Below are 51,983 nucleotides of genomic sequence, written 5' to 3'. Positions count from 1 at the left end.
AAACGTCCGAGCCACTTAAGGCGAGGAGGTCGCGTCGACCTTAATCAAGACGCTTCGGTGCGAGTGGATCCACGGCTTCATCGCCGACTTCTTCAACACTATCCACCCATTGCTGCCGCTTGGTCGGCTGAACGCTTCGGCAGATCTTAGGCCCAGAGCGGACGTTAACCCGGCGCAAGATTTGGTCGCGAACAGCGCGGCCACGTCCGCAGGAGCCACGAAAGGAACCAGATCGGCGCTCCGGGGCAGGGATTTGGAAAGTATCATTGCCTAAGTTTCTGGTACTTTGAGGAAGTTCGGATAGATCATCTGCGGGACATTCAACCGCAACCGGCCGGCAGGCTTTTCGGCAAAGCTTCCCGCATCCCTCATTGCGGCAAGGATGAGCTCCAGCGCCGGTCCTGCCTGGCTCAAAACCTCTCGCCGGCTTCAGTCAGGCTCGTCGCCCTCGTGGTCCGCGTCAGAAGGGTCGCGCTAAGCCGCGCTTCCAGTTGCCTGATCATCTTGCTGATCGCCGACGGCGAGACCCGAAGTGTCTTGGCCGCGGCCGTGAAGTTGGCCGGCGCCGCTGGTTTCGCATGTTTCTTGGCGAACAGACGCCCGAAGCAGCGTTGGCCGCAGCCGACGATCCCGTCCCGGTCCCGGCCAAGAAACGCGAAAATCTATGCGAGGCCAATCTCTATGTCGCGGAGTTTTTACCGGCTCGACGGCCGTGACGATGAAGCCTTGCGGCGGTACCGGCTTGCGGTACGCGACTGCCCCCACGACTTCATCGAATATGTCGCAGCAGGCAATGCACTGCGCGCGCTCGGTGTGTCGCCATAGTGCGCCGCTGCGGATGATTCATTGTAGGCTCGAGCGCAACCTCGGCGCAAAGGCGACGGCAGGTTCGGTGCGTATTGTCGCTGCTGTCAATGCCGCAGGATCTTGCTGAGGAAAGCGCGGCTGCGGTCGGTCTTCGGGTTGGAGAAGAACTCATCCGGCGTGCCGCTCTCGACGATGGCGCCGGCGTCCATGAACACGACGCGCTGGGCGACCTTGCGGGCAAAGCCCATCTCGTGCGTCACCACCATCATGGTCATGCCTTCCTCGGCCACCGCGACCATGACGTCGAGCACTTCCGAGATCATCTCGGGATCGAGCGCCGAGGTCGGCTCGTCGAACAGCATGATCTTGGGGCGCATGCCGAGGCAGCGCGCGATCGCCACGCGCTGCTGCTGGCCACCAGACAGCTGCGCCGGATAGGCGTTCACCTTGTCGGCGAGGCCGACCTTGGCGAGCAATTCGCGCCCGGCCTTCTCGGCTTCAGCGCGCGGGATCTTGCGGACATGGATCGGCGCCAGGGTGACGTTCTCGAGCGCCGTCTTGTGCGGGTAGAGGTTGAACGACTGGAAGACGAAGCCGATCTCGGTGCGCAGCCGCGTCATGTTGGTGGCGGGGTCGCCGAGGCGCTGGCCGTCGACCGTCAGGTCGCCGTCGCGGATCGTCTCCAGCCCATTGATGCAGCGGATCAGGGTGCTCTTGCCCGAGCCGCTCGGGCCGCAGACGACGACCACTTCGCGCGGCTCGACGCTGAGCTTGATGTCCTTCAGCACGTTGAGCGTGCCGAACCATTTGTTGACGCCGCGAAATTCGATCATGCCGGTTTTGGTCATATTGCCGGACCCTTGAGGTTCGATGTCACAACTGCACCTCGCCATGCGCCGCGCCCATGCGTTGCTCCAGCCGGCGGGCCAGCATGATCAGGGGGTAACAGACGATGAAGTAACCGAGCCCGACCAGGAAGAAGACCAGCAGCCCATTGGGTACACGCTGCACCACCAGCCAGCCGACGCGGGTGAGGTCGGTGAGGCCGATGGCCGAGACGACCGAGGAATCCTTGATCAGCAGCACATATTGCCCGACCAGCGGCGGCAGCACGATGCGCATCGCCTGCGGCAGCACTACCTGGCGCATGCGCTGCCAGCGCGACAGGCCGGACGCAAGCGCTGCCTCGACCTGGCCGGTCGGCACCGAGCGGATGCCGGCGACGACGATCTCGCAGATGAAGCAGGCGGCCAGGTTGGTCAGCGCGATGATGCCGGCGGTGAAGGCGTCGAGCTCGATGCCGAGTTCCGGCAGGATGAAGAAGATCAGGAATATCTGCACCAGGAACGGCGTGCCGCGGATCAGGTCGACCCAGGCGCCGATCGCGCCGCTGATCAGCCGGTTGCCGCCGGTGCGCAGGATGCCGAGGCCGAAGCCGAGCAGCGTGCCCAGCACCAGGCTGATCAGCGACAGCACCACGGTCATGCCGAGGCCGCGCAAGGCGAGGGGATAGCTGCCGGCGATGCTTTGCAGCTGCTGCCAGATCATGTCCGTGCCCCCGCCAGGCCGAGCCAGCGCCCGGAGAGCGCCGCCAGCCCCTTCAGCCCGTAATAGAGCAGGAGGTAGAAGGCGGCGATGGTGATGAAACCTTCCGCCGGCATGAAGCGGTCGGAGGCGAGCAATTGTCCGGCGCGCGTCAGTTCGGCGACCGAGATCAGCGACAACAGGGCGGAATCCTTGACCAGCACGATTGCCTGGCCGAGCAGCGGCGGGATCGTCACCTTGAACGCCTGCGGCAGGATGACGAGGCGCATGCGCTGGACATAGGTCATGCCCGAAGCAACGCCGGCCTCCACTTGGCCGCGCGGGATCGACAGGATGCCGGCGCGGATGATCTCGGCGACATAGGCGCCGCTGTTCAGCGACAGGGCCAAGATGCCGACGACGAGCTCGGGCAGGACGAAGCCGAGCCGCGGCAGGCCGAAATAGAGGAAATAAAGCTGCGCCAGCAGCGGCGTGGCGCGCACCGCGTCGATATAGGCCTTGGCCGGGACGCGGAACAGCCGGCCGCGCTGCAGGTTCATGGCGGCGAGCACGATGCCGACGGCGAGCGCGCCGGCAAAGGAGAGGACAGACAGCCACACGGTCGTGACGAGGCCCTGCCCGAACAGGGGCAGATATTCGACGATGGTGCGGAAGCTGAAGTTTTCGAGCATTTTGGACAGTGAATGGTGAATAGTGAATAGGGAATAGGGAATAGTGAATAGGGAATTGGGAATAGGAGCAGCAAGTAGCGAGTAGCTCTTCTCTACTCCCTACCCCCTACTCCCTGCTCACCATTCACCATTCACTCTACTTAGTGATCCTTCTTCCAGGCGTCGGAATTGACCCAGTAATCGAGGTTCTTCTGCAGGCGGCCGTCGAGGCTGACCTGGTCGAGGAACAGGTTCATCCAGACCAGCAGGTCCTGCTCGTCATAGCGTGTGGCGAAGGCCAGCGGCTCTTTCGACAGCATGTCCGGTATGATGATGAAGCTGTCGGCGGGGTAAGCGGTCGACTGGCCCTTGACCGCCGAGACGTCGTTGACGCCGCAATCGGCCTGGCCGTTGTTGACGGCGTCGAGCAGCAGCGGGCCGCCGCCCTTGTAGCTCTTGATGTCGGCATCGGGGAAGGCGGCCTTGGCTTCCTTCTCGCCGGTGGCGCCGAGCAGCACCGCAATCTTGGTGCCCTTGGCCTTGCAGTCCTCGGTGGACTTGAAGGCGGTACCAGCCTTGGTGAAGACGGTGCTGCCCGTGTACATGTAAGGCTTGGTGAAGGCGACCTTCATGCCACGCGCCAATGTCGGCGTCATATCGGCGACCAGAAGATCGGCCTTGCCCGACAGCAGCGCCGGGATCAGGCCGTCCCAGTCGAAGTCGAGGAAGGTGATCTTGACGCCCATTTCCTTGGCCATCAGTTCGGCGAGTTCGACCGAACTGCCGGTGCGTTCGCCGGCAGCACCCACCAGCGAGAAGGGCGGTCCTTGCGTCTGCACGGCGACGCGCAACTCTCCGCGCTTGGTGATCTCGTCGAGCGCTCCCGCACTGGCGGCAGCGGTAAGGCCAGCGAGCGCAAGGCCGGCGATGAAAAGCTTGGCAATCTTCATTTGGGCATTCCTCCTTGTTTCGTTTGTTGTTCCACTTGTTGTTTCACCCTATCGAGGTGCTTTTTGAGCGGCAGCGCCGTTGCCGGCGGCGACCACCGTTCGAAAATCCTTCAGTCCCAGCTCACCGTTTCGGCAACCTTGATGCCGCGCCTGGCGAGCTCATCGAGGAAGCGGCCATCCGGCACATGCAGCAGCGGGTTGAGCAGGCCGGGCGTGGCGATCTCGCGCCGTGCCAGCATCTGCGCCACGATGCTGGCGGGATAGCCGACGCCGAGGCTCATGCCGAACAGGCCGGAGGCGAGGTCGCGTTCGATGACCAGCTCCGAGGTCACCGTCTTGCGGCGGCCGCCTTCGCTGCCGACAAAGACGTTGCGCATGACGCAAAGGTCCTTTTCGTCCGCGCCATATTGCAGTTGCGGGGCAAGCAGCCGGCCGAGGAATTCGCGTGGGCTGACGCCGGTGCCGGGCACCTTGTCCTCAGAGAGAAAGCCGAGCTGCTTCAGCGGCGCCCAGAACGCTGACCAGCCGGGCCAGCGAAGCGAATAGCGGCCGGAGCGCTGCAGCCCCTTGGCGGCGGCGAGCATGCCGGCATAATGCGGCGCGTCGCCATTGGGGAAGGCTTCGAGCCTGCCCAGTCCCGCCACCTCGATCTCGTGGATGAAACGATTGTCGTGCTGGCGGGCGGCCGGCACATCGACCCGTTTGCCGTCCTCGACCAGCACGCTGTCGCGGTTCTGGCTGACCAGAACCATGTCGAAATTCCAGCTCACCTTGTAGCGCAGCGGCTCGACCACCGCCTTCGGCTCGGGAATGCCGCCGCAGTAGGAATCGATCGCGGTGATGGCGTCGAACTGGCTGGCGGCGCGCGCGTAGAGCACCAGGTCGATGCCGGGGTCGAGCCCGCATTCGGTCACGATCGACACGCCGGCCTTTTCGGCCTCGGGAGCGAGATCGGCGATGGCCTTGCCGTAATTGGTGGTGACCAGCGGCGTGCGCGTCGCGATCGCCGCCTGCACCGCGTCGCGCATCAGCGGCTGCGGCAACAGGTCGATGACCGCATCGACGTCCTTCATCACCTCGGCCAGCGCCGGACCGATCGCGCCCTCCGGCACTACAAAACGCACGCGGGCAAGGTCGGTCAGGCCGCCGAGCCGCGCAGTGCCGCCGGCTGCAGTGTCGACGCAGACCACTTGCTCGACGCCGTCGCTGGCAACGAGGTCGGCGATAGCCGCCCGGCCTTGCAGGCCGAGCCCGCCGAGAACCGCGATCTTCATGCCATTTCCTTCCGCGTCTCGTCCGACCAGCAACCTTCCGGCAGGCTGACCCATTTGTTGCAGGACGCCATGACGACGAAAGTCTCGCTGCGCACGACCTCGCCCGGCTCGCCGGCGCCGGGGATCAGCTCGCTGGTGACGCGGTAGAGATCGGCGACATCGCCGGCCACGGTCACGTCGACGATGATGTCGAAGCGCCCGGTGACGACGGCGGCCGAGTTCACGAAAGGCAATTCGGAGATGCGCTGCGCCAGTTCCCGGGCCCGGCCGCGCCCTTGCGCGTTGATGCCGACGATGGCCGAGATCAGTTCGGGGCGCTCGGTCAGGTTGAGCAGCCCAACGATCTTGAGCAGGTTGCGGTCGAGCAGGTTGCGCAGCCGCATGCGCACCGTCGGCACCGAGATCGCCATCTTCTCAGCAAGGCGGTTGACGCCAAGCTGCGCGTCCTGCGACAGCAGCTTGACCAGTCGCCGGTCGGTCTGATCGAGATGTTCCCGCAAACGCTCAGGCTTTCATAAAAGGAAAGAAACGATTGGATTTTCTTTCAGATATGAAAATACCTTATGAGAGATTTTTAACAACGGCAAGAGCCATGTCATCCGCCATGGCTCTGTGCCTGTCGGCAATTTTCGTCGAGTGCGCCACATTTTGTTCTTGCTTTGTGCCGGCAGCTATGCTATTAATTTGGATATGGTGCCAATTTGGCTCCAACGACCCGTCCTCCCGAGGCGGGTTTTTGTTTCCGGATCTTTTGAAGGTTCAGCGCCGCCGGTCTAAGATTGGCGGGACAGCGTGGTTCCGCGGAGCGCAGCCGCAACTCATGCCTTCACGTGACGGGCGGAAAGGCTCATCCGCGAAATGGCCAAAATCGGCTTTTCAACAAAACTGTAGCTGGCCAGGGAGACGGCAATGCAGGCGGTGACAATAACCATGCCAGCAAGCCATGGTGATACGCTGACGCTTGCAACGACAGGAGCGGTCGCAAGCAGCACGATAGGATGCGTCAGATAGAGAGAGTAGGAGGCATCGCCCAACCTTGCCAGCAGGCGAGGAGCAAAAAGCCGGAAATAGCTTTCCAGGCTGATGCAACCGGCGACAAGGATCAAGGCCGGGATTCCCTGAGCAAGGGTTCGCGGCAAGTTGAAGCCAAGTACCATCACCAGCATGGACACGATGGCGAACACGAGCGCCGAGACACCCAGGACGGTAGGCAAACGCGCCAGTCTGCCGACCAGGTGGCCGAGCGCCATGCCGGCAAGGAACTCAAACAGGATTGGCGTGGTATAGAAAAACAGCACAGTGTCGGCGGCGGGTTTGAAGACGATGCGCGCCGCTACGGCGATTGCAAAGACAACGCCGACCATGGCCATTTGCGTCAGCGTGCCGAAACGCATAGTCGCTGCGAACAGAATGTAAAACAGGATTTCCAGATTGAGCGTCCAACCCACGCCAAGCACCGGTTGGACATAGCCTGTGACCGTATCGAGATAGGCTATGAAAAGCAGGCTATTGGTGATCTGCTCAAGAAACACTGCACGACCGGCAAACAACCAAAGTGCGGCGACCATGAGGAAGGTCATAACCCAATAGAAGGGAACGACGCGCGTGAAGCGCTGCATCAAAAAAACACGGTGGTCGGCGCGTCTGTTCTCTGTCGAGAGAACCATTACAAAACCACTAATGACGAAAAACAGGTCGACGCCGCTGTTTAGAACGGGAATACGCAGATCGAGCATGCCCAGCGCGGCCGGAAGATGATAGATAACAACCATGAGAGCTGCTAGCCCCCGCAGTACCTGTATCGATGTATACTGTTGAATCCGACGCGGCGCAGCGTGATCATTCTGTGGAATGATGTTCATCAAAAAATGGTCCCCGGTGCAGGAGAGCATTAACATACGTGATCGTTGATGTGCCGACTAATTGTTGGTTTAATTAACACGTAAAGTTTTAGATACGTTTTATTGATATAGCGTGCCGCGACACTTATGCTCGGCCGACTTTGGCCTGCCTCGTTGCCAAACTTGGCATCTCCCCAGTGAAGAGGAGATTGGCCGTTCCCGCGTTAACGGCTGGACTCGAAGATAGCGACGGCTGCCGCTGTCAGCGCAGCGTTACTAGATGCTACTGTTCCATCAGGGAGCTCCTTGCCGTCTTCCAGTCCGACGCGCGTCGACCAACGGCGTTCCGCCGCCCGGTGCACGAAAGGCCAGACCGTGGCGTCGGCGCCGTGCAGCAGGATTGCCCGGCGCATTCCGGCGCCGTCGAGCACGGCGGCGATATCGTCGCTGATCTCCAGCGCAGCGTCCGACTCCTGCTCGGAGATTTCGATCAGGATCCGCAGCACGCGTTTGCAATGGTCGAGGCTCACCAGGCGTTCGGCGTCGGCGACGGAGGCAAGCCCCGCCTCGATGCCAATGCCGCGCTGGCGCAGACGCTCCATGATAGCGGGCGCGGCGTCTTCGCTGAGATTGACCGAGGCATAGTCGGGCAGCTCGCTCCAAGCGGCGATCGCGGCCAGCGTCCGCTCGTCGTCATTCTCGATCCAGGCGCCGGTCGACACGCCGATCAGCGTTCCAGGGCAGGCGCGACGAAGCGCTAGCACAGTCTGGTCCATCGCCGCCGGAGCCAGGCTTTCGCGACCGTCCAGCCCGCGGGCATGGACATGCAGTTCGGCCGCACCGGCGGCGACGCAGGTCGCACCGTCGCGCGCCATGGCTTCGGGATCAAGCGGCAGTCGCGGGTGAAAATCGGCGCTGCGCGCGCCATTGATGCAGGTCTGGACGATCATGCTATGGGCAGTCCGGTTGCGGTTGCTGCCAGTCTAGCGCGGGCCAGTGAAAACCGGAATCGCGCTGGCGAAGGCTCCTGACATATGGACGCCGGCCGGCCTGGATCAGTCGGGCAGGGTGTGTCTCTATCGCCTTGTTCGCCAACGATCTTCTCGGCAAAAGAGACGGTCGTTTGCAGAGTTATGGCGGCACGCCCAGATCGTGCAGCGCACTCATGGCGGCTCGGTATTCGACGAAATCCCTGGGACAATCGCTAGCGGCGAGCCGGTAAAGCCGTAAGGCTTCCTCGCTATGCCCTTGGAGCCGGCTAAGCTCGGCCGTGTAGAAATTCGTTTCGCAGACTTGTCCGGTTCTCTGAGCCAGGCCCACAGCACCGGCATCCGAAAGTGCTTCGGCGGACGTCTTTTCACCCAGCAGCATGCTGACCAGCGGTGCCGGCCACTTCGTCATGTCGAGCTTGCTTTTCGCCTCCTTCAAGTGGCTCGCCGCGCCGTTGCGCCGCGCCGCGATATCAAGCCAGATGGCAAAGTAGGCATTGTCGGGGGTGAGAGAGGCCGCCTGCTCGAAATCCGTCTGCGCCATCGCCGTCGCGCCGGAATAGAGATACAGGACGCCCCGGCCAGCATAGGTGGAGGCGTCTTTCGGATCGAGGTTGATTGCTTCGCCATAGTCGGCGATAGCGCGGCTGTATTGGTCCTTTGCCGTCCAGGCGACGCCTCGGTTTTGGTAGCTCTTGACAAGTCTCGGATCGAGGCTGATCGCGCGGTCGTAGTCGGCGATGGCGAGATCGTATTCGCCTTTCCTGCTCCAGGCGAAACCTCGGTCGTTGTAGGCGATCGCCTTTGTCGGGTCGAGAGTGATGGTCTGGCTGTAGTCGGCGATAGCACGATCGTCCCTGCCCTTTCGAAGCCAGGCGGTGCCCCGATTGTAGTAGGCGCTCGTCAGTTTCGGATCGAGACCGATGGCCCGGTTGGAGTCCTCAATGGCGTGATCGTCCTCCCCCTTCTTGTACCAGGCCTCGCTACGGTTGACGTAGATTTTCGGATTTGTCGGATCGAGCCTGATCGCCTGGGTGTAATCGGCAATGGCACTGTCCGCATCGCCCCTTGCAAGCGAGGCGATGCCTCTGTTGAAATAGGCATTGCCAAGGTTCGGATCGAAGGTGATCGCCTGGCTGTAATCGGCGATGGCACGATCGATGTCGCCCTTGTTTGCTCGGGCCAGACCCCGGTTTGAATAAGAGATGGCGTGTTTCGGATCGAGTCTGATCGCCTGGTCGTAGTCGGCGATGGCGCCGTCGAAATCGCCTTTCGCCGCCCATGCTATCCCCCGGTTGTTGTAGGCGTCGACATATTTCGGATCGAGCGCGATGGCCTGACCATAGTCGGCGATGCCGCCATCGGCGTCACCTGCGTCGGATCGGGCCGCGCCTCGCGCGTAGTATGCGACGGCGAGTTTTGGATCGATGCCAATCGCCTTGCCATAATCGGCTATGGCGCGGTCATGGTCCCCCCGGTTGGCCCAAGTGACGCCTCGGCTGTAATAGGCTGGTGCAAATGTCGGATCGAGGCTGATGGACGTGTCGAAGTCCGCCAGCGCCTGGTCATGGTCGCCCTTGTTCGACCAGGCGAGGCCTCTGTTGTAGTAGACGCTAGCATCCTTCGGATCGATCGCGACGACCTTATTGTAGTCGGTGATGGCATCGTCAAAATCGCCGCCCGTCAGCCGGGCGTTGCCGCGCCGGTAGTAGGCATGTGCGTTTTTCGGATCGAGGCTGATCACCTTGTCATAGTCGGCCAGCGCGCGCTCCGCATCGCCCTTGTTGGTCCAGGCATCGGCGCGGCCGTTCAGGGAACTGGCGTCGTTTGGGTTGAGCCTGATGGCCTGGTCGAAATCGGCTATCGCGCGGTCGTCGTCGCCCTTGCTTGACCAGATCAGCCCGCGATTGTGGTAGCTTTTGCCGTCTCCGGGACTGAGACTGATTGCCCTGTCATAGTCGGCCAAAGCCCGGTCGTTCTCGCCCTTGAAGGTCCAGGCGACGCCGCGATTGTAGTAGGCGTCGCCATATTTAGGGTCCAGGCTGATCGCCTTGTCCAGATCGGCGATGCCCTTGTCGTAGTCGCCCTTGAAGACCCAGCTGATGCCCCGGTTGTAGTAGCCGCTGGCGACGGTCGGTGCGATGCCGATGAACGCGCTGTAGTCGGCGATGGCGCGGTCATAGTCGCCTCGTTCCGTCAGGGCATTGCCGCGCTTGAAATGGGCAATACCGCGGTTTTCGAGGGGCTCTGTCGCATCCTCGATCATGCGCGTACAGGCGGCGATCCGCGTGCTTGCCTCGACCTCGTCGTCGCTGACGCAGTCGCTGCTGGCGGACAAGGCCGGGAGCGCCGAGACCAGCATGACGACGAGGCAAACGAGGAATTGCCGGACTGCCCCGTCCCCTTGTCGAACCCGTCCGATCAAATCGCCCCCCATCGCGGCAAGCCCCGCTGCATTGTATTCAACGAAATCCCCGAGACAATCGCTAACGAGTTCACCCGGCAAGAAACGGGTGGTCCGCGCGCGCCGTTTCACCCATCTCAATGACAGAGAAGCCACAGGAGGCGAAGCCATGACCATCCATTCGATAGGCGCGAAAGCGGCGGTGAAATCGGCGGAGGTGCGCGTTGCCGGATATGACTGGCGGACGCTGGCCGATGAGCTGAGCGGCTATGGTTGCGCGGTGATGGAAAAGCTGCTGACGCCGCAGGAGTGCCGGCATATCGCCGGACTTTATTCGGACGAGAGCCATTTCCGCAGCCATGTCCATATGGCGCGGCATGGCTTCGGCAAGGGCGAGTACCGCTATTTCCGCTATCCCTTGCCCGACTTGATCGGCGGCTTGCGCACCGCGCTCTATCCGCGCCTGGCCGCGGTCGCCAATGACTGGAACGAGCGCATGGGTATCGCGCAGCGCTATCCCGACGAACACGCCGCGTTCCTCGAGCAATGCCACGAGCAGGGCCAGACGCGGCCGACGCCGCTCCTGCTGCAATATGTTCCCGGCGACTTCAACTGCCTGCACCAGGATCTCTACGGCGATCTGGCCTTCCCGCTGCAGGTGGCGATCCTGTTGTCGGAACCAGGCAAGGATTTCACCGGCGGCGAGTTCGTGCTGACCGAGCAGCGTCCGCGCATGCAGAGCCGCGCCGAGGTGGTGCCGCTGCGCCGGGGCGACGCGGTCGCCTTCGCGGTCCACAATCGACCGGTCCAGGGCAGCAAGGGCAATTACCGGGTCAATCTCAGGCACGGCGTCAGCCGGCTTCGCTCCGGCATGCGCCACACCGTCGGCATTATCTTCCACGATGCCAAGTAGCCGAGCCGCCCGGTCGAGGCCCGGCGGCGGTTACCGGGAAAAATCGCTGCGCACGATGCCGTGGCGCTGGAGCTTGTCGTAGAAGGTCTTGCGCGGAATCCCCAGCGCTTCGATCGTGCGCCTGACGTCGCCCTCGTTGCGGCCAAGCGTCTCGCGAATGATGTCGGCCTCGTAGCGCTCCAGCCGCTCCGGCAGCTTCATGGCGGCGTTCGATTGGGTCGGGGCAGGGGGTTGTGCTTCGGCGCCTTCCTCCAATCCAAGCACGAACCGCTCGGCGAAATGCGCCAGTTCGCGCACATTGCCCGGCCAGTCATGGTCGCTCAGATGGCGATGCACCGAAGCCGGCACTGCCGGCACCTGGCGGTGGAAACGGGCGGCGGCGCGCTCGGCGAAATAGAAGAACAGCAGGGCGACATCGTCGCGGCGCTCGCGCAGCGGCGGGATCGAGATCGTCACCACGTTGAGCCGGTAGTAAAGGTCCTCGCGGAAAGCGCCGCGCTGGCGCGGATCGCCGAGGTCGACCTTGGCGGCGGCGACGACGCGCAGGTCGACCGGGCGCACCTCGTTGGTGCCGAGCGGGGTGACCTCGCGCATCTCCAGCACGCGCAGCATCTGCACCTGCGTCGAGACCGGCATGCTTTCGATCTCGTCGAGGAACAGCGTGCCGCCGCTGGCGTGCTCGATGCGGCCGATCCGTTTCTTCTGCGCGCCGGTGAAGGCGCCGGCCTCATGGCCGAACAACTCGCTCTCGATGACGGTCTCCGGCAGCGTGCCGCAATTCAGCGCGACGAAATTGCCCTTGGCGCGGCGGCTCCAGCGATGCAGAAGGCTTGCCACCACCTCCTTGCCGGAGCCGGTCTCGCCGGTCACCAGCACATCGACGTCGGTGTCGGCGATCTGGCGTAGTGTGCGGCGCAGCCTGTCCATCGCCGGCGTCTGGCCGATCAGCGGCAGGCCGTCCTGCGCCTCTCCGGCCGCCTCGCGCAAGGCGCGGTTCTCCATCACCAGGCGGCGCTTTTCCGCTGCGCGGCGCACGCTCTGTACCAGCCGGTCGGCGGCGAAGGGCTTGGTGATGAAGTCGTAGGCGCCGTCCTTGATCGCCTTGACGGCCATGGCGATGTCGCCGTGGCCGGTGACGAGGATGACGGGAATGTCGGCATCCAGCCGCAGGATGCGATTGAAAAGCTGCAAGCCGTCGATCTGAGGCATGCGGATATCCGACACCACGACGCCGGTAAAACCGGCGTCGAGCCCGGCCAGCGCCTCAGCCGCCACCGCAAAGGCCGAGACCGAGAAGCCGGCAAGCTCCAGCGTCTGCGCGGTGGCCTTGAGGAGATCGCGGTCGTCGTCGATCAGGACCACCGGGGCGGCATTGTCATTCGTCATGGCTTACGCTGCTGTCTGGAGATGAATGGTGAAGCGGGTGCCGCTGTCGTCGCTCGAAACTTCGATGCGGCCGCCATAATCGGCGACGATGTCCTTCGAGATGACGAGGCCAAGGCCAAGGCCTTTTTCCTTGGAGGTGTTGAACGGCGTGAACAGCGATTTTAGGATCGCGGGTGGAATGCCCGGTCCGTTATCGGACACGCCGACCGTCACGCCGTCCGCGGTCTCCTCGACCGACACCTGCACATGAGCGTCGTCGCGGCCGTCGAGTGCTTCGAGCGCGTTCTGGAAGAGGTTGATCAGCACCTGTTCGAGCCGCACTCGATTGCCCATGACCTTGAGGCTCGGCGGCGGCAGGTCGATGGCCAATGCGTCGAGCCGGCCGGCAAAGCGGCTTCTCAACAGCATGACGGCGCCTTCGATAACACCACGTAATTCGACAGGCTCGGCGGCGGTGCGGCCCTTGCGGGCAAATGCCTTCAACTCCTCGGTGATTGAGCCGATGCGTTCGGTAAGGGCTGCGATAGCGCCGAGGTTTTCCTCGGCCGGCCCGGTCTGCTTGCGGTCGAGGAAGGTGCGGGCATTGTCGGCATAGGCGCGTATGGTGGCGACCGGCTGGTTGATCTCATGGGCGACACCGGCCGCGACCTGGCCGAGGATGGCGAGGCGGTTGGCCTGGACCAGATCCTGCTGCACGATTTGGAGCTTGGCTTCCGTGCTGCGGTGGCCTGTTATCTCGGCCTGCAACCGGTCGCGGGCGCGGCTCAAATCCTCGGTCCGTTCGACGACGCGGCGTTCGAGTTCGGTGCGGGCCGCCTGTTCGGCGGCAATCCGCATCTGCGCCGACTGCCGGCGCCACAACAGATACGCGGCAAGGCCGAGCAGCGGGACGACGACGCCGAGCACCAGAAGCCGCATTTCGCGGACGGCGGCGGCGATCGGCGCTTCAGCCGGGATCAGATAGTCGAGCCGCCAGGGGGTCGAAGGAATCGTCGTGAAAAGGCTGAGATACTCCGCGTCGCTGCCGCCGGGCGTTACTGCGTGGACGATCGACACATCCGGGCTGAGCGCCTGCGCGTGCATGATCGGCAACGGCACAAGCGGCGCGTCGCCGAACTGTTGGCTGTCGCGGATCGCGGCTTGCTTAGGTGCGGCCAGCGGTGCGGTTGTCATGAAGCGCCAGGACGGCACGCTGGTGATCAGCACGACGCCATTCTCGTCGCTGACATAAGCCGGGCGATTCGCCTCGCGCCAGTCGGCTTCGAGCTGGTCGAACTCCATCTTGACGACGACGACGCCGAGCGGTGCGTCTGTGTCGCCGACGCGCCGCGAAATGTAGAGGCCGGGGCGCTTGCTGACATTGCCGAGCGCAAAATACTCGGCGGTTCCGGCCTGCATCGCGCCGGAGAAATAGTCGCGGAAACGGTAGTCATTGCCGACGAAGCTGATCGGCTCGCGCCAGTTGCTGGAGGCGACCGCCAGTCCATCGGTGCCGACGACATAGAGTACCGACGCCTTGGTGCCGGAGACCAGCCCCTCGAGCTTGCGGTTCAGCACATCGATTGCCGCGGCATTTTTCTGCGACAGCGCGTCACGCACTTGCTGGTCTGCGGACAAAAGCAGCGGCAGGGCGCGCGGGCTTTCGAGCACCGCGCGCAGCAGCGCGACCTTCAGATTGGCGTCGGTACGCCCCTGCGCCGCCAGGGTCCCGATCTCGGCGGTGCGGCCGTAAAGGCCGGCGCCGTAGAGCGCTGCCGTGACGATCAAAAGCGCGATGGCCGCAAACAGCAGCCAGGCTCGGCGCGCCCGCCTGGCGAGTTGCTCGGGCGTCGAAGACAAGGCACCGGCGGGGCGTTGCAGCATCGCCCATTTGTGCATGAATTCGCACAAAGCACAATTCGACCTATGCGGAGATTCGCACCTATCCATGCGTCCAGCACAGCGGACGTTTGCGAATGCTCAACAAAATCAATGATGAAAAGCTCTTCTGCGTATCTGGCACGGCTGTTGCAAACACGAATTCAGCAGTCGCGAGGCTGCTGGTCTCAAAACAACTGCCCCGGGGAGTCGAGCTTTCGATCGGGGCGCCATGGAGGACGTTATGCAGACAGCAATCGCTGCCGCCGAGCCGCGCGGCAAACTTCCCTTATACCGGCATCTTTATGTGCAGGTGCTCGCGGCGATCGCCGCCGGCGTGCTGCTCGGCCATTTCTATCCCGAAACCGGCGAGGCGATGAAGCCGTTCGGCGACGCCTTCATCAAGCTGGTGAAGATGGTGATCGCGCCGGTGATCTTCCTGACCGTGGCGACCGGTATCGCCGGTGTTTCCGACCTGCAGAAGGTCGGCCGCGTCGCCGGCAAGGCGATGATCTATTTCCTGGTGTTCTCGACGCTGGCGCTGGTCGTCGGCCTGGTCGTCTCCAATGTCGTCCAGCCCGGCGCCGGCATGCACATCAATCCAGCGACGCTCGATACCGCCAAGGTGGCGGCCTATGCCGAGAAGGCGCACGACACTACCATCGTCGGCTTCCTGATGAACATCATCCCCGACACCATCACCGGCGCCTTCGCGCAGGGCGACATCCTGCAGGTGCTGTTCTTCTCGGTGCTGTTCGGTGTCGCCCTGGCGCTGGTCGGCGATCGCGGCCGTCCGGTCGTCGATTTCCTGCAGGCGCTGACCACGCCGATCTTCCGCCTCGTCGCCATCCTGATGAAGGCCGCACCGATCGGCGCGTTTGGCGCCATGGCCTTCACGATCGGCAAATACGGCATCGGCTCGATCGCCAACCTCGCCATGCTGATCGGCACGTTCTACCTGACCGCGCTGCTGTTCGTGCTGGTGGTGCTCGGCGCTGTCGCCCGCTACAACGGCTTCTCGATCCTGGCGCTGATCCGCTACATCAAGGAAGAGCTGCTGCTGGTGCTCGGCACCTCGTCCTCGGAAGCGGCATTGCCGGGCCTCATGGCCAAGATGGAGCGCGCCGGCTGCAACCGCTCGGTGGTCGGTCTGGTCATCCCGACCGGCTATTCCTTCAACCTCGACGGCACCAACATCTACATGACGCTGGCGGCGCTGTTCATCGCGCAGGCGACCGACACGCCACTCACCTACGGCGACCAGATTCTGCTGCTCGCTGTCGCCATGCTGAGCTCCAAGGGTGCCGCCGGCATCACCGGCGCCGGCTTCATCACGCTGGCGGCAACGCTTTCGGTCGTCCCCACCGTGCCGGTCGCCGGCATGGCGCTGATCCTCGGCGTCGACCGCTTCATGTCGGAATGCCGAGCGTTGACCAACTTTATCGGCAATGCGGTGGCGACGGTCGTGGTGGCACGCTGGGAGGGAGAACTCGACCAGACGAAGTTTGCCGCCGCCATGGCCGGCGACTTGCCGGAGGAAGTCGACCTGTCGCTGCCGGGTTTGCAGGCCGCCTGACCGTCCAGGCCACATGACCACAAGGCCCCGGAGGCGGTTCGCCGGCTTCGGGGCAACAGCGGCGGCGGTCGCGGCATGCCGCCTGAAACGCAACCTGAAGTGGCGCTATTTTCGACGCGGGGCTTGTTCCAGCCGCATTTGCAGGCCAGTATCCGCCGTGCCTTCATGGCACCGTCCGCTTCGCTCCCGACCTGATCGCGAGGCGAGACATTTCCGTCGGGCTCGGTTTGCAACATCATCCTTGCCGAACCGTCGGAGCTTTTGCTGCCGCCGACCCTGACCATGGCAGCAGCCTCGAAGGCAATGGCGGCCTCAGTACGAAGTCGCAAAGCGAAACGTGACCCGTCTCCTCGTGGGAAGCGCAGGCTTTCTCCCAGGGAACTCGTTGCGCGCCAAGAGGGGCGCTTGAAGAGGGGGGCGGGCCCATGAGCGGGCCTTTGCCGAACCAAAGCAAGATGCGAGGTCAAACGCGATGCAGTCTGTCCAAAACAGGATTCCGGTATCCATCATCATCCCGAATTACAACTACGCGCGGTTCCTCAAACGCAGCATCGACAGCGCTCTCGAGCAGGACTACGCGGATGTCGAAGTCATCGTCGTCGACGATGCATCGCAGGACAATTCCACGACAATCATGGAATCTTATCGCGACGAGATCCTCGCATGCCCGCGAGCGCAAAATGGCGGACACGCGGCGGCATTCAACACCGGCTTCGCTGCGAGCTCGGGCAAGATCGTCCTGTTCCTCGACGCCGACGATTATCTCTATCCGACCGCCGTCTCCACCATTGTCGAAACCTGGGACGAGGCAACCGCCCAGGTCCAGTCCAGACTGCATATCGTCGACGAAGGACAGCGCATCAAGGATGTCTTTCCGCCGCCCGAATTGCCTTTCGACAGCGGCGACGTCATGCCGAAACTACTGCACAAGGGCCGCTATCAGACGACCGTGACCAGCGGGCTGGCCTTTGACCGCGCAACGCTCGAATCGATCATGCCGATACCGGAGCCGGAGTTCCGCCAGGGCGCCGACGGCTATCTGGCAACGCTGGCGCCGATGTACGGGCACGTCCAGTCCATCGACGAATGCCTCGGCGCCTACCGGATCCATGGCGCCAACCATTCAGTCTTCGGTGAAAAGCTCGCCGAGCGGGCACGCTGGCGGGTAACCCACGATTTCCGCCGCATGCAGGCGCTGTCGGACCAGGCTTCCGGGATCGGCCTGACCATCGTGCCGTCGGATGCTGTCCGCCACGATCCGGTCCACCTGGAAGAGCGGCTGGCGTCGCTTTGCGCGGACAGCGGCCGACATCCCGTGGCCGACGATTCCCGGCTGGCGCTCGGGGCGGCCGGCGCCGTCGCCAGCCTCGAAATGACCGCATCCCTGCGGCGGCGCGCGATCCTTGCCGCCTGGTTCCTGTCGGTCGGGGTATTGCCGCGGAAAATGGCGACCGCGGTGCTGTCGTGGAAGCTTGATGAGTCGTCGAGGCCGGCATTTTTGAGCCGCCTGTCCAAGACCATCCGCCACGCCATGGGATAGTGGGTGGCGCTGTGCCACAACTCCGCCAGGTTTTCGGGAGGTCTGGCAACCCGGGTAGATTTCGAACAATATCATTATGGGTACGTGGCGCCCCAAGCGAAAGGACAACCAGCCCATGACCTCTTATGAGCCGATGCGTCCGATCGAGCGCTGCCCATCCCACCCTGGAGCGCTGCTTGACGACATTATCCCGGCAACCGGAAAGACCAAGGTGGAGATCGCCAATCTGCTCGGAATCTCGCGCCAGCAGCTTTATGACATCATCCGCGAAAAGAAGCCGGTGTCGCCGGCTGTCGCTGCCCGTCTTGGAAAGATGTTCGGCGACGGCGCCGCGATCTGGCTCAGGATGCAGGCTGCCTATGATGCCTGGCATGCGGAGCGCGAGGTCGACGTCAGCGCCGTTCCAAGATTGCATGCTGCCTGAGATGCAATAGATCCGCCGGACCACCGAGCTCTCAAAAATCGATCACGGTCCCGCCTGCCTGGACCGGTTCTCCGGTTCGACGGCTCGCTCGACCAGGACATGCGCTTCCCGCGCGGCCTCGACGAACGCGTCCCTGGCGGCTTCGGTCCAGCGGTCGTCACTCATGGCACGGCGGCATGTGCGCAGCGCCAAGCCGTGTTTGGCGCTGCCGGCGTCACGCCAGTGGGCTTCCAGCAACTCGACAGCCTGCCGTGCGTTGGAAATGTTGCGGATATCTCCCACGATGCCGACCGCAACCGCAACCGGCTTGGCAAACCATCCCTGGTTCATGGCAGAGCCCTCGACGTGTTGAACCATCTATAACGAAAATCGTAGCGCAAGGTTTCATTCGCGCCAGTCACCACGGCGTGAGGCGGCCCTCACTGCGCCTCGCGCAGCCTGACCACGACGCTGCGCGCCACAAGCACCAGTACGGTGATGACGATCAGGATCACCGAGAGTGCGGCGATCGCCGGGTCGATGTTGTCGCGCAGGCCCATCCACATCAAGCGCGGCAGCGTGATGGCGTTGACCGAGGTGATAAACAGGGTGACGCCGATCTCCTCCCAGGACAGCACGAAAGACAACAACGCCGCGGTGACGATGCCGAACTTGATATTGGGCATGATGATGCGGGTGGCGCGCTCCCACACGGTGGCGCCGAGGCCACGGGCGGCGAGGTCGATGCGGCGGTCGAGCTGGCTGAGCGACACCAGGATCAGCACCGTGGCGAAGGGCACCGTCATCACCGCATGCGCCATGACGACACCCAGCCAGGTGTCATAGCCGAAGAACGACGAGAACCCGGAGATCGAGGTCAGCAGGAAGTAGAGCGTGATTGCCGAGACCACCGGCGGCACCACCATCGGCAGCAGCACGAAACCGACCAATGCTGCCGTGAAGCGCGGCTGGAACATCCAGATGCCGAGGCTGAAGCAGAGCGCCAGCACGGTGGAAAAGGCGCTGCTGACGATGCCGATCCTGATCGAGAGCAGGATCGAATTGATCCAGCGCGGATCCTCGATCAGCGCCCGGTAATGGCGCAGCGACAATTCGCCCGACGGCATCGCCAGCATGCGGCTCGGCGTCAGCGATACCGGGATGACGGCGAGCAGCGGCAGCAGCAGGAACAGCGCGACGAGGGCGGCGAGGACCAGCGAGACGGGACCGGGGCGGTAGGTCGGCATCGCGCTACACCAGTTGCTTGGGTCTGATATAGCGGAACAGCAGCGCCATCAGCGCGCCGACAAACAGCACCAGCACGACACTGATTGCGGCGCCCAGGCCCCAGTCCGGGCTCTGGAAGATGCGAAGGTAGATCAGCTCGGCGATCATCACGCTGCGGCCGCCGCCGAGGATCGCCGGCGTGACGAAGAAGCCGAGCGAAAAGACGAAGACGATCAGCGCCGAGCCGATGATGCCGGAGCTGGTCATCGGCACGAATACCGACCAAAAGGTGCGCATACGGCTGGAGCCGAGGCCGCGCGCCGCCAGCAGCACACGATCGTCGAGGCTGCGCATCGATGAGGCCAGCGGAAACACGGCGAAGGGAATGAGGAAATGCGTCATGCCGACGATAACGCCGAACTCGTTGCGCACCAGCGCCAGCGGCTCTGAGATGAAGCCGACCGCCTGCAGCCAGGTGTTGATCAGGCCGCGATTGGACAAAAGCGCCACCCAGCCGAAGGCGCGCGTCAGCACCGAGATCCAGAACGGCACCAGGATGCAGAACTCGGCCACGACGCGCTGCACCGGCGTGCCGCGTACCCAGACAACGGTGATGGCGTAGGCGGCGACAACCGAAACGATCGTCACGATCGCGGCGATACGCAGCGTGCGGATGAAGACCGACTGCACCAACTGATCCGTGAGCAGCGCATTGTACTGCCCCAGCCCCGGCGTGGGCAGGGTGAAGCTCCATTTAACCACGCCAAGGAATGGCCAGGCATAGGCCAGCACAAGAAAGAGGAGCAGCGGCGCCATCAACAGCGCCGCGCCCATCCTGTCGGAGAGGTATGCTCTCATCCGGTTATCCCGGCTTATCAGGCGGAGATGATCTTCGTGTATTCGTCGAGTGCCGCCCCGTAGTTCTTGGCGTACCAATCCATGTCGAGCGGGATCTGCTTCTTCATGTTCTCGGGATCGACCGGATTGATGCGCCTCTTGTCGGCGGGTATCAGCGCATCGGTGGCCGGGTTGGCCGGACCCTGGCCGAGCTTTTCGAACATGATGAGTTCCTTCTCCGGGTCCTGGGTGCTGGCGATGAACTTCATCGCCGCGTCCTTGCCGCCGGGATTGCCCTTGAGCACGGCGAGCGCGCCGGGCGAGATCAGGCCCTGGTCCCAGATGAACTTGATCTTGCCGCCGGAATCCTGCTCGATGAGCGAAGCCCGGGTCGACCAGACGATCGCCATCGAGGCCTCGCCATTGAGCAGCACGCTCTGGCTTTCGGCGCCGCCACCCCAATAGGCGACGACGTTTTCCTTGAAGGCGGCGATCTTGTCATGCGCGCGCTTGAGGTCGAGCGGGTAGAGCGATGCCGGTGCGATGCCGTCGGCGAGCAGTGCCGCTTCCCAGCTCGACACGCCCCATTTGTAGAGCGAGCGCTTGCCGGGGAATCTTGCCACGTCGAAGAAGTCGGCCATGCCGGTTGGTGCCTGGCTGCCGTATTTCTCGGCATCATAGGCGATGACATAGGAGAAGAAATAGGTCGAGGCGGCGTATTCCCAGCCGAAGCCCGGCCGCATCTTCTTCTTGTCGACGACCGCATAATCGATCGGCTCGAGCATGCCTTGGGCGCCGAGCGTGATGGCCGAGAACGGATCGACGTCGACCAGGTCCCAGGTCGGGGCGCCGCTCTTGAACTGCGCCGCGATCGCGCCTTCGGTCGGGCCGGAGCCGTCCATCTTAACGACAATGCCGGTTTCCTTGGTGAAGGCCTGGCCGTAAGCCGCGTCATAGGCGGTAATGGCGTCGCCGCCCCAGTTGACGAGCACCAGTTCCTTAGCCGCGGCAAAGGCGCCGGTCGAGCGCAGCAGCATCGGCGTGCCGGCCAGCACCAGTGCGGCCAGCTGCGTAAACTGCCGGCGCGAGATCTCGCCGCGCACTGCCCTGGCGGATAGCGCCTCGATGGAATTTTTCTTGGTTTGGTTTGTCATGTCAGTTCCCCTTTTTTGTCGTTGATATTTCCTGAAAGTCAGCTTGGCGAATTCGCCGCGCCGATCGTCATTGTCCTCCGTTCGGAAGGAGGAAGCCTTTCTCCGCCGGCCAGGTCAGCCAGACGGAATTGCCCTTGCTGAGCGCGGAAGCGGCGACCTCGTTCGGCACAGAGATCGTCACCTTGGCGCCTTGCCGCGTCGTCAGATCGAGCCGCGTCGCAGCGCCGAGATAGGTCGAGGCGACGGCAGTCGCGGCAATGCCGTTCTCGCCTGTCGCGGCTTCGCGGGCGATCGACATGTATTCGGGCCGGATCGCCAGGATGGCGTCGCCCCGGACCTTCTCGGCCTTGCAGCGCATGCTGATCGCGCGGTCTTCGCAGAGGCCCGTCGAGCCATTGTTGGCCGGGCGTACGCCCTTCAGCGGCAGCATGTTGATCTCGCCCAGGAACTCGGCGACGAAGCGGTTGTCCGGCCGGTCGTAGACCTCGTCCGGCGCGCCGACCTGCAGCAACTTGCCGTGGTTGAAGATGGCGACGCGAGATGACAACGCCAGCGCCTCGCTCTGGTCATGGGTGACGAAGACGAAGGTGGTGCCGGTCTCCTGGTGCAACCGCTTCATCTCGGCCTGCATCTGGCCGCGCAGGCCCTTGTCGAGTGCTGAAAACGGCTCATCGAGCAAAAGTACGCCCGGCTCGAACACCAGCGCCCGCGCCAGTGCGACCCGCTGCTGCTGGCCACCGGACAATTGCGACGGCAGTTTCTTTTCGTGGCCCTTGAGCCCGACGCGCTCGATCATTTCGCCGACGCGGCGTTTGATCTCGGCCGCCGGTTTCTTTCGCACCTTGAGCGGAAAGGCGATGTTGGCCTCGACGCTCATATGCGGGAACAGCGCATAGCCCTGGAATACCATGCCGGCGGCACGCTGCTCGGCCGGCCGCTCGGTGATGTCGACGCCGTCGCTGTAAAGGCGACCGTCGGTCGGCTGAATGAAGCCGGCAAGGATCATCAGGAAGGTGGTCTTGCCGGAACCGGAGGGGCCGAGCAGGGTGAGGAACTCGCCACGGCCGATATCGAGCGTCAGATCGTCCAGCGCACGGAACGAGCCGAAGCTCTTGCCGATCCCGATTGCCTTGATCTCTGCGGCCCGGCCGGGTTGCTGCATCCTGCCCTTTCCTTAGCGTAGCCGAAATCGTAGGCAGGGCGGCGGCTCACCGCAACCGAATAGTTTTCGCCTGATCGGCAAATTTGATTCATCTATGCGCCAATCTCCCCCTCGAGGGGGGAGATTAACGCTGGTTCTCCGACAGCTTCGACCGCAGCCACCGCCCAAACGCCTCCAGCACCGGATGCGCCGCCTTGGCGTGCTCGGAAACCAGAAAATACGAGCGCGGTGAATTGATCGCTATGTCGAAGGGGCGGACCAGCCGGCCTTCGCTCAGTGCCCGGCCGCTGGTCAGCTCGTCGCCCATGGCGATGCCCTGGCCGGCGATCGCCGCCGAAAAGACCAGGTTCATGTCGGAAAAGAAGATGCCGCCTTCCGGGTCGGGGTTCTCGACCTTGGACAGCGCCAGCCAGCGCGCCCAGTCCTCGGTATCGCCGAGATGCAGGAGATTGGCGCGCAGCACGTCGGCCGGCTTGGAGAAGCCGCCGATCTTGTTGAGCAGCGTCGGGCTGCACAGCGGCGTAAAGGAGATCCCGCACAACAGCTCGACCGCGCGGTTCGGCCAATTGCCGACGCCGAAGGCGATGAAGGCATCGGCCTCGGCATTGCTCACGTCGTCGAGACGGCGCGGCGTCAGGATGCGCAGCGCGACATCGGGGTACATCTGCCGGAACTCGCCGATATGGGTGCACAGGAACAGCGAGGCGAAACCCGGCGTACAACTGACGCTGAACGAGCCGCCGATGCCGGTGCCGGCATGGCGTGTCACCGCGTCGCCCAGCACCGTCAGCGCCTTGCGCACGTCGCTGGCATAGCGCTGGCCGCGTGGCGTCAGCGCCACGCCCTTGCCAATGCGCTCGAGCAGGTCGAAGCCGAGATCGCGTTCGAGCAGGCGAAGCTGATGGCTGACTGCGCTGCGGGTCAGATGCAGTTCGTCGGCGGCGCGCCAGACGCTGCCGTGGCGGGCAAAACTGTCGAGGGCGCGCAGCGCCTGCGTCGAGGGAATTCTCAAGAGGTGAACCGAATTTGCATGAGCCGGGAAAACATATCACTTTTTGGCGGGGCGCTTCACTGCTTTCTTTCCGCCATGGAGAAACCGGTGACCTCCGCGCAAGTGACCGCACTTGCCTTTCTGGACGACATCCAGCCGTCGCTATCGGCGTGGACTCGGGCGATCTTCGATTTCGGCGAGACCGCCTGGCGCGAATACCAGTCGGCCGCCTGGTATGTCGAGCATCTGAAGCACGAAGGCTTTTCCGTCGAGGAAGGTTCTGGCGGCATGCCGACCGCCTTCTGCGCCCACTGGACCAATGGCGCGGGGCCGACCATCGGCCTGTATGCCGAGTATGATGCAGTGCCCGGCAATTGCCAGGATGCGGCGACGGTGAAGCGACCGCGCCCGGGCCTCGGCGAACAGGCTGGCGGCCACACCGATCCGCATTCCGGCCTCGGCATTGCCAGCCTCGGCGGGCTGCTGGCGACCAAGGCGGCGATGCAGCGCCACGGCATATCAGGCACGCTGCGCTTCACCGGCGAGCCGGCGGAGAAGGTGCGCGGGTCGAAGCCGATCCATGCCGCGAAGGGCTATTACGATGGGCTGGCGGGCATGGTCTCCTTCCATCCTTTTTATATGCTGCCGCTCTGCAATACCGCGCGCTGGGATACGCATTGCGGTGCGGCCTATGCGATGATCTACCGCTTTGTGTGCGACGAGCCGGAACATTGGGCGAGGGCGGCAGGCGGCGCAGCACCCATCCCGCAGGCGCATTCGGCAGTCAGGGCGCCCGGCGCCAACGACGCGCTCATGATGATGTACATGGCCTCCAAGGCGCTGCGCGATTCCATGCTGCCGCACCAGGGTGGCTGGTCGATCAGCGAGGCGATCCTGACGGCGGGCCAGGCGACCGCCGACAATCTGCCGGCCGGGCTGGCCGAGATCCAGTACATGATCCGCGTGCCGACGCTTGCGATGGCCGAGCAGGTCACCGCCGTGCTCGACCGCAATGCGGAAGCCGCAGCCAGGATGAGCGGCTGCCGCCATGAGCGGCACTGGGTGTCGAAGTCGCGGCCGGGGCTTGCCAACCACGCAATGGCCGGCATTGCCTTCGACGCGCTGGCGGCGGTCGGGCCGCCGTGCTGGGACAAGACGGCCAAGGCGATCGCCCGCGAAGTCCAGGTCAATGCCGGGGGCGAGGCGACCGAGGAACCATTCATCGACGAACTGGAGCGGCTGATTGCACCACAGGATGCCGAGGCGATCCTGCGCCGTGACTTGCCGCCATCGCAGCTGAATTCGACCTCCGACGATTACACCGACATGTCGTGGCAGACGCCGACGGCGCGGTTCTACGTCGCCCGGCCGGCGCTGCGATCCGAGAACGGCCACGCGTTTCCGTCCTGGGCGATGAATGCGCTGGGCGGCATTTCTGCCACCATCGACCCAATGGTCATCTGCGCCGCAAAGACGGTCGCGCTGGCAGCACTTCGCCTGTTGGAAGACGATGCCGCGCGCAACGCGGCGATGGATGAATTCGTCGCCCGCACCGGCGGCATCGGCGGCTCGAACTGGATCGCGCCGCTCTGCGACTACGATCCGCCCATCGGATTTCGCTGGCCGGAATACATCACCACCCCGCGCGGACGGGATTGGTGGATACCAGGCAACCAAGCCGCATGATCAACCAAGCCGCCCTTCACGAGGAGAAACCCCATGACCGTCCATGACCGCATCGTCGCCGAGGCGTTTTCGCTGCAGCACCGGAACCCGGCCGGCGGAACCAAGCCGCTGACCGCCTGGGGCTTCGCCAACGAAACCGACGTGCTGACCGACGTGCTGCTCGGCTCGCCGAATTTCCTGCGCCATCTCTCGACCAGCTCGCTGTCGCGCAAGCATCTGCGCGAAGCGCCATGCAACGTCCAGATCGCGCAGGCGCAGCACAAGGACCTGGTCGCCGCCTATGAGCATTTCGGTGTCAACATCCACTGGCACGAGCCGACGCCGGAACTGCCGATGCAGGTCTACTCGCGCGATTCCAGCGTCATGACGCCGTACGGCGCCATCATCACCGCCATGTCGCAATGGTGGCGGCGCGGCGAGAACTACGCGGCGATCCGCACCTATGAGAAGCTCGGCATCCCGATCTACGACATGGTCACCGCGGGCACGTTCGAGGGCGGCGACTTCAACGTCATCGAGGACGGCGTCGTGCTGATCGGCTGCGGTGGCGCCCGCACGCAGGAGGAGGGCGCGCGCCAGGTCCAGGCCTGGTTCGACAAGGAGGGCTGGGAGACCCGCATCGCCTTCATCGACGAGTATTACGTCCATATCGACCTGATGGTGGTGCCGATCGCCGAAAAGCTGACCGCCGTCTGCCTTGCCTGTACAGAGCCCGGCATCGTCGACTGGCTGAAGGGCAAGGGCCACGAGATCATCGACGTGCCGTTCCAGGATACTATGGCGCTCGGCTGCAACTTCATGTCGCTGGGCAAGGACAGGGTAATCGCCCCGACCTCGAGCCAGACGCTGATCGGCCAGCTCAAGGCGCGCGGCTTCGAGGTGGCGGCCATCGACATGAGCGAGATCTCGAAGACCGGCGGCGGCATTCACTGCATGGCGCAGGCGCTGAAGCGCGAGCCGGCCTGAGGGGCCGGCCTTTAGCCCGGCCGCTTGCGCGAAAGCGCCATTGTCAGCACCGTCGATCCCGCCTGGCGTGCGGCGCGCCCCTACAGCACGATGAGCTTTCCCTTGCGCAGACGCCGGGCGCAACGATAGACGAGGTCGGCAGCGACCATGTCTTCCATCGCAGTGCCCATCGCCTTGTAGGTGGTGATCTGTTGATCCGAAACGCGGCCCGGCGCGCGGTCGAGCAGCATGGCGCCAAGCTCGGTGCCGAAATCCGGGTCGAAGCCGGCAAGCTCGCAAGATCCGACCGGGGTCGGTTTGAATGCATCCTTGGTTTCGACAAAAAGACTGGATCTGCCGATGAGCTCGATCGGCATTTCACCGCCGGGCGGCGCCACCCCGACCGAGGAGACATGCGTGCCCGGCTGGACCCAGCCTGCGTCGATCACCGGCTGGTAGGAGTGGGTCGCCAGGCACACCACGTCGGAACTGCGCACTGCCGTCTCGAGATCGGCGACCGCCACCACCGACGGATGCAGCCGGGCAAGCGCTGCCGCATCGTCGAAGCTCTTCGAAGCGACATGGATTTCGGCAAAGTCGCGCACCAAGGGCAACAGATGCAGGTGCTGGTTGGCCTGCACGCCGGCGCCGACCACGGTCGCTATCCTGGCGTCCCTGCGGGCAAGCGTGCGCACCGACAGCACGGCGGAGCCGGAGGTCCGCACCGCGGTTATGAAGGTGCCGTCCATGATACAGACCGGCAGGCCGGACAGCGGATCAAACAGGGTGATGGTGGCGAGGTGGCTGGGCAGGTTCTTGGCCAGGTTGCCTTCGAAGACGTTGACGATCTTGACGGTCAGGTTCATGCCCTCCATCCAGGCCGGCATGGCGAGGCTGTAGCCGGCCTCGGGGATGTCGAGCTGTGGTCGGGGTGGATTGACGACCTTGCCTTGTGACAGCGCCTTGAAGCCGTCTTCCAGAACATCGAGAAGCTGACTGAGGTCGATGCACGCCATCACGTCGGCTTCGCTCAGCACCAGGATCTCGGTCGCTCCCTTGCTGATTTCCGCCGCACTCCTGCCGGCTGGGCTGAACGCTTCCTTGGTCATCCTGCACTCCTTTTGTTTCTCGAAATCGGCTCACCACATTTGCTTTGAGTGGGTGAGAGAAGCGCAGGCTATTGCGGGGGTTTATGCGATGAAATACGTTGATTTCGACATCTTTGCGTGAAATCAGCACATAAAATCCCTGAGATAGCGTGGATTGTGAAATGGACGACCTCGACCAGATAGACCGCAGCCTGCTCCGGCTGCTGCAGGAGGACGGGCGCCGGACGACGCTCGATCTGGCCGGGCGTGTCGGGCTGTCGCCGACCGGAACCAGCCAGCGGGTGAAGCGCCTGTTCCGCGACGGGTTCATCACCGCGGTCAGGGCCGTGCTCGATCCGCGCAAGGTCGGCCGGGGAACGCTGGTGTTCATCGAGGTCCGGCTTGACCACACGGCGCCGCATATCTTTGACCGCTTCGCCGAAGCCGTGGCGAAAGCTCCGGAGGTTCTGGAGTGCCATATGGTGGTTGGCGGTTTCGATTATCTGGTCAAGGCGCGGATCGCCGATATGGCGGTGTTCCAGGATTTCCTGCAGCGGGTCATCCTGCCACTACCTGGCGTGCGCGAAACGCACACTTTCGCCTCCATCGCCGATGTCAAGCCGAACGCCCTTTTGCCGGTGTGATCGGGTGGAGGGAATCAGAGCGACCTGCATCGCATCTTCGCCCAGGTGCAGAGATGCCGGAGACCGGTTCTAGCCTTGCTGGGTCAGCAGGTTTGCGTCGCGTGCGAGCCGCCACTCACCATCCGCCTCCTTGCGCAGGAGCGTCAGCGCAAATCCCGATCGATGGACCGGCTTCCCGTCCGGCGGAGTCGCGGTCATATTGATGCGGCTGCGGATGAAGGCCCAATTGCCGAGAAGTTGTAGTTCCACGATATCGCTCGTGCCGTCGATATGAACGCCGGCCGTCTCCCGCGCGGCTGCCGCGAAGATCTCCTTGTCGAAGGGTTCCCGGCCGGGAACCATGAAGATCGCGTCGTCCGTCATCAAGCTGAGGACGGTCGCGATGTCTCCACGCTTGCTCGCATCCATCCACGTCTCGACCAGCTTTCGGATTGCTTTTTCGTCGCCCGTCATCCGTTACCTCCCTGGCATCTCGCCGTCATCGATGGCGCACGGCGCTCCTTCCTCGCTGCTACATAGGGCTTAGATCGCTCTCGTCATCGATTGCAGTGCGTCGCGCCGCGGGTAGCACGGTCAGCGAGCCGGCAGGTTCGCGCCCTCGATGCCTATCGCCAGCCACCGGAGGCGGTGATGCGCTCGCCGGTCAGCCAGGACGCTTCGTCGGAGGCGAGGAACACCGCGACGCGGGCGACGTCGTCGGGCAGGCCGAAGCGACCGAGCGGCGTCATGGCTATAATCTGCTTCTCGAATTCGCTGCCGACGATGCCGATGCGCGCGAGGCCCTCGGTATCGATGCCGCCGGGCGCGATGGCGTTGACGCGGATGTTGCGTGCGCCGAGTTCCCGCGACATCGACAGCGTGATCGTGTCCACCGCACCTTTGGTCGCGGCGTAGACGAGCGAGTTCGGCTGCGGATTGCGGCTGGCGACCGAGCTTATGTTGATGATGCTGCCGCCGCCCGCGCCAAAATGCTTCACTGCTGCTTGCGTGGTCAGAATGATGCCCAACACATTGATGTCGAACTCGCGGTGAAACTCGGCCTCGGTCACCGCTTCCAGCGGCTCGAATGCGAAGACTCCGGCATTGTTGACCAGTATGTCGAGCCCGCCAAACTCCAATTTCGCCGCCTCGAACAGGCGGCGCACATCAGCCGCTTGCGACACGTCGCCCTGGACGGCGATGGCGCGGCCGCCACGGTCCTCGATCTCGGCGACAACGCGGTTAGCGCCTTCCCGTGACGAGGCGTAGTTGACGACCACTGCGGCGCCGGCCGTGGCAAGACTCTTGGCGATGGCGGCGCCGATACCGTTGGAGGCGCCGGTGACGATGGCGACCTTGCCGTTCAGCTTGCTCATCAAATCTCTCCTTTGTTGACGATGAGCGGTATTTAATCATGATCGAAACGCGTATTATGGTGCCCGCAATCCGTTCTTTCGTGCCTGGAATTCCGGAATGACCACCATCCTCGAAAAGACCGCCGGTCTCGTCGCCTTCGTCCGCACGGTCGATGCCGGCTCGTTTCATGCCGCCAGCCGGCTGGTCGGCTCCAGCCCGTCGGCAGTGTCGAAAAGCGTGGCGCGGCTCGAGCGTCGGCTCGGCGTCAGGCTGATCCAGCGCTCGACGCGCCGGCTCGGGCTGACCAGCGAAGGCATCGCCTATTACGAGCGCGTGGCGCCGCTGCTCAGGGCGCTGGACGATGCCGAAGACATCGTTCAGATGGCCGATACGGCGCGCGGCCTGCTGCGCGTTACAGCGCCGGTCGAGCTTGGGCGTGGCCTGATCGCGGCATGGGCGCAAGCGTTCCTTGCGCAGCACGGCGCAGTCAAACTGGAGCTCAGCGTCACCGACCGTCACGCCGATCTGATCCGCGAAGGCTATGACGTTGCGGTGCGCATGGGGCCGCTCTCAGACACCGGGCTCGTCGCGCGCAAGATCGCCAATCTGCCGATCATGCTGGTGGCCTCACCGGCCTATGTCGAGCGGCGCGGCCGTCCGGCATCGGTCGAGGATTTACGGGACCATGAATTCGTCCGCCACCAGATGGCTGGCCGGCCTTATCCGGTCACATTTGCCGACGGTACGATGATCGTGCCGGATGGGCGGCTCGATACCGATGACGGCGGCGCCATCCGCAATGCCGCACTTGCCGGCGCCGGCATCGCGCATCTGATGCGGTTTGCCGTGCAGGACGATCTCGACGCGGGTCGCCTGGTCCGCATCCTGCCCGAGGTAGCGATGCCGACCATGCCGGTGCACATCGTCCATGCTTACGGGCGACAGCTGCCCGTTCGCGCGCGGCTGTTCGTCGACTTCCTTGCGGGCCAAATGGCGGCGCTGGCGCGATAGCGCAGGGCTCCGTGGCAAAGACAGCGGCGGCTTCGAGATTACCCTGTTAGTAGCACAAGCGACCCCCGCCTTCGTTACCTGTCCATAGAGCTAGAACGTGATCTTAACTGAATCGGCGCTGCGGTTGGCCGCGCCGTGGTGGACGGCCTCGATGTTGTTGCCGTCGGGGTCGAGCAGGAAGGCGGCGTAATAGCCGGGATGGTAGGATCGCTCGCCCGGCGCACCATTGTCGGTGCCGCCGGCCTCAAGCCCGGCCCTGTAGAAGGCATCGACCATGGCGCGGTCATTTGCCTGGAAGGCCAGGTGGTGGCGGCCGGTCAGCTTTCCCAGGGCCGCCGGGCTGTCGGGGCTGGAGATGAACAGCTCGTCGGCCCAGAAATAATCATTGCCGGCGCCACCGATCGGTATGCCGAGCACGTTGAGAACCGCCTCGTAGAAACGACGGCTGGCCTTGAGATCCCTGACCACCAGATGGAGGTGGTCGATGAGACGGCCGCGATGAAGTTCCTGATTTGCCATGCTTGACAGCTCCTGATCGCCGGTTGGAAATCTAGCTTCGAATGGTGCGCGGTCAATCCAGAAAGCCGTGGAATGGCGCCATCGCGCCGACTGGATAAAAAATGCAACCGGATTGTCGGATTCATGACATATCCAACGTCCTTCGGACGCAAGCGGCTCGGCGAAGCTCGAAAAGGTCGTGCCGTATCAACGCTTCCGGCATGGGAGAAAAGTGAAATGAGCCTTCCCTATCGTTGGGTTATCGTCGCGGCTGGTGCGCTGATGACCTGTGTCGCCCTCGGGGCGATGTTCTCGCTGGCGATCTTTCTCGAACCGATGGCGCTTGACACACAATGGTCGCGCGCCGGCATATCGAGTGCGATGACGCTGAACTTCCTAGTAATGGGCCTCGGCGGCTTCGCCTGGGGCGCCATTTACGACCGCTTTGGCGCCCGCATCGTCGTCATGACCGGCGCCGTGCTGCTCGGCCTGGCGCTGGTCCTGGCCAGCCGCACCGGTTCGCTGCTCGTTTTCCAGTTGGCCTACGGCGTGCTCGTCGGCCTCGCGGCAAGCGCCTTCTTCGCGCCGATGATTGCGCTGACCTCCGCCTGGTTCGACACGAACCGCAGCCTCGCCGTCTCGCTGGTCTCGGCCGGCATGGGCGTGGCGCCAATGACCATCTCGCCCTTCGCCCGCTGGCTGATTTCGGCCTACGACTGGCGCACCGCAATGTTCGACATCGGCATAACCGCGTGGGTGCTGCTACTGCCGGCCGCGCTTCTGGTGCGCCAGCCGCCCAAGCCCGCTGCCGACGGCGCTGCCCCAAGCGTTGCCGCCGAGGGTGCCGGCATGACGGTTCCGCAGGCGCTGCGCTCGCCGCAATTCATCGTGTTGGGACTGACCTTCTTTGCCTGCTGCGCGGCGCATTCCGGGCCGATCTTCCACATGGTGAGCTATGCGATGCTGTGCGGCATAGCGCCGATGGCGGCGGTCAGCATCTACAGCATCGAGGGCCTGGCAGGGCTGGGTGGCCGGCTGCTTTACGGCGTGCTTGCCGATCGGTTGGGCGTTAAACCGGTGCTGATCACCGGGCTGGCCATACAGGCCGTGGTTATCGCCGCCTATCTGGCGGTCAGCGAGCTTGGTCAATTCTACACGCTCGCCGTCATCTTCGGCGCCACCTATGGCGGCGTCATGCCGCTCTATGCGGTGCTGGCGCGCGAATATTTCGGCCAGCGCATCCTCGGCACGGTGTTCGGTGCAGTAACCATGCTGTCCAGCCTTGGCATGGCTTTCGGCCCGCTCGCCGGCGGCATGGTGTTCGATGCCTATGCTAGCTATTCCTGGCTGTTCATCGGCTCGGCCCTTGTCGGGCTTGGCGCGATGGCGATTGCGATCGCCTTCCCGCCGCTGCCGCGCAGGGAGTTGCAACCGGCTTAAAGCACGATCGGTGGAAAAGGGCGGCCGCTTGGATGGCAAGCGGCCGCGATCCAAAATAGCTGGCAGTGTTCGGCATTATGAAACGCGTATTGCTATGCAAGCAGAGGCACCACCTCGGCGCCATCAAGCGTGTAGCGCGCATAGCGGAAATCGCGAATTCTCGCCAGTCTGTCGCCGGCCCATTCCAGCAGGATAAAGTATTTTAGCCCTCCGGCCGAGTCGTCCGGATCGATCACAAGAATGGCTGGGTGCCGATCCACCAGGCCAGGAAGCAGCCGCCAATCGTGGATACCCGCGTAATTGTGGAAGTACCGGCCCACTTTCGTGCGGCCGCTCGCCCGGAGCCGGTTCACGAGATCAAGCCGGACGTCCTCGGCCAGCATGTCGCGGATCGCATCGAAGTCGCGGGCGTTGAACTGCTCTACATAGGCTGCCAGCCGCGCCCGCTCGGGCTCGGCCAACACCGGCGCAGGCCGATCCTCAGACTCGCCGGCGACCTCGCGCAGGCGCAGACGGCCGCGATGCAGTGCGGCTTTCACCGCCGGAACGCTGCTGTCGATAATGTTGCCGATCTCTTCGATCGTATAGCCGAGCACATCCATGAGGATGACGCTGCTACGCTGCGCCGCGGGCAGGCGCATGAAGGTCTGCAGGCTTGCGGCCGCAGTGTGTCGACCCTCGGCCGACATACCGGGATCAGGGATCATATCGATATCCTCAACGACATGCGCGGCATCCAACCTGGCACGACGGCGCAGGTGGTCGAGCGCGGCATTGTGCGCGATGCGAAACAGCCAGCCCTCGACATTGGCTATCGGCCCGGTCCCGGGGAACGCCTCAAGCGCCTTGACCGTAGCTTCCTGGACGACATCCTCGGCATCGATCACCGAACCGGTCATGCGGGCGCAATAACGGTGCAGTTTCGGCCGCAATTCGCCGAGCAGCCGGTCGAATGGCTCCCGTCCTTCTGGCGTGCCGATTGCGGATCCGGTCATCGCACAAGGGTCGATCTCATGCGTATCTCCCAGGCAGAGGCGCCCGCCATCGGGCGCAGCGTCTTATAGACGCTCGACGATGGCAAAAGGATTCGGTCGAAAAAACTTTCTCCTGCTGGAATCCTTTGATGTTCCCTACGCGTCTCTGGATCACGGGCCCGTCAACCTGGCGGGCCCTTTGTTCAAGCCGGAGGCGCCATAGTCATGAGCAAGCAAAGTGCGGGATCAACGAAGGTCTGGGTTCTCGCCCTCACGTCGATAGGCTCCTTGATGGTCGTTCTCGATGCGATGGTCGTGGCGACGGCATTGAGCACAATGCGCGTCGAGCTCGATGCCTCGCTGGAGACGCTGCAATGGACGATGAACGCCTATAATTTGAGTTTTGCCGTCCTACTCATGACCGGGGCTGCGCTCGGTGACCGGTTCGGCCGCCGGCGTACGCTCGTTGCCGGATTGGCGTTGTTCGTCGCAGCGTCGGTTGCCTGCGCGCTCGCTGGCAATGCCGGATTGCTGATTGCGGCCCGTGCGGTCCAGGGCGCAGGTGCCGCAATGGTCATGCCGCTGGCCATGGCGCTGCTGAGCGTCGCTTTTCCCCCGGAGGAGCGAGGCAAGGCGCTGGGTATCTTCAGCAGCATCACCGGCCTGGCCCTGATCATCGGCCCGATGGCGGGCGGTGCGATTTCCGAAGGCCTCTCCTGGCACTGGATCTTCTGGCTCAATGTCCCGGTCGGCATCGTCCTCATCCCGCTGGTGCTGCGTCGGATTCCGGAGAGTTACGGGCCGGGCACGGCTATCGATGTCCTCGGCGTCGTCCTGGTAACTGCGGCGGCATTTGGTCTGGTCTGGGGTCTGATGCGCGGCAACATCGTGGGCTGGAGCGGCTCTGAAGTGCTGACGGCGCTGACGGCCGGGCTGCTTTTCGCCACCGCATTCGTCCTTTGGCAGCTGCGTACCCGCGAGCCCATGCTGCCTTTGCGGTTCTTTCAGGCGCGCGCATTCTCCTCGGGCGTAGGGGCGAACTTCCTGCTCTGCGCGGCCATGTACGGCCTCGTATTCCTGTTGCCGCAGTTTCTGCAGTTTGCCCAGAGCCGTGGGCCGTTCGGCGCCGGCATGGGATTGCTGCCTTGGACCGCCACGCTTTTCGTGGTCGCACCGATCGCCGGCAGCCTGATCAACCGAGTCGGCGAGCGCTGGCTTGTGGTGGCCGGACTGATCCTGCAAGCGGCTGGAATGGCCTGGCTGGCGCAGATCGCCGCACCTGATCTGCCCTACGTTCAGCTAGTCGCCCCGCTGATCATTACCGGTGCCGGCGTGTCGATGGCCATGCCTGCCGCGCAGAACGCGGTTCTCAATGCGGTCGCCCGGCCGGAGGTCGGCAAGGCTGCCGGCACGTTCAACACATTCCGCTTCCTCGGTGGCGTATCCGGGATCGCGATCGCCGGTGCGGTGTTCGCCGGCACTGGAAGCTTCTCGTCCACTGACGCGTTCAGCGATGGCTTCACCTCGGCAATCGACGTCTCCGCTCTGCTCTCGCTCGCCGGCGCGCTCGTCGGATTGGCGCTCCCGGAGCGTCGCGCAGTGGCGCTCGCGAATGCCAGCAAGGAGGCGTAACTCGAAGGCGGGAAGCTTGCGCTTGCTCCCACTGTTGTCGCGCTAACAGCAGCCGCGCCAGCGCAGCAAAAAGGTCGCCGAGCGTCGGTTGCCGGCCGGTCCTGTGGCGGGGCATCTGTGTCCAGACCCAGATCTTGCGCCCGTGATGGCGGCGAACATGCTGCATCGCAGCACCCTCTCGCCGATATCGGCGGGCCAAGGCAGTGCGAAAAAATCGTCAAGAATGGACAATTCAGGCTGTTTCCTGCTGTTTTTTGGCTTTTATTAGTCGCGCCTCACGTTCCTGTTTCAAATGTGTCAACTTTTTGTGTTGCGTTGCACAATGGTGGTCCTATTCTGCGCAAGGGGGGCGCTTCCGATTGGAATGCGCCGTGAACGACGCCGCTATATTGACCGATTGGCAGTTTCGCCGTCCCGCCGGCGTATGCCGCTAATGGGAAATGCGCGCGACACCCAATTGGACGCGCTGAGGGCCATCGCCGTGACGATGGTGCTGTACTCCCATTTCTTCGCGGCCGGAGGGTCCTCGTTCTGGGGCCATATCGGCGTGCGCCTGTTCTTCGTGCTGAGCGGCTTTCTGATCACGCGACTGCTGCTGGAAGCCAGAGCGGCCGCCGAATTCGAAACCGGACCGGCGCTGAAATCCTTCTATATCAGGCGGGCGCTGCGAATATTCCCGCCCTATTTCGCCGTGCTGGGTTTCGTCTGGCTGGTGGACCTGGAGCAGTCCAGAGGATCGCTGGCCTGGCATGCCCTCTATCTGTCGAATTTCTGGTACGCGGCGCAGAATGAATGGACGCCCTGGCTGCTCTGCCATTTCTGGAGCCTGAGCATCGAGGAGCAGTTCTATATCGCCTGGCCACTGATCGTCCTGCTGGCACCGCGCCAGCGCCTCGAAGCGATCTGCATCGGCGTGATCATGCTGTCGCTGGCCTACCGGTTTTATTGGCCGATCGCGGGAACGCCCGGTTTGGCGCGCGACCTGCTGCCGCCGGCGTCGATGGATGCATTGGCGTCAGGCGCGCTGCTCGCCGCCTACCGGTCAAGAACAGCCGGCTTGCCGCAATGGCTTCGAGCTGGCTGGCCGGGGCTCGCCGCGGCGTTTTTCGTTCTGCAGTGGTTTGCGCCGGCGCCGGCAAATCCGGTGCAGGAATGGGGTCTCTGGCTGCTGTTGCAGATCCTGCCTGTCGCGCCTCTGGTGGTCATCGTTGCAAGCTGTTCAACGGGCATTGGCGGTCGCGTCGGAAAACTTCTCGAACTGCCGCCGCTGCTTGGCCTTGGCCGCATAAGCTACGGCGTCTATCTCTACCATCCCATAGTGCTGGCTCTGGTTGTCAAGTCGCAGCCCTGGATCCCGCTCAACGTCTCGGAGCAAGGGCCGGGGCGGTTCCTGGTCGCGGGAACTGCGACGCTCATGCTGGCTTCGGTTTCGTGGCTGCTTTTCGAAAAGCCGCTCAACAGCCTCAAGCGCCACTTCCCCTATGTTGCTGGAAAAGGCCGCGGCGCCATCTCGGCAGGCATGGACGTGGGCAATGCCGGATGGATCGCGGCCGGAGCATATCCGGGCAGGCCGCTTGATGGTGGCACGTCACCCTTGCCGCGCAAGCTGCACCGAACCGATCGGAGCTGATCATGGCTGCTGCTCCCTTGGTTTCCGTTCTGCTGCCGATCTACAATGCGGGACCTTATCTCGCCGCTGCGCTGGGCAGCGTCCTGCGCCAGGATTACGAGCGTCTGGAGGTCATCGCCATCGATGACGGCTCGACCGACAACTCGCTGCAGATCCTGCAGAAATACCGCCAAGCCGACAATCGCATCTCGATCATCTCACGCGAAAACCGTGGCCTGATCGCAACTTTGAACGAAGGCCTGGCCGTGGCGCGCGGCGATCTGGTCGCCAGGATGGACGCCGACGACATCGCCTATCCCCAGCGCCTGTCGCGGCAGGTCGCGCTGTTCAACCAGCAGCCTGACCTGGCTCTATGCGGCGCGGGTTTCGATACCTTGCTCGGCAACCGCATCGTCAGGGGTTCGCCCGATCCGATATTCCAGGACAATATCCTGCGAATACTGTCGATGTTCTTCACGATCTTCATGCATTCCACGGTCGTCTACAACAGGAAGGTCATCGAAGAGAGCGTTCTATTTTATGACGAAAGCTACAAGCATGCCGAGGATTTCGACCTGTTCAGGCGGCTGACCGACCGCTACCCGGCGGCCATGATCCCCGAAAGCCTGATCGCCTATCGTATCCATGACGACAGCGTGACCAACAGGCACAAGCGCGAAATGCGCAGGACCCATTTGAAGATCGTCGCCGAGAACCTCGAGCGCGAAGGGCTCGCACAAGAGACGCAAGGCCTGCGCGACATCGGTGAGGTCCTGTCGATGGACACGGCTCGCCGTGCCGCCGAATGGATCCTTGCGCTGGAAGAAAGGATTTCGGCACTGCCGGCCGAGACGAGGCCGAGTTACCAGGCCGGCACGCTGAACCTGTTCTATTTCCTCTACCAGCTGATATCGGGGGAAAGGCAGCCGCTGCTGATGCACGAATTCCTGACGCGGACGGCGAAATGGAACCTCATCCGGCGGCGCGAGCAGTACGTGTTTCGGACCGGTGCCTTCGCGCCGCGCTTCAGTCTCGCCTCGATGTCGGTCACCAGGCAGGTGGATGCCCTGTCGCGGTATCTGCAGTCCGTGCCGGCCGCGGCGGTTTTGCCTTCGAACCAGTTGAGCTAGCAACGCATGTTCGTCAAATCGCACCAGCTCCAGCAGCGCGGCCGCTCGACGGTGCCGGCGGCCATGTCGCCGCGGCCGCAGCAAGGACCGGCGCCGGCGGTCAGCTTCATTGTCTGCACACGCGACCGCGTCAACGTGCTCGAGCCTTGCATAAAGTCGATCCAGGCCGCGTGCCGCGCCTACGCCGCCTTCTCTGCCGAACTGGTGGTTGTCGACAATGGCTCGACCGACTGCACAGCAGAGCGGCTGGCCGGCATAGCCGAACTTTCTGACATTCCGTTCACGGCCATTCGCGAGCCGCGACCCGGATTGGCGGCCGCGCGCAACGCCGGGCTGGAGCGCGCGCGGGGCCGCGTGCTGGTCTTCGTCGACGATGATTGCGCTGTCCACAAGGATTATTTGCGCGATCTGCAGCGGCACTATGCGGCCGGCGAACGGGTCATCCGCGGTGGGCGGGTCGAGATCGGCGACCCCCGCGACCTGCCGTTCACCATAAAGCGGTCGCCGGTGCGCGCGCGGCTTACCCCAGACGTCCATCCCGGCGGCTTCGTGCTTGGCTGCAACATGACGATGCACCGCGATGTTGCCACCCGCATCGGCCGTTTCGACGAACGGTTCGGCGCCGGCGGCCCGCTGCGCTCCGCAGAGGATACGGACTATCTGGTGCGGGCGGTGCTACTTGGGATCCCGGTCGAATATGTGCCCGACATGACTATCTATCACCATCACGGCCGGCGCGACCGCAAAGCCATCGAAAAGCTGCACCGCGACTACAGCATGGGCAATGGCGGGCTTTGCCTGAAACATATCCGCCACGCGCCGTGGCTGCTTCGCCATTGCTACTGGTCGATGAGGGCGGCCTTGCGCGAACTGGTGAAAGGCCCTCTGTTCGACCGTGAACTCAAGCTGTCGCACTGGCCGATCGTCGGCATGAATTTGCTCGGCGCGGCCAAGTTCGCGGTGCTTTTGCTGGCGAAATCGCCGCAGCCGGCGCAAATGCGACAGGAGCAACAGGCAAATGCCGAGGCGAGGTGATCCGCCACCATGCGATTGATGCCGCCCAGCCTGCCGATGCTGCGCCGCGCGCTCGGAAGAAAGCAGTTGCGCCTGCTTCCTGCCGTGGTGGTGCTCGGGCTGCTCAGCGCCGCGCTTGAAGGTTTTGGTATCGGCCTGATCATTCCGTTGCTGAACATAATCATGGGGCAAGGGCAGATCGGCATGGCCGGCTTTTCCGCCGTCTTCCAGCATGTCGGATCGAGCCTGAGCGAGCGCGACCGGCTGATCGTCATTTCGGTCGCCATCCTCGGCTCGATCGTGCTTAAGAACTTGTTCGCCTTTGCCAACACGCTGCTGACCACCTTCATCTACGGCAAGGCGAGCCATTCGATCCGCAGCGCGCTGTCGGAGCAGCTGCTGCGGGTGGGCTACCCGTTCTTCCTGCAGCAAAGCCCCGGACGGCTGCTCAACATCATCTCCAACGAATCCTGGCGGGCCTCGGATGCCATCCAGATCACGTTGGGGGCAATCGTCAATGCATCGGCCGCAATCATCCTATTGGCCTTCCTGCTGCTTCTGTCGTGGCAAATGACGCTGCTGGTGACGCTGGGCCTGGCGCTGGTCCAGGTAGCGCACGCCGTGCTGTCGGCCAATCTGAAGGCGCCGAGCCGCAGCGTCGCCTCCCGCAACAGCCAGCTCGCATCGCAGATGCTGCATCTGGTGCATGCCGGGCGGCTGATCCGCATTTTTGGCCAGGAGCAACGCGAGAAAGCGGCTTTCGACCAGGCATCCGACGCGGTGCGCCGGGCGGCCTTCGTGCTTTTAACCCGCCAGGGAGCGTTGCCGCCGCTGACCGAGGTTCTGCACGCCATGCTGTTCCTGGCGGTGGTGATCGGCGCCTGGTTCGCCAATGTTTCCTTCCCGCTGATCGTCGCCTTCGTCATCCTGCTCTACAGGCTGCAGCCCTATATGCGGTCGCTGCAAATGGCCTGGAGCCAGCTGCAAGGCCTGAGCGGATCGCTTGAAGAGGTGACATGGATGCTGGACCCATCCGGCAAGCCCGCGCCGCCGCAAGGCAGCGCAGCGTTCCCTGGGCTCAGCCAAGGCATCAAGTTCGAGGACGTCACCTTTACCTATTCCGGTTCGGAACAGCGCGCGGTGGTGCTGCATGCGGCGAGCTTCGACCTCCGCAGCGGCCGCTCGACCGCGCTGATCGGCCGGTCGGGCGCCGGCAAGACGACGATCGTCAACCTTTTGTGCCGCTTCGTCGAACCGGATAGCGGCAGGATCCTCGTCGATGGATCGCCGCTGGACCGCATAGACCCCGGCCAGTGGCGAAAGCACATCGCGCTCGCCAGCCAGGAGCTGGAACTGGTCGACGGCACGGTTTTCGAAAACATTGTCTACGGCCAGGACACCGCCTCGGCCGACGACGCCGAGCGCGCCGCAAAACTGGCCGAAGCGCATGGCTTCATCGAGCAACTGCCGCAGGGTTACTGGACGGTCGTCGGCTACCGCGGCGTCAATCTCTCGGCGGGACAGCGGCAGCGGATCGCGCTGGCCAGAGCGCTGGTGCGCGATCCCGACATCCTGATCCTCGACGAAGCCACCAATGCGGTGGACGGCCTGTCGGAAGCGGCAATCGTCGAGACGCTCAAGTCGCGGGCCGGCCGTCGCACCACCATTGTCATCAGCCATCATCGCAGCACCATCTCGTTCTGCGACGACGTCGTGATCCTGAGCCACGGCCGCGTGAAAAAGCAGGCGCCGTTCGCCGCGCTTGCGACGCTCAGCATGGACGAGCTTTACCAGCACGAGGCGCTGGAAGGCTGAGGGCGACCCCGCTGCGTGCGCGCGCTGGGAGGTCGTCTCGGATGTCAAGCCGGGTCAAGCATCTCAGGGGCGAGGAAGACCTCCGCCATACGTTTCTACGGGGTTTCTGGGATGACGAGTGATCCCGAGCTTACCCGCTTTTCATCTGGAGCGTACAGAACCAAGGGTCCGCCTGCCAAATCCAGCAATGGCAGGCGGACCCTAATCAGCGCATGAAGGGACTGATTCTGCGCCGATGTCTCCTCGAGGAGGTGACGCCATCAACTGAAGACGGGCGCAGTTGTTCCCGACGCCGGCCGTACACAAGACCATTGCGCAGGCAGGTCAGACTTAGGTCCCTGTAAACCCGCATCGCTGGCTGGAGTGAACATCGGATCGGCTCGGTGGTAGCGAAACGTCGGCCGGAGATAGATGCAGCCATCGGGTTCCGGAGCATGACCGGCTCGGCGCTGATCATGGGCGGCGATCGATCCCCGCACGACTGATGCCGAGGGCGCTTGCAGTCCTGCGGAATACGCATCCACCAGCGCCAGTGAAGTTGTCCAAGCGGTACGTAGCGGTCGTCAAGCTGTTGCTAATATGCAGCACAGGCAGCGCTCCATGAACGGCGTCGCTTGGAACCGCTACCTCCGACCAACCGTTAGTGTCACAATGACAAACCAAAAAGTGAGGCTGACGATGGACCCGCTGCAAAACAACACGTTGGAGATCTGGTGTCTTGCGGCCGTTCCGCTGTCGCTGCTCCTCACGGTGTTATTAGCCGGATTTATCCTTTAGCCGGACCCAACGGGGCCGGCTGCGGACCGGGGCCTGGAAGATGAAAATGCCGGCCATTTAGGCACGCTAGGCGTCTCGGACACCCCTGTAGCACCAGGCCGTGGCAGCCTTTCCAACATTGCCATCATAATCGGCTCTTTCGACCGGTCCGGTCGGCGGCGATTGCTCGCAGCCCCGTTGCGAGGGTGAGCATGCGAGCTCGTACGTTTGTTACACAATCTCTGATTGGTGGACTCGCCCGCCGCCATCGACGTTAATTTTGCGTTAGCGACAGGAGGGGGGAGATCGCTAAAGGGAGGAAGAAAATGAAAGAAAACTACGATCTGACGATCGACTACGACGACGAACCTTACGACAACAAGCCTTACGATCTAGCCACATTCGCAAGGAAGCACGGGCTCAACATTCGAGCCGCCGAGCTTCTTCTTTTCGCCAAAGGCCCGTCTCGAGCGGCCTGCGATGCCGCGGCGAGGGCTTTTCTCGCCGCAGTCGCCGCACAAGCTATGAGACAATCGGCGCGGTAAGTCTCACAAACCATTGCTGACACGGCCTGCCGTGTCAGCAACCCGACGGACAGCGCTGGAAATTCCAGGCCGTTTCCAACAAGATGCCTGAGCATCCGGGAACGGCCTGAAATGTGCAATCTCTACAACATCACGACCAGCCAGGAGGCCATCCGCCAGTGGACCCGCGCCTTGCACGACATCCTCGGCAATCTCGAACCCTCCATCGACATCTATCCCAACCAGCCCGGCCCGGTGGTGCGCAACACGCCGGACGGCGAACGCGAATTGGCCAATCTGCTGTGGGGCATGCCGACGCCACTGGAGCGGGTCAAGGGCAAGGCCGACTATGGCACCACCAATATCCGCAATCCGCAATACGGCCACTGGCAGCAATATCTCGGCATCGAGAACCGCTGCGTGGTGCCCGTCACCAGCTTTGCCGAGCCCAGCCCGACGCCTGGCGACAAGGACCCCGAGACCGGCATCCAGCGCAACTACTGGTTTGCACTCGGCGGGGACCGCCCGCTGTTCTTCTTTGCCGGCCTGTGGACGCGCTGGCATGGCCTTCGCAAGGTCAAGGACGGCCCCGCCGATCACCAGGTCTATGGCTTCATGACGACCCAGCCCAACGCGCTGATCGCGCCAATCCACGAAAAGGCGATGCCGGTGATCCTGACCACGCCGGAAGAAACCGAGACCTGGCTGACGGCGCCATGGTCGGAGGCAAGGCACCTGCAGCGCACGGCGCCCGATGACGCGCTGGTGATCGTCGAAAAACCGGCGACACAGATCAAGTTTCCGCAGCAGGCGCCGGCGCAAGGCTCGTTGTTTTAGCGCTTGAATTTCTGCAGCACCCAGATGTAGCCCTTGGGCGGATGGTCCTGGTCGATGAACTGCGTCTTCACCGTCGTGTCCTTGCGGCTGCATCGTTTGCACCTGAACCTGATCGCTTCCAGCGGCTTGCTCCAGCCCACCACCTGGGCCACGTCATTCGCCCTGAAGCGTCCGACATGGTAGCAATGGCCGCACTCCACGATGAGCAGCATGTTGGCCTTGGCGGCACGCCCAACGCTGTCCATCGGCCCGGCCATGGCTCAATTCCGGGTCGAGTAATCCTCGGGCAGCGGAAGCAGGCCAAGCTCCGCCATCCGGTAATCGGGCTCCTTCTCCGCGACGCTGGCCAGCACCTCGTGCAATTTCTCGACAAGCCCGCAAAGCTGCCAGAACAGCTCGCCATGCGCCTTCAGATGCAGTTGCGACGACAGCACCGTCTTGCGCAGGCTCAAAGTGTCCCTGATGATCGCCTCCGCATCCCTCGCCGACAGCCTGTCGAACCGGCTTTTTCGTCTGCCCATCGCGGCTCTCCTCGATTTGTGAGCAACCGCCCCGCCTGCTCACAAATAGGAAGGCATTCCTCGCAGAGTCAATTCGCTCTTGACATTTTTGTTCCCGTTTTGTTCAATATCAACTAATGGAGGCACCGAAGCGACAGCACGCCGCCTCAATGCCTCTTGAAATACTGCACCTCACGTTCGTGCTTTTCGGCGGCCTCGCGGGTATCGAAGGTGCCGAGATTGCGGCGCTTGCCGGTCTTTTCGTCCTTCTTGCGCGAATAGAGGCGGTATTTTCCGTCTTTGAGTTTTCTGATCATCTGTCACTCCCCGAGCCGCTGCTTCCCCTTAAGGTTGCGCGCGGCTTGTTCGATAGCCGCCCTGTCGTTTCCCAGCCTGTCGATCAGCTCCTGCGCCTGTTCGCCCGATATGCCGGTGCGCACCGCCAGGGCCTCCACCGTCAAAACGTCGGAGCTCGCGACCTCGCGGGTTTCCGGCAGGGCATCGCCTGCCGTCAGTGGCAGGGCCGCCTCCCTGTCGATCTCGGCCTCGGCCCGGTGCCAGTGCCGCTCGGGATCGCCATGGATCCCGCCCTCACGTTCCCAGATCTGGTATGCGCGCTCACGAATCTTGTCTTCCCGGTCGTCGCCCATGTTGATTTCTCCTTTGGGTATCGGATGAACGCCGCGCCAACCCGAACGATCCAAGGGTGGGGTCGCACAAGGCGCCATGCACTGCGGCCGCCCGCCACCCCACGGCCTGCCTACTCGCACTGCCTGCGCGGCCCGCCCGAATACGGCTGATAGCTGTTGTCCTCCGATCGATATGACCGGTAGCGGCTGAAGCAGTATTGCACGTGGTCGAATGAGAGCTCGGCGGCGCCGGGTTCATCCGATGGCGCGTAGCCCTCCACCGACGACGTATCGCTCGCCTCGAAATAGCTGCCGTCATCGGCGGCGCCGAGATAGGGCGAGATGCAGGGGCGCTGTTGTCCGCTGTAGGATGTGTAGTGGTTGTCGTCCGGCCTGTAGGAGCGGTAGCGGCTGGCGCACCATTCCACGTGGGCGGCGGGCAGCGTCTGCTGCTCTTCCGCTGGTGGCTGGATGGAGCCGGTCGCGGTAATGTCGGTTGTCGACGCTGCGGCGGCATCGGTGGTTTTCGAGCTGCGATCGACTTCCGAGGTGCGAACGGGGACCGGGCGGGCCGGGAGGCGTTCGAGGCGCTGCGAGGCCGGGTTCACCGGTCGCGGGTCCTTGGCCCACAGTTCGGCGACGCTGGAGACCGGGGCGGCCGGCCGTACCGGCTTGGCTATTAGAAGCCAGGTGGCGAAGGCGAGACCGCTGGCGAATACGGCGAGCGTCAGCACGAAGCCGCCAAAGATTGCGAATAAGGCTTTCATGCCGCGCTCCTTCGCCTCCCGGTTAAGGAAATGCGGGGGCGGGGAATCCGGTTCCAGGAAAGAGCGGGGCAGGGGTCTTAGGCGGCTTTCAGTGCAGGCCGAATTCGCGCAGCAATTCCTCGCGGTAGCGCACGAAGCGGCTTTCGCTGCGCTCGCGCGGGCGGGGCAGGTCGATGTCGATCAGCCGCGCCGCGCCGCCTTTCTCCTTGGGCAGGATCAGCACCCGGTCGGCGAGGTAGATTGCTTCCTCGAGGTCGTGCGTCACCATCACCATGGTGACGTTCTCCTCGCTCCAGATGCGCGCCAGTTCCTCCTGCATGCCGATCTTGGTCATCGCATCGAGCGCGCCCAGCGGCTCGTCGAGCAGCAGGATTTCGGGCTGCACGGTCAAGGCGCGGGCGATGCCGACGCGCTGCGCCATGCCGCCCGACAGCTGCCGGGGAAAGGCATCGCTGAATTCGGCGAGGCCGACGAGCGCGATATAGAAGCGCGCCCGTTCCTCGGCCTCGGCCTTCGGCACGCCGCGCACTTCGAGACCGAAGGCGACATTGCCGAGCACGGTCAACCAGGGCAGCAGGCGCGGTTCCTGGAAGATCACCGCACGTTCGGCACCGACGCCGTGCACCGGCTTGCCGTCGATGGCGACGCCGCCGCTGTCGGCAGCCTCCAGCCCGGCAAGGATGCGCAGCAGCGTGGTCTTGCCCGATCCGCTGGCGCCGACGATGACAAGGCATTCGCCCGAGCGGATGTCGAGGTTGAGGGTCCTCAACACGGCGAGCGAGCGCCCACTGATGCTGAACGATTTGGACAGGTCGCGTATGCTGACCTGACCGCCGCTTGTGCTGCTCATCGCGCTCGTCTCCCAACTGGTTGGTCGGTTGCTTTTGTCAGTTGGTCTTGGTTTCGCCCGGCCGATAGAGGATGTCCGCTGCCTTCAGTTTGCCCTTTGGCAGGCGGCCGTCGCGCTCGAGCACGCTGACCCAGAAGTCGATGTCGCGGTCCGTCGCCTTGGCCCCCTGGCGCAGGCCGAAGCCGGTCCAGTAACGCGCCAGTTCGCCGTTTTCGCCGCGCTTGTCGAGGATGTTTGCCAGCACCTTGCGCGCTTCGTCGGGGTTCTGCAGCGACCAGTCGGAGGCGCGCGCCGATTGTTCGACGAAGTTGCGGGCGGCGTCGGGATGCGCGGCGATGAAGTCGCGCCTGAGCACGACGAAGCCGCCGGCCAGCTCGCCCAGCACGTCGGTGTCGTTGAACACGCCACGCACGCCGCCGTTGTCCACGAGGGCGCCGGCAAACGTCGCCTGCCAGTAGCCGAGCGCCGCGATGTCGACCTGACGGGAGCGCAAGGTCTGTTCGAGCTGCGGTCCGGGCACGACGACGAGATTGGCAGCATCCGGCGGCAGGCCGACGCTGTGCAGCGCCTCGCGCACGGTGTAGTCGAGATGGGCGCCGAGCGTGTTGACGGCGATGGTCTTGCCGGCGATGTCGGCGATCGATTTGATCGGGCTATCGTCCAGCACGTAGAAGACGCTGCGCACCTTGCTGTTGATGCCGTTGCTCGGATAGGCGGCGACGAAGTCGTTGCCGCCGGAGATCGAGTTGATCACGGCTGCGGTTGCAGCCGAGCCGATATCGACGCTGCCGGAGGCCAGCGCAAACAATGATTCCGGGCCGCCGCCGGAATAGCCGACATTCTCGACCTCGATACCGAGGCCTTTGAAATAGCCGAGCTCGCCGGCCAGCTCATGCGGAGAGATGCTGCCACGGCTGGCGAGGGAGCGGAACTTCACTGGTTCCGCTTCGGCAAAGGCGAAGCGCGGCAGGCCCGCGGCGAGAAGGCCGGCGGCGAAGGGCGCGCCGGCAAGCAGGGAACGGCGGGAGATTTTCATGGTCCGGGTCTTTCCTGATTTGAGTTCTGGCCTGGTTGAGATTGGTAAGGGCGGGTGGTCAGTCGACGGCATTGCTCCAGCGGCAGAGCCGACGCTGCAGGCTGACCAGCGCCTGGTTTGCAATCAGGCCGAGGCCGGCGAGGATGACGATTGCCGCAAACATCAGCGGGATCTGGAAATTGTATTGCGCGTTCATCACCTGGAAGCCGATGCCCTTGTTTGCGCCGATCATTTCGGAAGCGATCAACAGCAGCAGCGCCGTGGTGGCGCTGAGCCTAAGCCCAACGAAGATCGACGGCACGGCGCCGGGCAGCACGACGCGACGGAAGACGGTGAGCTGCCTGGCACCGTAGACGCGGGCCATCTCCAGCAGTTTCGGATCGACCTGCTTGACGCCGCCGATGGTGTTGAGCAGCAACGGGAACAGCGTCGCCCAGAAGATGACGAACACCTTGGAGGCCTCGCCGAGCCCAAGCAGCAGGATAAATACGGGATAGAGCGCCAGCGCCGAGGTCTGGCGGAAAACCTGCAGGATGGGATCGAGCGCGGTTTCGACCGTGCGCACCTGACCCATGAACAGGCCAAGTGGGATGGCGACCAGCACGGCGGCCGCGAAAGCGAGACCGGCGCGCTGCAGGCTGATGGCGATGTCGCCGAGCAGAGTGCCGCCGACCAGCCCCTTCCAAAGTGCCGCGACAATCATGTCGATCGGCGGCAGCACGGCCGCGTTGACCCAGCCCGCGCTGCTCGACACTTGCCAGATTGCGAGGAAAGCGATGAGGACGCCGTAGCGCGACAGGAAGCGGATGCCCGCCCGGCCACCGAGGCGCAGGAAGTCCGTGCCGAGGCTTGTCGTGCTGTCAGGCGTGCCGAGGCTGGCGGCCTGTTCGATGTGCTGCAAGGTCATCGTGTTGCCTCCTGCTTGGAAAATATCGGGCTTCTCGGGATTATTCGGCGGCCAGCACCGCCGAGCGGGCGGCGGTCCAGGGGTTTTCCGGCCGCCTGAGGCCGAGGTTCTCGCGCAACGTCCTGCCTTCATAGGCGGTGCGGAACAGGCCGCGGCGCTGCAGCTCGGGAATCACCAGCTCGACGAAGTCGTCGAGCCCGCCGGGCAGCCAGGGCGGCAGGATGTTGAAGCCGTCGGCGGCTTCGTTGCCGAACCATTCCTCCAGCTGATCGGCGACCTGCGTGGCGCTGCCGATGACGGTATAATGGCCGCGGGCCGTTGCCACCCATTGGTAGAGCTGTCGGATGGTGAAGTTGTGCTCGTCGGCAATCTGGCGGATCAGCGCCTGGCGGCTCTTCATGCCTTCGGTCTCCTTGCTCGGCGGCAGCGGTCCATCGAGCGGATAGCCGGTGATGTCGAGCGTCTGGCCGGCCAGCCCGTTGAGCAGGGCGACGCCGTCTTCGGGCAGGATGAGATCGTTCAGCTGCTGGTACTTGGCGCGCGCTTCTTCTTCGGTGCGGCCGACGAAGGGTGCCACGCCCGGCATGATCAGCACCTGCTCGGGATTGCGGCCGGCGGCCGTCACGCGCGCCTTGATATCGCGATAGAATTCCTGCGCCGACGCCAGGTTCTGATGGGCGGTGAAGATGACTTCCGCCGAGTGGGCGGCGAGCTTGCGACCGTCTTCCGATTGCCCCGCCTGCACCACGACCGGATGCCCCTGCACCGGGCGCGGCACGTTGAGCGGCCCTTTCACGCTGAAATGCGCGCCCTTGTGGTCGATGTCGTGGAGCTTGTCCTTGTCGTAGAAGCGCCCCGATTTCTTGTCGCGGATGAAGGCATCGTCCTCCCAGCTGTCCCACAGCGCCTTGACCGTCTCGACGTGCTCATGCGCGCGGGCATAGCGCTCGGCGTGGGCAGGCTGCGTCTCGCGATTGAAGTTGCGCGCGGTTTCGACGCCGGCCGAGGTGACGACGTTGCAGCCGGCGCGGCCGTTCGACAGATGATCGAGCGAGGCGAATTTGCGGGCGAGCGTGTAGGGCTCCTCGTAGGTGGTCGAGGCGGTAGCGATGAAGCCGAGATGCGTGGTGAGCGGCGCCAGCGCTGCAAACAGCGTCACTGGCTCGAAGCCGGCGATCTTGGCATTGCCGCCTTCACGCGCGCCGAGGCCGACCGTCAGATTGTCGGCGAGGAAATAGGCGTCGAACAGGCCGCGCTCGGCGGTCAGGGCGAGCTGCTTGTGGAACTCGAAATTGGTGGCGCCGTCGGCCGGCGCCTCGGGGTGGCGCCAGGCGGCGATATGCTGTCCGCCGCCGGGCAGGAAAGCGCCCAGTTTGATTTGCCTGGATTTGGTGGATCTGGTCATCGCGGCGTGCTCCTGGACGGATCGGAAAGGGGATCTCGGGTCAGTGGTGCGTTCAGGCGGCAAGGCCGACGCCGTAGGGCACCCCGGTTACCCGGCATGCCTCGGCGACCGCCTGCCGGGCGCGGGCGTGGATGGCTTCGGACACCAGAACACCATTGGCAAAGTCCTTGTCGGAGGCGTAGATCGCGGTCGGCACGGTCAGCGCCTCGAAGAAGCCGAACAGCGGCCGCAACTGGTGCTCGACGATCAGCGAATGGCGCTCGCCGCCGCCGGTCGCGGCGAGAATGACGGGCTTGCCCCTCAGCGACGACGGATCGAGCAGGTCGAAGAAATGCTTGAAAAGCCCGGTATAGCTGCCTTTGAAAGTCGGCGAGCCGGCCACCAGGATGTCGGCGCCCAGCAGCCGTTCGACAATGTTGCGCGCCACCGGGTCGAGGTCGCCGAGGCGCCTTGCCTGCGGCAGGGAAGCGCCGAAATCCTCGATATCGAAGACGGCCGAGGCCGCGCCGATGCTTTCGGCGGCCTGCCCGACGATGTGGCTGACGAACGCCTTGGTCTTCGAGGGCCGGGTCAAATTGCCCGACAGCCCCACCACGAGCTTTTTCGACATTCCTGGCTCCCCCTCAAGCGCTCTATTTTAAGATCTTGGGTCTAGCGATCTATGTTAAATCTAGAGAGTTTGTAGAATTAAGAGAGTGAGAAAATTTCAAAAGTAGCGCATTGGGCGAACGGAGTTTGCGGCACATCGCCCACAATTGGTTCATTCAATGCGCCGCAGCGCGCTGAAAACCCGCCACAGCGCCTTCAGCCGCGATGGCGCAGCGCGTCGGGCAGAGCGCATGAAGCCGGCCGGACATATAAGGCAAGTCGCCCTCGGACGCTCCCGGCGCGACGTCGAGGAACTATGTCCCGATACCACGATCCTCGACGGCCTAGCGGTCCTCGGGGAGGATGCAAGCGAGGCACAGGCCACGGCGCTGGAGTGGCTCCGCGGCATGCAGTGAGTCAGGCCAATTTGATTCAAATCCGGCTGTGGATATTTGCTTTTAGCTAAATCGAGGCGGTCATCTTGCCGGCGGGCGGGCAACAGGGAGATGCCTATGACAAGCGACTTTGCCGCCGCACACCTGCACCTTGAACGAGCCTGCCACTATTTGAGCGGCGAGGACGAGACGAGCCGCACGGCTCGTGCGGCTCTGGATCTCCTGATCGATGCAATTGTCGCAGCGCAATACAAGCGGCCGGTGGGAGATGTTGTGGAGTTTCCAAGGCCGGCAAAGCTGGGGCAATCCGCAAGCGGGAACGGGTAATCCAACTAGCGGCGTCCCTTGTCCTGCCGGATTTACATGAACCAGGTGGCCACCAGGCCGATCGTCGCCGAGAAGATGGCGGCGGTCGTTGCCCAACCGAGTATGTTGGTGCTGCGGCTGTTCACCTGCTCCCCCATGATCCTGCGGCTGTTCGTCATCAGCATGATGAGCAGCAACAAGGGCGGCGTCGAGAAGCCCTGAACGATGCCGGACCAGACCAGCGCCTTCATCGGATTGAAGCCAAGGAAGTTGAGGCCGGCGGCGATCGCCGTAAAAAATCCGATGGCGAGATAAAATTTGGGTGCCTCTCGAGCCCGGGCGTGCAGGCTGTTTTTCCAGCCGATGGCTTGCGCCACGTCATAGGCAGCGCCGGCGGTCATGACAGGAACCGCGAGGAAACCGACGCCGATCACGCCTGCGGCGAACAGGACGCTTGCGGCCTGGCCGGCTAGCGGGCGCAGCGCCTCCGCCGCTTGCGCTGCCGTGTCGATATCGTGGTGGCCCGCCTTGTAGAGCGTAGCACCCGTCGACAGGATGATGAAATACATGATGAGATTTGAAAACGTCATGCCTATGAGGATGTCCCGGCGCGAGCGGCGGAGTTCGCCGGCGGTGGCGCCCTTCCTTTGCCTGAGCGTCGTTCGCCCCTGGGCAATCTCCTCCTCGACCTCCTCATTGGACTGCCACGTGTAGAGATAGGCGGACAGCGTCGTGCCGATGATGGCGACCAGGATCGACAGGAACTCGCGATTGAATTCGATCCTGGGGAGCAACGTCCCGCGCAGCACCGCCGCGGCGTCCGGCTTGGCCAGAATGGCGGCACCGACATAGGCGAGCAGCGCCAGCGCCAGCCAGCGAAAGATGTTGCGGATCAAAGTATAGGAGCCGAAAACCTGGAGGGCGAAGATGAGGGCGGCGACGAACAGCACGATCAGCGGAATGGGAAGCGGCACGAATATGTTGATCGCCGCCGCCATTCCACCAAGATCCGCCGCTGCCTCGATGGTGTTGCCGACGAGCACACCCAACAGCACCGACCAGAGCAGCCACCGCGGGTAGAAGTCCTTGATGACGTGGAACAATCCGCGCCCCGACACCTGGCCGAGCTTCGACGACAGATAGACAACCGCGTACATCATCGGCAACGTCACCGGGGCCGTCCAGAGCAGGTCGGGTCCGAAACGGGCGCCGGCACTTGCATAGGTGCCTATAGCGGAACAATCGTCGTCGGCCGCCCCTGTTATCAGGCCGAGGCCGAGCGCTCGTCCTATGCCGCCCTTGCCCTCCTTCGGTGGGATGGAATGATCGGAACCGGCCTGCCTCATTGCGACCGGACCGGGTTGCGAACGAAAGACGCGGCCTGCCATGCAATAATGGTAAGGATGGGTCGCGGCGCTGGTCTCATTTTGCTTCCTTCAACAACTTGCCCAAACCCGGCGTGCCATGACTTGTTCCGCGACGACGGGACAGGGGTTTTGTCTCAGGCAAAAAAGTTCGGGTTGACCGCTTCCGAACGCGAAGCGACTATCCGTTCGAGGCGAAGATCGCAGGAGGAAATGCAATGGACGAGCCCGGTCAGTGGCGCCACATGTCGAGCGCGCCAAGGGACGGCAGCAGAATCCTTGTCACGGTTCGGCCGTCCGAACAGGGTCCGGCCGAGGTCGACATGGCTTACTGGGCCCGCGCCGATCAGTTCGGCAGCGAAGGCTGGCGCGCCTCCGACTCGTCTCCAGGACGCATCGTCGAATATGCCGAACCCGAACTGAAGTGCTGGATGCCGCTGCCGTCGGCCAATCTCAGCAAGGGATCGATGCCTAGCCCCTGGGAGGGCGAAGATGTGCCGCTGGTGGATGGCTCCGGGATATGAGCGAGCGGGAAGGGTAGTTTTGATCGCTGGCGGGACAGCGCCCCCCTCTGGCCTGCCGGCCATCTCCCCCTCAAGGAGGGAGATTGGCCCTCATCGCGGCCTTCGCTAATCTCCGACGCTGCAAGAAGGGCGCGGCTATTGAAGCTGCCGATCTCCCCCTTGAAGGCAGGGCTATCGCATATGAGTGATGGCATTGATGAGATAGTCGTCGTTCCAGGCGCATTTCTTGATGCGATGGCTGATGGGAACTTTGGCAGCATCGGCGGCC

General features: G+C 63.6%; 52 protein-coding genes. 18 read left to right on the top strand and 34 right to left on the bottom strand.

Annotated elements, in window-relative coordinates; translation table 11 throughout:
- Positions 1–410: 410 nt before the first annotated feature.
- Positions 411–503, bottom strand: coding sequence for a LysR family transcriptional regulator (locus NKI08_RS28980; RefSeq protein WP_352473773.1), 93 nt, complete (start codon positions 501–503; stop codon positions 411–413).
- A gap of 178 nt (positions 504–681) precedes the next feature.
- Between NKI08_RS28980 and NKI08_RS28975 the strand changes: the two genes are divergently transcribed.
- Positions 682–825, top strand: coding sequence for a hypothetical protein (locus tag NKI08_RS28975; protein WP_352541232.1), 144 nt, complete (start codon positions 682–684; stop codon positions 823–825).
- Between the two features lie 86 nt (positions 826–911).
- On the opposite strand, the gene NKI08_RS28970 is transcribed toward NKI08_RS28975, so the two are convergent.
- The 9 genes from NKI08_RS28970 to NKI08_RS28930 form a co-directional block, all read right to left on the bottom strand.
- Positions 912–1,655, bottom strand: coding sequence for an amino acid ABC transporter ATP-binding protein (locus NKI08_RS28970; protein WP_352473770.1), 744 nt, complete (start codon positions 1,653–1,655; stop codon positions 912–914).
- Positions 1,656–1,680: 25 nt separating this feature from the next.
- Positions 1,681–2,355 carry an amino acid ABC transporter permease gene (locus NKI08_RS28965; protein ID WP_023677250.1) on the bottom strand — a complete coding sequence of 225 codons (675 nt, stop codon included), beginning with the start codon at positions 2,353–2,355 and terminating at the stop codon, positions 1,681–1,683.
- Complete coding sequence (locus tag NKI08_RS28960) at positions 2,352–3,023, bottom strand: amino acid ABC transporter permease (protein WP_023720609.1); 672 nt, start codon at positions 3,021–3,023, stop codon at positions 2,352–2,354. The genes NKI08_RS28965 and NKI08_RS28960 overlap by 4 nt, the downstream gene beginning before the upstream one ends.
- 140 nt (positions 3,024–3,163) lie before the next feature.
- Positions 3,164–3,952 (bottom strand): ABC transporter substrate-binding protein, encoded by a 789-nt coding sequence (locus tag NKI08_RS28955; protein ID WP_352774365.1) that lies wholly within the window; start codon positions 3,950–3,952, stop codon positions 3,164–3,166.
- 110 nt (positions 3,953–4,062) lie between these two features.
- Positions 4,063–5,226 (bottom strand): saccharopine dehydrogenase family protein, encoded by a 1,164-nt coding sequence (locus NKI08_RS28950; RefSeq protein ID WP_352774363.1) that lies wholly within the window; start codon positions 5,224–5,226, stop codon positions 4,063–4,065.
- On the bottom strand, positions 5,223–5,726 hold the full coding sequence (locus NKI08_RS28945) for an Lrp/AsnC family transcriptional regulator (RefSeq protein WP_023677254.1): 504 nt from the start codon (positions 5,724–5,726) through the stop codon (positions 5,223–5,225). The genes NKI08_RS28950 and NKI08_RS28945 overlap by 4 nt, the downstream gene beginning before the upstream one ends.
- 318 nt (positions 5,727–6,044) lie before the next feature.
- On the bottom strand, positions 6,045–7,088 hold the full coding sequence (locus tag NKI08_RS28940; protein ID WP_352774361.1) for an acyltransferase family protein: 1,044 nt from the start codon (positions 7,086–7,088) through the stop codon (positions 6,045–6,047).
- 203 nt (positions 7,089–7,291) lie between these two features.
- Positions 7,292–8,017, bottom strand: a complete 726-nt coding sequence (locus tag NKI08_RS28935; protein ID WP_352774359.1) for a 3-keto-5-aminohexanoate cleavage protein — start codon at positions 8,015–8,017, stop codon at positions 7,292–7,294.
- Positions 8,018–8,198: 181 nt separating this feature from the next.
- On the bottom strand, positions 8,199–10,394 hold the full coding sequence (locus tag NKI08_RS28930; protein WP_352774357.1) for a tetratricopeptide repeat protein: 2,196 nt from the start codon (positions 10,392–10,394) through the stop codon (positions 8,199–8,201).
- A 235-nt stretch (positions 10,395–10,629) separates the two neighbouring features.
- Here NKI08_RS28930 and NKI08_RS28925 point away from each other — a divergent pair, with 235 nt between their 5' ends.
- Positions 10,630–11,373, top strand: a complete 744-nt coding sequence (locus NKI08_RS28925; protein ID WP_352774355.1) for a 2OG-Fe(II) oxygenase — start codon at positions 10,630–10,632, stop codon at positions 11,371–11,373.
- Positions 11,374–11,403: 30 nt separating this feature from the next.
- Here NKI08_RS28925 and NKI08_RS28920 read toward each other — a convergent pair whose 3' ends face one another.
- Complete coding sequence (locus NKI08_RS28920) at positions 11,404–12,759, bottom strand: sigma-54-dependent transcriptional regulator (RefSeq protein WP_352774353.1); 1,356 nt, start codon at positions 12,757–12,759, stop codon at positions 11,404–11,406.
- 3 nt (positions 12,760–12,762) lie between these two features.
- Positions 12,763–14,622 (bottom strand): sensor histidine kinase, encoded by a 1,860-nt coding sequence (locus tag NKI08_RS28915; protein WP_352774351.1) that lies wholly within the window; start codon positions 14,620–14,622, stop codon positions 12,763–12,765.
- Positions 14,623–14,860: 238 nt separating this feature from the next.
- Here NKI08_RS28915 and NKI08_RS28910 point away from each other — a divergent pair, with 238 nt between their 5' ends.
- From NKI08_RS28910 to NKI08_RS28900, 3 genes are all read left to right on the top strand, one after another.
- Positions 14,861–16,192, top strand: coding sequence for a dicarboxylate/amino acid:cation symporter (locus tag NKI08_RS28910; protein ID WP_031211944.1), 1,332 nt, complete (start codon positions 14,861–14,863; stop codon positions 16,190–16,192).
- A gap of 472 nt (positions 16,193–16,664) precedes the next feature.
- Complete coding sequence (locus NKI08_RS28905; RefSeq protein WP_352774349.1) at positions 16,665–17,732, top strand: glycosyltransferase family 2 protein; 1,068 nt, start codon at positions 16,665–16,667, stop codon at positions 17,730–17,732.
- Positions 17,733–17,847: 115 nt separating this feature from the next.
- On the top strand, positions 17,848–18,156 hold the full coding sequence (locus tag NKI08_RS28900) for a HigA family addiction module antitoxin (RefSeq protein ID WP_352774347.1): 309 nt from the start codon (positions 17,848–17,850) through the stop codon (positions 18,154–18,156).
- Positions 18,157–18,198: 42 nt separating this feature from the next.
- Here NKI08_RS28900 and NKI08_RS28895 read toward each other — a convergent pair whose 3' ends face one another.
- The 6 genes from NKI08_RS28895 to NKI08_RS28870 all read right to left on the bottom strand — a co-directional run bounded on the left by NKI08_RS28895 (position 18,199) and on the right by NKI08_RS28870 (position 23,527).
- On the bottom strand, positions 18,199–18,486 hold the full coding sequence (locus NKI08_RS28895; protein ID WP_352473753.1) for a DUF982 domain-containing protein: 288 nt from the start codon (positions 18,484–18,486) through the stop codon (positions 18,199–18,201).
- An 89-nt stretch (positions 18,487–18,575) separates the two neighbouring features.
- A complete protein-coding gene (locus tag NKI08_RS28890; protein ID WP_352774344.1) occupies positions 18,576–19,382 on the bottom strand; it encodes an ABC transporter permease in 807 nt (268 codons plus the stop codon).
- Between the two features lie 4 nt (positions 19,383–19,386).
- Positions 19,387–20,220 (bottom strand): ABC transporter permease, encoded by an 834-nt coding sequence (locus NKI08_RS28885; RefSeq protein ID WP_352473751.1) that lies wholly within the window; start codon positions 20,218–20,220, stop codon positions 19,387–19,389.
- Positions 20,221–20,237: 17 nt separating this feature from the next.
- A complete protein-coding gene (locus tag NKI08_RS28880; protein ID WP_352774342.1) occupies positions 20,238–21,353 on the bottom strand; it encodes an ABC transporter substrate-binding protein in 1,116 nt (371 codons plus the stop codon).
- Positions 21,354–21,420: 67 nt separating this feature from the next.
- Positions 21,421–22,515, bottom strand: a complete 1,095-nt coding sequence (locus tag NKI08_RS28875) for an ABC transporter ATP-binding protein (RefSeq protein ID WP_023677270.1) — start codon at positions 22,513–22,515, stop codon at positions 21,421–21,423.
- 124 nt (positions 22,516–22,639) lie between these two features.
- On the bottom strand, positions 22,640–23,527 hold the full coding sequence (locus tag NKI08_RS28870) for a LysR substrate-binding domain-containing protein (protein WP_023677271.1): 888 nt from the start codon (positions 23,525–23,527) through the stop codon (positions 22,640–22,642).
- A 75-nt stretch (positions 23,528–23,602) separates the two neighbouring features.
- On the opposite strand from NKI08_RS28870, the gene NKI08_RS28865 reads away from it, so the two are divergent.
- On the top strand, positions 23,603–25,192 hold the full coding sequence (locus NKI08_RS28865; protein WP_352774372.1) for a zinc-binding metallopeptidase family protein: 1,590 nt from the start codon (positions 23,603–23,605) through the stop codon (positions 25,190–25,192).
- A 33-nt stretch (positions 25,193–25,225) separates the two neighbouring features.
- On the top strand, positions 25,226–26,158 hold the full coding sequence (locus NKI08_RS28860; RefSeq protein ID WP_352774340.1) for a dimethylarginine dimethylaminohydrolase family protein: 933 nt from the start codon (positions 25,226–25,228) through the stop codon (positions 26,156–26,158).
- A gap of 80 nt (positions 26,159–26,238) precedes the next feature.
- On the opposite strand, the gene NKI08_RS28855 is transcribed toward NKI08_RS28860, so the two are convergent.
- Positions 26,239–27,246, bottom strand: coding sequence for an ornithine cyclodeaminase family protein (locus NKI08_RS28855; RefSeq protein ID WP_352774338.1), 1,008 nt, complete (start codon positions 27,244–27,246; stop codon positions 26,239–26,241).
- A gap of 161 nt (positions 27,247–27,407) precedes the next feature.
- Between NKI08_RS28855 and NKI08_RS28850 the strand changes: the two genes are divergently transcribed.
- Positions 27,408–27,869: an Lrp/AsnC family transcriptional regulator gene (locus tag NKI08_RS28850; RefSeq protein WP_352774336.1), complete on the top strand. Its 462-nt coding sequence runs from the start codon at positions 27,408–27,410 to the stop codon at positions 27,867–27,869.
- A gap of 69 nt (positions 27,870–27,938) precedes the next feature.
- On the opposite strand, the gene NKI08_RS28845 is transcribed toward NKI08_RS28850, so the two are convergent.
- Positions 27,939–28,322 carry a YybH family protein gene (locus NKI08_RS28845; protein ID WP_352685253.1) on the bottom strand — a complete coding sequence of 128 codons (384 nt, stop codon included), beginning with the start codon at positions 28,320–28,322 and terminating at the stop codon, positions 27,939–27,941.
- A 152-nt stretch (positions 28,323–28,474) separates the two neighbouring features.
- Complete coding sequence (locus NKI08_RS28840) at positions 28,475–29,224, bottom strand: SDR family NAD(P)-dependent oxidoreductase (protein ID WP_352501277.1); 750 nt, start codon at positions 29,222–29,224, stop codon at positions 28,475–28,477.
- A gap of 97 nt (positions 29,225–29,321) precedes the next feature.
- Here NKI08_RS28840 and NKI08_RS28835 point away from each other — a divergent pair, with 97 nt between their 5' ends.
- Positions 29,322–30,215, top strand: coding sequence for a LysR family transcriptional regulator (locus NKI08_RS28835; protein ID WP_352774333.1), 894 nt, complete (start codon positions 29,322–29,324; stop codon positions 30,213–30,215).
- A 90-nt stretch (positions 30,216–30,305) separates the two neighbouring features.
- On the opposite strand, the gene NKI08_RS28830 is transcribed toward NKI08_RS28835, so the two are convergent.
- The gene (locus tag NKI08_RS28830; protein WP_352473742.1) at positions 30,306–30,734 is read right to left on the bottom strand and encodes a VOC family protein; all 429 of its coding nucleotides are present in this window, start codon (positions 30,732–30,734) and stop codon (positions 30,306–30,308) included.
- Positions 30,735–30,950: 216 nt separating this feature from the next.
- On the opposite strand from NKI08_RS28830, the gene NKI08_RS28825 reads away from it, so the two are divergent.
- Positions 30,951–32,153 (top strand): MFS transporter, encoded by a 1,203-nt coding sequence (locus NKI08_RS28825; RefSeq protein ID WP_352451471.1) that lies wholly within the window; start codon positions 30,951–30,953, stop codon positions 32,151–32,153.
- A 92-nt stretch (positions 32,154–32,245) separates the two neighbouring features.
- Here NKI08_RS28825 and NKI08_RS28820 read toward each other — a convergent pair whose 3' ends face one another.
- On the bottom strand, positions 32,246–33,148 hold the full coding sequence (locus NKI08_RS28820; RefSeq protein WP_352774331.1) for a sigma-70 family RNA polymerase sigma factor: 903 nt from the start codon (positions 33,146–33,148) through the stop codon (positions 32,246–32,248).
- A gap of 204 nt (positions 33,149–33,352) precedes the next feature.
- Here NKI08_RS28820 and NKI08_RS28815 point away from each other — a divergent pair, with 204 nt between their 5' ends.
- From NKI08_RS28815 to NKI08_RS28785, 7 genes are all read left to right on the top strand, one after another.
- Positions 33,353–34,759, top strand: coding sequence for an MFS transporter (locus NKI08_RS28815; RefSeq protein ID WP_352774329.1), 1,407 nt, complete (start codon positions 33,353–33,355; stop codon positions 34,757–34,759).
- A 433-nt stretch (positions 34,760–35,192) separates the two neighbouring features.
- Positions 35,193–36,389, top strand: coding sequence for an acyltransferase family protein (locus NKI08_RS28810; RefSeq protein ID WP_352774327.1), 1,197 nt, complete (start codon positions 35,193–35,195; stop codon positions 36,387–36,389).
- A 2-nt stretch (positions 36,390–36,391) separates the two neighbouring features.
- Positions 36,392–37,498: a glycosyltransferase family 2 protein gene (locus NKI08_RS28805; RefSeq protein WP_352770510.1), complete on the top strand. Its 1,107-nt coding sequence runs from the start codon at positions 36,392–36,394 to the stop codon at positions 37,496–37,498.
- Positions 37,499–37,504: 6 nt separating this feature from the next.
- Positions 37,505–38,533: a glycosyltransferase family 2 protein gene (locus tag NKI08_RS28800; RefSeq protein ID WP_502899680.1), complete on the top strand. Its 1,029-nt coding sequence runs from the start codon at positions 37,505–37,507 to the stop codon at positions 38,531–38,533.
- Positions 38,534–38,542: 9 nt separating this feature from the next.
- Positions 38,543–40,327 (top strand): ABC transporter ATP-binding protein, encoded by a 1,785-nt coding sequence (locus tag NKI08_RS28795; RefSeq protein WP_352770512.1) that lies wholly within the window; start codon positions 38,543–38,545, stop codon positions 40,325–40,327.
- A gap of 1,082 nt (positions 40,328–41,409) precedes the next feature.
- Positions 41,410–41,628: a hypothetical protein gene (locus NKI08_RS28790; protein ID WP_292659780.1), complete on the top strand. Its 219-nt coding sequence runs from the start codon at positions 41,410–41,412 to the stop codon at positions 41,626–41,628.
- 111 nt (positions 41,629–41,739) lie between these two features.
- On the top strand, positions 41,740–42,444 hold the full coding sequence (locus tag NKI08_RS28785; protein WP_352774324.1) for an SOS response-associated peptidase: 705 nt from the start codon (positions 41,740–41,742) through the stop codon (positions 42,442–42,444).
- Here NKI08_RS28785 and NKI08_RS28780 read toward each other — a convergent pair.
- The 11 genes from NKI08_RS28780 to NKI08_RS28730 all read right to left on the bottom strand — a co-directional run bounded on the left by NKI08_RS28780 (position 42,441) and on the right by NKI08_RS28730 (position 51,173).
- Complete coding sequence (locus tag NKI08_RS28780; protein WP_352451464.1) at positions 42,441–42,701, bottom strand: hypothetical protein; 261 nt, start codon at positions 42,699–42,701, stop codon at positions 42,441–42,443. The genes NKI08_RS28785 and NKI08_RS28780 overlap by 4 nt on opposite strands.
- Before the next feature lie 3 nt (positions 42,702–42,704).
- A complete protein-coding gene (locus NKI08_RS28775; protein WP_352501268.1) occupies positions 42,705–42,965 on the bottom strand; it encodes a hypothetical protein in 261 nt (86 codons plus the stop codon).
- Positions 42,966–43,111: 146 nt separating this feature from the next.
- On the bottom strand, positions 43,112–43,261 hold the full coding sequence (locus tag NKI08_RS28770) for a hypothetical protein (protein WP_023677295.1): 150 nt from the start codon (positions 43,259–43,261) through the stop codon (positions 43,112–43,114).
- A gap of 3 nt (positions 43,262–43,264) precedes the next feature.
- Positions 43,265–43,594: a DUF2934 domain-containing protein gene (locus tag NKI08_RS28765; RefSeq protein ID WP_287286361.1), complete on the bottom strand. Its 330-nt coding sequence runs from the start codon at positions 43,592–43,594 to the stop codon at positions 43,265–43,267.
- A gap of 110 nt (positions 43,595–43,704) precedes the next feature.
- Positions 43,705–44,340 (bottom strand): BA14K family protein, encoded by a 636-nt coding sequence (locus NKI08_RS28760; protein ID WP_352774322.1) that lies wholly within the window; start codon positions 44,338–44,340, stop codon positions 43,705–43,707.
- A gap of 88 nt (positions 44,341–44,428) precedes the next feature.
- Positions 44,429–45,190, bottom strand: a complete 762-nt coding sequence (locus tag NKI08_RS28755) for an ABC transporter ATP-binding protein (protein WP_352472198.1) — start codon at positions 45,188–45,190, stop codon at positions 44,429–44,431.
- Positions 45,191–45,227: 37 nt separating this feature from the next.
- Positions 45,228–46,226, bottom strand: a complete 999-nt coding sequence (locus NKI08_RS28750) for an ABC transporter substrate-binding protein (RefSeq protein WP_352774319.1) — start codon at positions 46,224–46,226, stop codon at positions 45,228–45,230.
- A gap of 58 nt (positions 46,227–46,284) precedes the next feature.
- A complete protein-coding gene (locus NKI08_RS28745) occupies positions 46,285–47,133 on the bottom strand; it encodes an ABC transporter permease (RefSeq protein ID WP_352472196.1) in 849 nt (282 codons plus the stop codon).
- Between the two features lie 40 nt (positions 47,134–47,173).
- A complete protein-coding gene (locus tag NKI08_RS28740) occupies positions 47,174–48,538 on the bottom strand; it encodes an LLM class flavin-dependent oxidoreductase (protein WP_352774317.1) in 1,365 nt (454 codons plus the stop codon).
- A gap of 52 nt (positions 48,539–48,590) precedes the next feature.
- Complete coding sequence (gene msuE, locus NKI08_RS28735; RefSeq protein WP_352774315.1) at positions 48,591–49,148, bottom strand: FMN reductase; 558 nt, start codon at positions 49,146–49,148, stop codon at positions 48,591–48,593.
- A 732-nt stretch (positions 49,149–49,880) separates the two neighbouring features.
- A complete protein-coding gene (locus NKI08_RS28730; protein WP_352451453.1) occupies positions 49,881–51,173 on the bottom strand; it encodes an Nramp family divalent metal transporter in 1,293 nt (430 codons plus the stop codon).
- Between the two features lie 236 nt (positions 51,174–51,409).
- On the opposite strand from NKI08_RS28730, the gene NKI08_RS28725 reads away from it, so the two are divergent.
- Positions 51,410–51,715, top strand: a complete 306-nt coding sequence (locus NKI08_RS28725; RefSeq protein ID WP_023677305.1) for a hypothetical protein — start codon at positions 51,410–51,412, stop codon at positions 51,713–51,715.
- The last annotated feature ends 268 nt before the right edge of the window (positions 51,716–51,983 follow it).

Source organism: Mesorhizobium sp. M0768, from assembly GCF_040320195.1.
Classification (GTDB): Bacteria; Pseudomonadota; Alphaproteobacteria; order Rhizobiales; family Rhizobiaceae; genus Mesorhizobium.
This window is presented reverse-complemented; position numbering and strand designations above follow the sequence as displayed.

Bases quoted from the DNA above. Each gene is read 5' to 3' on its own strand.
- NKI08_RS28980 (WP_352473773.1), bottom strand. From the start codon at position 503: ATGATCAGGCAACTGGAAGCGCGGCTTAGCGCGACCCTTCTGACGCGG.
- NKI08_RS28975 (WP_352541232.1), top strand. From the start codon at position 682: ATGTCGCGGAGTTTTTACCGGCTCGACGGCCGTGACGATGAAGCCTTG.
- NKI08_RS28970 (WP_352473770.1), bottom strand. From the start codon at position 1,655: ATGACCAAAACCGGCATGATCGAATTTCGCGGCGTCAACAAATGGTTC.
- NKI08_RS28965 (WP_023677250.1), bottom strand. From the start codon at position 2,355: ATGATCTGGCAGCAGCTGCAAAGCATCGCCGGCAGCTATCCCCTCGCC.
- NKI08_RS28960 (WP_023720609.1), bottom strand. From the start codon at position 3,023: ATGCTCGAAAACTTCAGCTTCCGCACCATCGTCGAATATCTGCCCCTG.
- NKI08_RS28955 (WP_352774365.1), bottom strand. From the start codon at position 3,952: ATGAAGATTGCCAAGCTTTTCATCGCCGGCCTTGCGCTCGCTGGCCTT.
- NKI08_RS28950 (WP_352774363.1), bottom strand. From the start codon at position 5,226: ATGAAGATCGCGGTTCTCGGCGGGCTCGGCCTGCAAGGCCGGGCGGCT.
- NKI08_RS28940 (WP_352774361.1), bottom strand. From the start codon at position 7,088: ATGAACATCATTCCACAGAATGATCACGCTGCGCCGCGTCGGATTCAA.
- NKI08_RS28935 (WP_352774359.1), bottom strand. From the start codon at position 8,017: ATGATCGTCCAGACCTGCATCAATGGCGCGCGCAGCGCCGATTTTCAC.
- NKI08_RS28925 (WP_352774355.1), top strand. From the start codon at position 10,630: ATGACCATCCATTCGATAGGCGCGAAAGCGGCGGTGAAATCGGCGGAG.
- NKI08_RS28920 (WP_352774353.1), bottom strand. From the start codon at position 12,759: ATGACGAATGACAATGCCGCCCCGGTGGTCCTGATCGACGACGACCGC.
- NKI08_RS28915 (WP_352774351.1), bottom strand. From the start codon at position 14,622: ATGCTGCAACGCCCCGCCGGTGCCTTGTCTTCGACGCCCGAGCAACTC.
- NKI08_RS28910 (WP_031211944.1), top strand. From the start codon at position 14,861: ATGCAGACAGCAATCGCTGCCGCCGAGCCGCGCGGCAAACTTCCCTTA.
- NKI08_RS28905 (WP_352774349.1), top strand. From the start codon at position 16,665: ATGCAGTCTGTCCAAAACAGGATTCCGGTATCCATCATCATCCCGAAT.
- NKI08_RS28900 (WP_352774347.1), top strand. From the start codon at position 17,848: ATGACCTCTTATGAGCCGATGCGTCCGATCGAGCGCTGCCCATCCCAC.
- NKI08_RS28895 (WP_352473753.1), bottom strand. From the start codon at position 18,486: ATGAACCAGGGATGGTTTGCCAAGCCGGTTGCGGTTGCGGTCGGCATC.
- NKI08_RS28890 (WP_352774344.1), bottom strand. From the start codon at position 19,382: ATGCCGACCTACCGCCCCGGTCCCGTCTCGCTGGTCCTCGCCGCCCTC.
- NKI08_RS28885 (WP_352473751.1), bottom strand. From the start codon at position 20,220: ATGAGAGCATACCTCTCCGACAGGATGGGCGCGGCGCTGTTGATGGCG.
- NKI08_RS28880 (WP_352774342.1), bottom strand. From the start codon at position 21,353: ATGACAAACCAAACCAAGAAAAATTCCATCGAGGCGCTATCCGCCAGG.
- NKI08_RS28875 (WP_023677270.1), bottom strand. From the start codon at position 22,515: ATGCAGCAACCCGGCCGGGCCGCAGAGATCAAGGCAATCGGGATCGGC.
- NKI08_RS28865 (WP_352774372.1), top strand. From the start codon at position 23,603: ATGGAGAAACCGGTGACCTCCGCGCAAGTGACCGCACTTGCCTTTCTG.
- NKI08_RS28860 (WP_352774340.1), top strand. From the start codon at position 25,226: ATGACCGTCCATGACCGCATCGTCGCCGAGGCGTTTTCGCTGCAGCAC.
- NKI08_RS28855 (WP_352774338.1), bottom strand. From the start codon at position 27,246: ATGACCAAGGAAGCGTTCAGCCCAGCCGGCAGGAGTGCGGCGGAAATC.
- NKI08_RS28850 (WP_352774336.1), top strand. From the start codon at position 27,408: ATGGACGACCTCGACCAGATAGACCGCAGCCTGCTCCGGCTGCTGCAG.
- NKI08_RS28845 (WP_352685253.1), bottom strand. From the start codon at position 28,322: ATGACGGGCGACGAAAAAGCAATCCGAAAGCTGGTCGAGACGTGGATG.
- NKI08_RS28840 (WP_352501277.1), bottom strand. From the start codon at position 29,224: ATGAGCAAGCTGAACGGCAAGGTCGCCATCGTCACCGGCGCCTCCAAC.
- NKI08_RS28835 (WP_352774333.1), top strand. From the start codon at position 29,322: ATGACCACCATCCTCGAAAAGACCGCCGGTCTCGTCGCCTTCGTCCGC.
- NKI08_RS28830 (WP_352473742.1), bottom strand. From the start codon at position 30,734: ATGGCAAATCAGGAACTTCATCGCGGCCGTCTCATCGACCACCTCCAT.
- NKI08_RS28825 (WP_352451471.1), top strand. From the start codon at position 30,951: ATGAGCCTTCCCTATCGTTGGGTTATCGTCGCGGCTGGTGCGCTGATG.
- NKI08_RS28820 (WP_352774331.1), bottom strand. From the start codon at position 33,148: ATGACCGGATCCGCAATCGGCACGCCAGAAGGACGGGAGCCATTCGAC.
- NKI08_RS28815 (WP_352774329.1), top strand. From the start codon at position 33,353: ATGAGCAAGCAAAGTGCGGGATCAACGAAGGTCTGGGTTCTCGCCCTC.
- NKI08_RS28810 (WP_352774327.1), top strand. From the start codon at position 35,193: ATGGGAAATGCGCGCGACACCCAATTGGACGCGCTGAGGGCCATCGCC.
- NKI08_RS28805 (WP_352770510.1), top strand. From the start codon at position 36,392: ATGGCTGCTGCTCCCTTGGTTTCCGTTCTGCTGCCGATCTACAATGCG.
- NKI08_RS28800 (WP_502899680.1), top strand. From the start codon at position 37,505: ATGTTCGTCAAATCGCACCAGCTCCAGCAGCGCGGCCGCTCGACGGTG.
- NKI08_RS28795 (WP_352770512.1), top strand. From the start codon at position 38,543: ATGCGATTGATGCCGCCCAGCCTGCCGATGCTGCGCCGCGCGCTCGGA.
- NKI08_RS28790 (WP_292659780.1), top strand. From the start codon at position 41,410: ATGAAAGAAAACTACGATCTGACGATCGACTACGACGACGAACCTTAC.
- NKI08_RS28785 (WP_352774324.1), top strand. From the start codon at position 41,740: ATGTGCAATCTCTACAACATCACGACCAGCCAGGAGGCCATCCGCCAG.
- NKI08_RS28780 (WP_352451464.1), bottom strand. From the start codon at position 42,701: ATGGCCGGGCCGATGGACAGCGTTGGGCGTGCCGCCAAGGCCAACATG.
- NKI08_RS28775 (WP_352501268.1), bottom strand. From the start codon at position 42,965: ATGGGCAGACGAAAAAGCCGGTTCGACAGGCTGTCGGCGAGGGATGCG.
- NKI08_RS28770 (WP_023677295.1), bottom strand. From the start codon at position 43,261: ATGATCAGAAAACTCAAAGACGGAAAATACCGCCTCTATTCGCGCAAG.
- NKI08_RS28765 (WP_287286361.1), bottom strand. From the start codon at position 43,594: ATGGGCGACGACCGGGAAGACAAGATTCGTGAGCGCGCATACCAGATC.
- NKI08_RS28760 (WP_352774322.1), bottom strand. From the start codon at position 44,340: ATGAAAGCCTTATTCGCAATCTTTGGCGGCTTCGTGCTGACGCTCGCC.
- NKI08_RS28755 (WP_352472198.1), bottom strand. From the start codon at position 45,190: ATGAGCAGCACAAGCGGCGGTCAGGTCAGCATACGCGACCTGTCCAAA.
- NKI08_RS28750 (WP_352774319.1), bottom strand. From the start codon at position 46,226: ATGAAAATCTCCCGCCGTTCCCTGCTTGCCGGCGCGCCCTTCGCCGCC.
- NKI08_RS28745 (WP_352472196.1), bottom strand. From the start codon at position 47,133: ATGACCTTGCAGCACATCGAACAGGCCGCCAGCCTCGGCACGCCTGAC.
- NKI08_RS28740 (WP_352774317.1), bottom strand. From the start codon at position 48,538: ATGACCAGATCCACCAAATCCAGGCAAATCAAACTGGGCGCTTTCCTG.
- msuE (WP_352774315.1), bottom strand. From the start codon at position 49,148: ATGTCGAAAAAGCTCGTGGTGGGGCTGTCGGGCAATTTGACCCGGCCC.
- NKI08_RS28730 (WP_352451453.1), bottom strand. From the start codon at position 51,173: ATGAGGCAGGCCGGTTCCGATCATTCCATCCCACCGAAGGAGGGCAAG.
- NKI08_RS28725 (WP_023677305.1), top strand. From the start codon at position 51,410: ATGGACGAGCCCGGTCAGTGGCGCCACATGTCGAGCGCGCCAAGGGAC.